Origin of the sequence: Sphingomonas parapaucimobilis NBRC 15100, from assembly GCF_000787715.1 — a bacterium.
In the GTDB taxonomy this organism is placed as follows: Bacteria; Pseudomonadota; Alphaproteobacteria; order Sphingomonadales; family Sphingomonadaceae; genus Sphingomonas; species Sphingomonas parapaucimobilis.
The window spans coordinates 56,650-114,320 of sequence record NZ_BBPI01000076.1; the positions used below are offsets into that span (position 1 = coordinate 56,650).

The window sequence follows — 57,671 nt, forward strand, 5'->3', positions numbered from 1 at the left end:
GGGTCGAGGTGCTGCTCCGGCGGCGCGAACAGGCCGAGGCGGTGGTGCTGCGCGGAGGGGGGATCGAATGCGACCTGGTCCGCCGCACGGTCAAGGTCGACGGCGAGCCGGTCCGGCTGCTCCACATGGAGTTCCGCCTGCTCGAATTCCTGATGCGCAACCAGGGCGAGGTCATGACCCGACGGATCATCTTCGAGCGGGTCTGGGGCTATTATTTCGATCCGGGTGCCAATCTCATCAGCGTCCATATCGCCCGGCTGCGCAAGAAGATCGACCGGCCGGGCCGACCGTCCCCGATCCTGACGGTGAAGGGAGAGGGATATCTCTTCGAGGGCTGACTCGCCGCTGCGCTGGCGCGATATCATCCGGATCAGCACGTTCCGGCTTTCGGCCATGCTGGGGGCGGTGTTCGTCGTCGGGCTGATCGCGATGCTGGGCGTCGTCTATGTCGCCACCGCCCGCGACCTGACCGCACGCAGCGATCGGATCCTTCATGCCGCCGCGCAGCGCCTGTTGCAGGTCCCCGCCGACCAGTTGCCCGATCGTATCCGGTACGAGCTGCGGCGCGACCGTGCCGGTTTCAACTATCTGTCGCTGATCGCGGCCGACGGCACCCCGGTCGTCGGCAATATCCGCCTGTCGCGCCCCCTGCCGCCCGGCCTGCCCGTCGATGTCGACGGCGGATCTCGCGGCCCGTTGCGGCTGGTCGCGCTGCGCACCCGCGAGGGGGAGACGCTGCTGGTCGGGCGCGACATCAGCCTGCTGCGTGACCTGCGCCGCACGATCCTGGAAACATTGATCGTCAGCGGCCTGCTGACCCTGTTATGCGTCACGACCGCCGCGATCTGGTTCAGCCGGGCACCGCTCCGCCGGGTCCGGGCGCTGCAACGCGCCAGCCGGGAGATCGCGGCGGGCGACTTCTCTGTCAGGATGCCGATCGCGGGACGGCATGACGAGCTGGACCAGTTCGCGACGACGGTGAATGCGACGGTCGAAGAGGTCGGTCGTGTCGTCGCCCAGGTCAAGGGCGCGACCGATGCCATCGCGCACGACCTGCGCACCCCCCTCACCCGCGTCCGCGCCACGCTGAACGCCTTGCAGCATCGGCCGCAGGACACGGTCGAGGTGACGACGGGCATCCGACAGGCGACTGCCGACCTCGATCTGGTGCTGGAGCGGTTCGCCGCCTTGCTGCGTATTTCCGAGCTGGAGGCGGGGCGGCGCCGTGCCGGGTTCCGCACCGTCGATCTGGGCACCCTCGTCACACAGGTGGCCGATCTCTACGAACCGCTGGCCGAGGATGGCGGCATCACCCTGTCGGTCGCGACGCGATCATGGTCGGTGAATGGCGACGACAAGCTGTTGTTCGAGGCGCTGAGCAACCTGCTCGACAATGCCATCAAGTTCGGCCGCCCCGGCGGTCGCGTCGCGATCGCCCTGGTCGAGGACGCGCAAGGACGCGCGATCGAGGTTCGTGACGACGGCCCCGGCATCGCGGCCGACGAACGTGATGCGGTGCTGCGCCGGTTCCATCGGGGACAGGGCATGCAGGACATTCCGGGCAGCGGCCTGGGCCTCAGCCTGGTCGTGGCGATCCTGCACCTGCATGGCTTCCGCCTCAGCCTGTCGGATGCCGCGCCGGGCCTGTGCGTGCGCATCGCGCTGCCCCGACCGGCGTGAAATTCATTTAAGTCGTCTGCGCCCGCATATGGCGCGATGGAGCCCCCCGTCGACGACGGACTGCGGGTTCCCCAACCCCTCGATCCCCGCGCCGTCGCCGACACCGCCCATCCCTGACGGTCACCGGGACGCCCATGCTTCAGCTCGTCAAGCTCGCCCTCAGCAAACCCTATACCTTCGTCGTCCTCGCGATCCTGATCGTGCTGGGGGGCGGGATCGCGGCGGTCGAGACACCGACCGACATCTTCCCCGACATCCGCATTCCCGTGATCGCGGCGGTATGGACCTATCGCGGCCTGCCGCCGCGCGACATGTCGGGGCGGGTGATCTATTATTACGAGCGGTCGCTGTCCGCGACCGTCGGCGACATCGACCATATCGAAAGCCAGTCGCTGTCGGGCGTGGGCATCGTGAAGATCTTCTTCCGCCCGGGCGTCGATATCCGCACCGCCACCGCGCAGGTGACGTCGGCCTCGCAGACCGTGCTGAAGCAGATGCCGCCGGGCATCACCCCGCCGCTGATCCTGAACTACAACGCCTCGACCGTGCCGATCCTGCAACTTGCGCTTTCGGGCAAGGGCCTGTCCGAACAGAAGATTTACGACCTCGGCCAGAACATGATCCGCCCCGCGCTGGCCTCGGTGCAGGGGGCGGCGATCCCCTCGCCTTATGGCGGCAAGGAGCGCCAGATCCAGATCGACCTCGATCCCGCCGCGCTTCAGGCGCACCGGCTGTCGGCGACCGACGTCGCCAACGCGCTGGCGCAGCAGAACCAGATCGTGCCTGCGGGCACCGCCAAGATCGGCCAGTATGAATATAATCTCCGCCTGAACAACAGTCCCGACGCGATCGACGATCTCAACGACCTGCCGATCAGGACGATCGACGGGACGACCGTGCTGATGCGCGACGTGGCGCATGTCCGCGACGGCTCGCCGCCGCAGCGCAACGAGGTGCGCGTCGATGGCGCACGCTCGGTCCTGATGACGGTACTGAAGAGCGGGTCGGCCTCGACCATCGCGATCGTCGATCAGGTCAAGGCGCTGATGCCCAGGCTGGAGGCGACGCTGCCGCCGGGCCTGAGCGTCAAGCCGCTGTCCGACCAGTCGGTGTTCGTGAAGGCGGCCGTGTCGGGCGTGATGCGCGAAGGCGTGATCGCCGCCGCGCTGACCAGCCTGATGATCCTGCTGTTCCTGGGATCGTGGCGATCGACGGTCATCATCGCCGCCTCGATCCCGCTCGCCATCCTGGCCGCCATCGCCGGGCTGGCGCTCGCCGGGCAGACGCTCAACATCATGACGCTGGGCGGCCTGGCGCTGGCGGTCGGTATCCTGGTCGACGACGCGACCGTCACGATCGAGAATATCAACTGGCACCTGGAGCAGGGCAAGTCGGTGCGCGACGCGATCCTGGACGGCGCGAAGCAGATCGTCGGCCCGGCCTTCGTCTCGCTGCTGTGCATCTGCATCGCCTTCGTACCGATGTTCTTCCTGCCGGGCGTCGCGGGCTTCCTGTTCGCGCCGATGGCGATGGCGGTGGTGTTCGCGATGATCGCCTCGTTCGTCCTGTCGCGCACCTTGGTGCCGACCATGGGCAATTACCTGCTGCGCGATCATGCCAGTTCCCACACCGCCGAGGTGATGGTCAGCCACGACGCGCAGGCCGGACGCCCGGAGAGCCGCAACCCGCTGCGCCGATTCCAGCATGGCTTCGAGCGTCGGTTCGAGGCGGTGCGCCGCTATTACACCGGCCTGCTCGCCTTCGCGCTCGCCCGGCGGCGGCCCTTCGTCATCGGCTTCATGATCGTGGTGCTGATGTCGTTCGCGCTGGTGCCGATGCTCGGCCGCAACTTCTTTCCCGCGGTCGATGCGGGCCAGATCAGCCTGCACGTCCGCGCGCCCGTCGGCACCCGGATCGAGGAGACGGCGGCGCTGTTCGACCATATCGAAAACCGCATCCGCCAGGTCATTCCCGCCGACCAGCTCGACACCATCGTCGACAATATCGGCCTGCCGGTCAGCGGCATCAACCGCGCCTATTCCAACACCGGCGGCGTCGGCCCGCAGGACGGCGACATCCTGGTCACGCTGAAGGAAGACCACCGCCCGACGCCCGATTTCGTCAAGGCGCTGCGCGAACAGCTGCCCCGCGACTTCCCCGGCTCGTCCTTCGCCTTCCTGCCCGCCGATATCGTCAGCCAGATCCTGAACTTCGGTTCGCCCGCCCCCATCGACGTGCAGGTCGCCGGGCCTGACACGAAGGGGAACGAAGCCTATGCCCGGATGCTGGTCGCCCGGCTGTCGAAGGTGCCGGGGCTGGCCGATGTCCGCCTGCAACAGGCGTCCAACTATCCCGAATATGCGGTCGACGTGGACCGCGCCCAGGCGAGCCGCCTGGGGATCACCGAGAATGACGTGACCCGCAGCCTGTCGGTCAATCTCGCGGGCAGCTCTCAGGTCGCGCCGACCTTCTGGCTCAACCCCAAGAACGGCGTGTCCTATCCGATCGTGGTGCAGTCGCCGCAATATCGCGCCAGCACCATCGAGCAGCTCGACAACCTGCCGATCACCGGCAGCGCGCCCGGCAGCTTCCAGACGCTGCAGGCGCTGGGCACGCTGCACCGCGAACCCAGCCCCGCGCTGGTGTCGCATTATGCGGTGCAGCCGGTGTTCGACGTCTATGCGACGCCGCAGGGCCGCGATCTGGGCGCGGTCGCCGCCGACATCAACCGGGTGCTGGCCCAGACCAAGAGCCAGTTGCCCAAGGGCGCGACGGTCGCGATGCGCGGACAGGTGGAGACGATGAACACCGCCTTCACCGGCCTGATCCTCGGCCTCGCGGGTGCGGTCATCCTGATCTACCTGCTGATCGTCGTGAACTTCCAGAGCTGGATCGATCCGCTGGTGATCGTCTCCGCCCTGCCCGCCGCGCTCGCCGGGATCGTGTGGATGCTGTTCGCGACGCATACGCCGCTCAGCGTGCCCGCCCTGACCGGCGCGATCATGTGCATGGGCGTGGCGACCGCGAACAGCGTGCTGGTTGTAAGCTTCGCCCGCGAACGGCTGGCCGCCTGCGGCGATGCGATCCAGGCCGCGATGGAAGCCGGGGCCACCCGCTTCCGCCCGGTCCTGATGACCGCATTGTCGATGATGATCGGCATGGCCCCCATGGCGCTGGGCCTGGGCGAAGGCGGCGAGCAGAATGCGCCGCTCGGCCGTGCCGTGATCGGCGGGCTGCTCTGCGCCACGCTCGCCACGCTCGTCTTCGTTCCCGTCGTCTTCGCCATCGCGCATCGCCGCCAGAAGGCGACCGCGCCCACCCCCCTTATGCCCAACGGAGAAGCCATCCATGCATGACGCCGCCCCGGCCCCCGCTGTGTCGGCCGACACGCCCAGCCCCAAGGGCCTGAAGATCGCAGGTCTTGCCGCCGCCGTGCTGGCGATCGGGACCGTGGGCGTGGGAACCCTGACCCGAGGCCATGACGTCGCGGCGGCGGCCAGCTGGTCCGCCACCAACGCCATCCCGACCGTCCACCTGATCCCCGTCCAGCGTGGCGCGGCGAGCGAAGCGCTGGACCTGCCCGCCACGCTGGAGGCCTGGGAAGCCGCGCGGCTTTTCCCCCGTGTCGGCGGCTATGTGCGCAGCTGGTCGCAGGACATCGGCGCGCATGTCGCGGCCGGACAGGCGCTGGGGGTCATCGACACGCCCGAACTCGACCAGCAGATCGGCCAGGCGCGCGCTGCGCTCGCCAGTGCCGTTGCGCATGAAAAGCTGGCGCGCAGTACGGCGGCGCGCTGGAGCGACCTGCTGACCACCTCCTCGGTGTCCAAGCAGGAGGTCGACGAGAAGAACGGCGATCTCGCGGTCAAGACGGCGGGCGTCGCCGAAGCGCGCGCCGCCCTGTCGCGGCTGGAGGCGATGAAGCGCTATGCCGTGGTCCGGGCACCCTTTGCCGGTGTCGTCACGGCGCGCAATGCCGAGGTCGGCGATCTCGTCGGTCCCGGTGCCGCCGCCCAGGCACCGATGTTCGGCGTCGCCGACACGCATCGGATCAGGGTCTATGTCAACGTCCCGCAGTCGCTGTCGGCCACGATCAAGCCGGGCATGACCGCGACGCTGACCGTCCCCGCCTTTCCGGGCCGCCGCTTCACCGCGACGGTCGCGGGCCTGTCGAGCGCGGTCGATCCCCAGTCCGGCGCGTTCCGGGTCCAGTTGCTCGCCGACAATCCCGACGGCCTGCTGAAACCCGGCGGCTATGCCCAGGCGCGGTTCGATCTGCCCGGACAGCCGGGCGCGGCACAGGTGCCGTCCAGCGCCATCCTGTTCGGCGCGGGCGGGGCTCAGGTCGCCACCGTCGATCCGCGCGGCCATGTCGTGATGCATCAGGTCCATATCGGGCAGGACAATGGCCCGACCGTACAAGTCCTGTCCGGCATCACGCCCGGCGAACAGATCGTCGACAACCCGCCGGACTCGCTGGCGCAGGGCGAACTGGTCCGCGTCGGGCAGAACCATCATGGCTAAGCCCCTGACCCGCTGGCTCGCCGGTGCCGCGCTGGCGCTGCTGGGCGGATGCTCGATGGCCCCCGCCTATCGCCCGCCAGCCCTGCCCGCCCCGGCCGCGTTCAAGGAGATGCCGACCGCCGGGGACGCGGTGTGGAAGCCCGTCGATGCGACCGCCGCCACCGCGCTGCCCGCCGCCTGGTGGACCGGCTTCGGCGATCCGCTGCTCGACCGGCTGGAGGCGCGAATCGACAGCGACAATCCGACGCTGGCGGGGGCGCTGGCCCGCTATGACATGGCCCGCGCCACCCTGGCGGGCGCGCGTTCCGGGCTGTTTCCCCGTGTCGAACTGACACCGGGCGTCCTCCGCAACCGACAGTCGGACGAGCGCCCCTTGCGCGGCGGTTCGCAGCCGGATTTTTACACCGCCGCGACGCTGGGCGGCGACATATCCTATGAGGCCGACCTGTGGGGGCGCGTGCGCAACTCGGTCGCCTCCGGCCGCGCGCTCGCCGAGGCCAGCCGCGACGATATGGCGGCGGTCAAGCTGGCGCTTCAGGGGCAATTGGCGGCCGACTTCGTGCGCCTGCGGGGGCAGGACCAGCAACTGGCGCTGCTCACCCAGACGATCGATGCCCTCGCCAAGGCCGACGCCCTGACCCGCAACCGCTTCCGCGGCGGCATCGCGACGGGCATGGATGTCGGCCGGGCGGGCGCGCTGCTCGGCGAAGCCCGGGCGCAATATGCCGCATTGCAGGCCGATCGCGCCCTGACCGAACATGCGATCGCCAGCCTGGTCGGCCAGCCCGCCTCGGTGTTTTCCATCCCGGAACGCGATACCCCGCTCCACCTGCCGAGCATTCCGGTCGGCGTCCCCTCGACCCTGCTCGCCAAGCGCCCCGATATCGCGGCGGCCGAGCGGCGCATGGCGGCGGCCAATGCGCGGATCGGCGTCGCCAAGGCGGCGTTCTTTCCCCAGATCACGCTGGGCGGCACAGGCGGATTCCAGGGCACGGCGCTGGCCGGGCTGGTCGCGGCCCCGAACATATTCTGGGCGATCGGACCGGGCGCGATCCTCAACCTTTTCGACGGCGGCAAGCGGCGCGCCGATGTCGCCGCCGCGCGGGCGGACTGGGATGCCGCCGCCGCCGACTATCGAGTCCGTGCCCTGGGAGCATTCCAGGACATCGAGGATGCCCTGGCCACGTTGCGTCATCTCGACGAGGCGCAGGCCGCACAGGATCAGGCGGTCCGATCCGCCGCCAGCACCAGTGCCATCGCGCTGGATCGCTATATCAAGGGCGCGGCCACCTATCTGGATGTCGCCACCGCCCAGGAAAGCCTGCTCCGCGACCAGCAAAGCGCCCTGTCGCTGCAGACCCGACGCCTGACCGCCACCGTCGCACTGGCCCGCGCGCTAGGGGGAGGATCATGGTCTGCGCGACCGGCATAGCCTGATCCTCGCCTGCGTCCCGCATCAGAGGGCGGCGTCCGCCAGGCGCCCCCTCAGCTTCAGCATCAGTCCCTCGGGACGGTAATCGGTCGCGGACAATTCCTTGAAATAGGACCGCAGCGACCGTTCGATCAGAACGGAACCGAAGCCTTTGCATCGCGGCGGGGTGACGGGCGGGCCGCCACGCTCCGACCATTGCACGGACAGCCGCGCGTCGTCGTCCACCCCGTCCACCGACCAATGCAGCGTCGCGATACCCGTATCGTTGGAGAGGGCGCCATATTTGGCTGCGTTCGTCGCCAGCTCGTGCAGCGCCAGGGCAAAGGCCATGCTGGCTTCGGGTTGCAGGACGATCGGCGGACCGTCGATGATGATCCGCTCGCCGATGCCGCCATGCGGGGCGAGCGTGCGCTCCGCCAATTCGCGCAGGTCGGCGGATCGCCACGACTTGCCGGTCAGGATGTCCGTCGCGCCGCCCAGCGCGACGAGGCGCGCCGACAGGGCGTTTGCGGCGGTTTGGGTGTCGGGCGAATTGCGCAGCGTCTGCTGCGCGACCGACTGGATGACGGACAGGACGTTCTTCAGGCGATGGGCCAGTTCGCCGTTGAGGTATCGCATATCCTCCTCGGCCTGCTTGCGCTCGCGAATGTCACGGGTGACCGTCCCGTATCCGACCATTTCGCCGCTCGCATCGGTAATGGGGAAAACCGAATAGAGCATCGGGATCAGTTCGCCGGTCCCGAAATGCCGGAAGAGCACGTCACCCGACCAGCTTCCCCGCTCCGCAACGGCCGGAAGAGCGTCCTGCATCACGATTTCCAGGGCGTCGGGCAGGAAGAAATCGGCGATCGAAAGCGATGTATAGTCCACATCCTCCAGTCCGACGATGCTGCGGGCAGCGTCGTTCATGAAGAATATGCGCCCGTCGAGATGGGCCATCGCCACGAAGTCGGTGCTGTTCTCCACCAGCCGGACGAAGCGGTCGCGCTCTTCCTCGCTCTCACGCAGATCGGTGATGTCGCGCGAGACCGACAGGATACGGTCCCAACGCCCATCGGCGTCGAATATGGGGCTGACCGCCACGTGCCACCATTTCCAGTTGCCCTTCATGGTGCTGGCGCGCCCGATGAAGCTGGAGGACTGGCCCGCCCGCGCGGCCTCAAGGGCAGCCCTGGCCTCCCGATGGCCGTCGCCCGTCCAGAAATCCGGCCACGGACAGCCAAGGATGGCGTTGAAGTCGCTGACCTCCATCACCCGCTGTCCGCCATCGCTCATGAAGGCCAGCTTGCCATCGAGATCGAGGACCTTGATGCAATCGGTCGAACTGGCGAGGACGCTGCCGGTGAAGGATTCGCGTTCCCGCAGATTCTCGAACGCCCTGTCCCGATCGCGAAGGGCGCGAACCCGCTCGGTACTGTCCGAACAGATGTTCAACAGTCCCGCGATTCGCCCGCTTTCATCATGAACCGGCGAATAGGCGAAATTCCACCAGCTTTGCTCGTCGATGCCGTGCCGGGTCATGGTGATCGGCTGGTCACGAATGGCGACACGCTCGCCGGCAAAGGCGCGGTCGATCAACGGGTGGAGCACGTCCCATCGCTCGCGCCATGTCCCGGCCGCCGACAGCCCCAGGGCCTCGGGGTGACGGCCGCCCAAAATCCGAGCATATTCATCATTGTAGATCTGGATCCGATCAGCCCCCCAGATCAGGCACATCGCCTGACCGGCGTGGAGCATGATGTCGACAGCGGTGCAAAGACTTTGCGGCCAGTCCGCCAAGGCGCCGACCGATGTCGCGGCCCAGTCATGGGCACGCACCCGCTCCATCATCATGGGGCCATGCCCGGGCGGTCCGCCGTCGTCCTTGCCAAAGTCCATTTGTCTTCCGCCCCCGGCTGTTGATCAGAAAGCCGTCATGCGCTTGCTGCCACCCTGTCGGGCAATGGCCTAACCCAAGCCAGGCCAGAGATAAAGCAACCCGTCTGACCGGATGGACATGCCAATGCCTTCGCGGGATTCGGCGGTGACGTGCCGATCGGTCAACACCGTCGAAGGTGGAGGGCGGGGACAGCGTGATCAGGGCGCCCTGCTGCTGCCAGAAAAATATCAGCTATGCCGGTGTTAGCCAGCCGCCCTTGAACCCGGCGCGTTCCAGCCCGGCGCGGATATAGGGGTTCTTCTGCATCGTCTTCCAGATCAGGCCGCTGCGCCAGTTTTCGATCATGCACGCGATCGGCCCCTGGTCGATGCCGAGGAAGTCGTCCGCGACCCAGCCGATATAGGGCACCACCTTGCCATGCTGCAGCTTGACGTCGGTCAGGGTCAGCGTCGGATTGAAGCTGTCGCGAAAGCCGTAGCGGTCGTAGATCGCGGTGCCATAGGTGGAATACATCGCACGCGCGGCGGGCAGCACGATCTCGGGCGCGAAGGCCACCGAGCCCAGCGCGGCGGTGGCTGCGATCGTGCCGTCGTCGCGGTCGCCGGGGCCGCGCGCCGAATAGGAGAAGAATTCGCGCTTGCGCCCGTTGATCTCGCGCACGAAATCCCCCGGCCCGTCGCACGCGGTCAGCCCCCAGACATTCTCGCCATAGCCGCGCCAGCCCGCCGGATTGTTGATTGCATAGCGGCGCTGCGCATAGGTCGCGCGGCGGCTATTCTCGAAATAATCGAAACCGCGCCGTTTGGAATAGGTGTCCATCAGCCCGCGAAAGTCGATCCACACCTGACTGTACTGATGCCCGAACAACGGCGGGAAGGCGGTGAAGGGATTGTCGTATTTCTCGTCCCAGGACGGGTCGAACTTGGCGGTCCATGCGTCCCATGTCGTCGGCGGCAGCGCATGGGTCGGCGAGCCCAGCGCCAGGACGTAGAGGATCAGGCTTTCGTTATAGATGTTCCAGTCGGAGCCGATGAAGCCGCTTTCGGGATGCCAGCCCATCGAGACGAAAGGCTTGCGCGGCGAGATCCAGTCCCATTCGACCGCGCGGTAGAGCTGGTCGGCGAGCGCACGGATTTCCCGCTCGGCCGGGTCCGCCTCGTCGTCGAACCAGCTCTGCGCGAACAGGACGCCGCCCAGCAGCAGCGCGGTGTCGATCGTCGACAGCTCGGTCCTGGCGAAGCGATGTCCCTTGGTGACGCCGAGGAAGTGGTAGAAAAAGCCCTTATAGCCGGTCATCCCCTCCTTGTCCGGCCCCTGCGGTGCGTTCGCGAAGAAGCGCAGCGTGGCCAGCGTGCGCTGCGCGGCGGCGGCCCGCGTGATCCAGCCGCGCGTCGCCGCGATCGGATAGGTGGTCAGCGCAAAGCCGACCGCCGCGATCGAGGCGAAGCTGGGGGTCGGCCAGCGATCGGGGGCCAGCCCGGTCACCTGATCGGTGGTGTTCCAGAAATAGCTGACGGTCCGACGCTGGATATCGTCCATCAGCGGGTCGCTGGCGCTCGCCGGGGTGCTGCCGAGCCTTGGCAACTCTCCGGGGAAGGCCAGCAGCGGCGCCCGCTTCGGCGCGAGCGGCCCGGCGGTGCAACCGGCCAGCCACCCCGTCCCGCCCAGCGCCGTGGCGCGCAGGATATCGCGTCGATCGAACGTCATGCGGTTATTCTCGATTCTGTACCGTCACCCCGACATCGGCCGGGGTGACGGTGGAGGACGCATCAGAAGTTGAAGCCTGCCGACAGCTTCACCGTGCGCGGCGGATTGCCGCCGATGCTGTAGGTCGACCTTTCCCGGTAGATGCTTGGCGAGCCCAGGGTCCGCGTCGTGTCGCTCGGGTCGTTGTTGTAATCAACATAGTTGCGGTCGTTCATCGCGTTGATGATGTCGACGCGGAAGCGGATGCGCGTCGCGTCGCTGATGAACTTCAGCGGCACATATTTGGTGAACGCCAGGTCGAGCTGGCGACGGCCCCAGCGATCGCCCAGCCCGAACACTTCCGAACCCACCAACGTCCGCTGATACGGCGTCGCCGTGTCGAGCAGCGCACGCTGGAAGGTCGGGCTCTCGATCTGGAACTTCGCCGACATCGTCACACCCAGCGGCGTGTCGACGCTGCCCGCCACCACGAAGCGGTGCCGCGGAACCACGCCCGAGCGCAGCATCGGGTAATCCGAGGCCTTGGGGAAATCGAGCAGGAAGTAGGAGGACTGGTCGTTGTTCGGCCGGTTATCGACGGCCGCGGTGAAGGTATAGGTGGCGTCGATGCTCCAGGGCGAGGCGGCCGAATAGGCCTTGGTCAGCTTGGCATAGGCCGAGTCCGCCCGCGTCTCCAGCCCGTTGTCGCCCAGGATGATCGCGCCGTACCCGCTGGGCGCGAAGCTGGTGTTCGGCGCCTGCGGCGCGCCCGTGGTCGGCGACGGCGCGAAGAACGACCCGTCGGGGCGGCGCGTGCCGAGCAGATAGACGAACCCGTCCTTGCTGACGATCCGCGTATAGCCGACCTCCAGCTCGACCGGGTTGAACCGCCCGCGAACGCCCAGGCTGAACTGGTCCGAATACGGAACCTTCAGGTCGTTGTTGATGAAGCGGAACTCGCGCCCGCCCGGACCGCCATTGCCGATCAGCTGCTGGCGACCCGCATCGGTCAGGTAGATCGGGTTCCAGGGAATGCAGTTGGGTCCCGGCGTACACGGATTGATCGTGTCGGCGCCCTGGAACAGGAACTCGCGACGCTGGAAGCGGCCGTTCGACAGTTCCTGCTGCAGGAAGTCGAACTGGTTGCGGTCGTACGACCGGCCATAGCCGCCGAACACCGCGAACCGGCCCTGTTCGTCCAGGCGATAGGTGAAGCCGACGCGCGGCTGCCATGCGCCCTTGAACGCCTTCCGGTTGCTGCCGGTCGAGATATAGTCGCTGATCCTGTAATCGGCGTTGACCAGGTTCGGATAGTTGGCAGGCGACACCGCGTTGACGTTCTCGGCGGAGGTCACGTAGTTCAGGAACGCCGGGGTCCGCTCATAATCCCAGCGCAGGCCGATATTCAGCGTCAGCCGGTCGGTCACGTCCCAATCGTCCTGTGCATAGAGGCCGAGCTGGAAGTTCTTCGAGCGGATACGCGGATCGCCGAGACTCCCGTTCGCACCGAATTGCAGGCTGTAGGGAATCTGGTCGTTGAACCCGCTCGCCGACGGCAGGGTGGTGTCATAGAGATAGAGCGGGTTGATGAGGTTCTGCTCCAGCGAGTTGAGCGTCACCCATTTCGCCTTCGCGCCAACCTTGAACGTGTGGTTCTCGACGCCGGTCCAGGTGAAATCGTCCTGCACGGTCCAGCCCTTCTGCCCCTTGTCCTGGAAGCCCAGCCCGGCGCCGGTGCGGAACAGGTCGAAGGTCGACACGCTGCTGCCGTTGCGCGTCGTGGTGCGGAACTGCTGCCCGATGCCGTTCTCGGCGGGCTGGGGCGACCATGCGACATCCTCATAGGAGACGCGGACGTCGTTGATCCACGAGTCCTCGCTATGCTGCCAGCGCAGCATCCCGCGCTTCTCGTTCACCTTGCTCAGGGTGCGTGTGGAGAAGGCGGCATTGCCGTTGCCGATCTGCACGCCGGTCTCGTTGCGATACTTGCCGGTCAGCTCGACCAGGTCCTTGTCGGTCGGCTCGAGATCGATCTTGCCGAAATACAGGTCCTGGCGGAAGCTCGAATTGAACGAGCCGAAGATGTCGCGATACTGGGCGGGCAGGCTGGACACCGCCACGCCGTTGGTCGGCAGGATGTCGATCGGCACCTGCCGCCGCTTGCCCTCATAGCTGACGAAGAAATGCGCGACGTCCTTGACGATCGGACCACCCAGCGCGACGCCGAACTGCTTGTCCTCCGACGGGATCTTGGCGATCTTGTTCGGATAGATTTCGGTCGGGCGACGGTCGCGCAGCTTCTGGTTGGTGAAGTCGAAAAAGCCCTCGCCGTGGAATTCGTTGGTGCCCGACTTGGTGCCCGCGATGATCGCGACCGAGCTGACCTGATCCAGCTCCGCCTTGTAGTTGGACGACAGCACCTGATACTCGCCGATCGCGAGCTGCGGGAACGGGTTGCCGGGCGAGCTGTCCTGGCCGGTCAGGCCACCGCGCAGGACGTAATCCTTCTGGCTGACGCCGTCGATGAACACGTTGACCGAGTTCGACCCTTGCGCGCCGCCCTGGATGCGCGAGCTGCCGTCCGAGCTTTCGATGAAGCGCACGCCGGGAGCCAGATCGGCGAAGGCCAGGAAGTTGCGGCTGTTCTGCGGCAACTGCTCGATCAGTCGCGGCGTGATGTTGATGCCCACCTGTCCGCCGGACAGCGAGCGGATGCGGCTGCCGGTGACGATGATGTCGCCCTGCTGCGCCTCGGCGGGGGGCGGTGCGGTCTCACCGGCGGTGTTGTCGCCCGGTGCAGGCTGGGCCGGTGCCGGGGCGGTGGTCAGGTCGAGGTCGAGCCCGGCATTCTGCCCGACACGCAGGGTGAACTGATCGGAATTGCGCGTGCCCTTCTGAAGGCGGATTTCCAGCCGATAGGCACCGGCCCGCAGTGACGGGAAATTATAGCTGCCGTCCGCGCCGGGCACGACCGTGCGGCGGAAGCCGGTATCGACCTCGACCAGCGTCACGCCCTGCAACGGATTGTCGGGCGCGGTGCGGATCACGCCGCGCAGCGCCGCCTGCCCGGCCTGCGCCATAGCGGGCGCGCTCCACATCGTCGCGGTGCCCAGCCCCGCCAGCATCGTCGCCCCGGCGAGCGCCAGCCTGAAAGCGTTCCGTGTCATAACCTATCCCCTGTCCGTTTCTCTTGTTGTCTCACGCACCATCAGATGCGGGACGATGACCTCGTCCGCCCCGGTGGATGCCTCTCCCGAAGATGCTTCGCGCGCGCCCGCGATCTGCGCGGCCAGCTGCGCCACGGCACGCGCACCCATCGCCGCGATGTCGATCGCGACGCTGGTCAACGCCGGGCTTACCAGCCGTGCCAAGGGAATGTCGTCGAACCCGGCGACCGCCACCTGTTCCGGCACGGCGACACCGTGGCGCTTCAGCGCCACCAGCGCGCCGATCGCCATCATGTCGTTGGCCGCGAAGATCGCGTCCGCCGCCAGCGTTCCCGCCGCGACGCGCTCGCCGACCATGGTGCCGCTGGCCTCCAGAAAGTCGCCCTCGATCACGCTCAGGGTCGCACCTGCCTCGGCGGCGGCGGCCTCAGCGCCTGCGCGTCGCTCCTGCGCGTCGAGATTGCCTGCCGGGCCGGAGATATGGACGATCCGCTTCGCCCCGCCCGCCGCCAGATGCGCGACGGCGGCGGCGGCGCCGGCGCGATTGTCGATCCGCATGTTCAGACTGCCGACCTGCGGCGCGCAGGCCAGGAATACGGCCGCCAGCCCGCGCGGCATATACCGGGCAAGGACATCGGGGTCGAGTTCCGGGGCCATCACCACCAGGCCGTCGACCTGCCCGCGCAACGCCGCCAGCGTGTCGAGCCCGCGCCCGTCATGGAGCACGGTCAGCAACAGTCCCAGTCGGCGCGCGCTCGCCTCGCGGTCCATGCCGCGCAGCAATTCGGAGAAGAATTCGCCGTGCAGGTCGGGCAGCACCACGCCGATCGCGCCGGTCCGCGCCATACTCAGGCTGCGTGCTCCGGCATGGGGGACATAACCCAGTTGCGCCGCCGCTTCCTCGACACGGCGACGCATCTCGGCGCGGACATGGTCACGCCCGTTGAACACCCGCGACACCGACGCGACCGAAACGCCCGCCACCCGCGCGACGTCATGGATCGTCGCATGGGCACCGCGCATCGCCGGAGTGGCGGCCGGGGCAGAATCGGGTCGGGCAGGCGGCATGGCCAGCGAAAGCATCCTCTCTGTGTCGCGGGCTTGTAACCGCTTACAGAAACCGCTTACATGAAGCGGACATGACAATCAATCGGTCGATTGGCCGGCGTAACGAAATCCGGACGGCGGCCTGGAATAGGATCCGGGCGACGGCGTAGACGGCACGAAAATGAAATGGAAAGGGAGCAGGATGGACGGGCAGGATCGGGGGATTTCACGACGCGCATGGCTGGCCGGGGCGGGCGCGGCGCTGGCATGGTCGGCCAGCCCGGCACGGGCGCTTCTCTCCCTGGTCGGCGAACGACCGCTTCCCGCGACGGTCGAGGCGCTGATCCCGCGCATGACGCTGGCCGAAAAGGCCGGGCAGCTCAATCTGCTCGCCGCCGCCTGGGCGGGGGGCGCGGCAACCTCGCTCAACCCGGCGGGCGCGGCATCGAGCTTCGACACGCAATTGCACATGGTGCGCCGGGGTGAACTGACCGGCGTGTTCAACGGCAATGGCGCGGAGATGGCGCGCCGGATGCAGACCGAGGCGGTGCGCCGATCGCGGCTGAAGATTCCGCTGCTATTCGCCGCCGACGTCATTCACGGCCTGCGCACCGTCTTTCCGGTGCCGCTGGCCGAGGCGGCCAGCTTCGACCCCGACCTCGCGCGCCGTACCGCCCGCGCGGCGGCGGTAGAGGCAGCGGCGTCGGGGATCGACTGGACCTTCGCGCCGATGGTCGACATCGCCCGAGACGCGCGCTGGGGGCGCGGCGTCGAGGGATCGGGCGAGGACGTGTTGCTCGGCCGGTTGATGGCGGCGGCGCGCGTCGAGGGCTTTCAGGGCAGCGGCCTCGCCGCGCCGGATGCCGTCGCGGCCTGCGCCAAGCATTTCGTGGCTTATGGCGCAGGCGAGGCCGGGCTCGACTATAACAGCGTCGACGTGTCGGAACGGACGCTGCGCGACATCTATTTCCCGCCCTTCCAGGCGGCGTTCGCGGCCGGAGCGCCGACCGTGATGGCCTCGTTCAACGATCTGTCGGGGATACCCGCCACCGGCAATCCATGGCTGCTGGATACCGTCCTGCGCCAGGAATGGGGGTTCGGCGGACTGGTCGTTTCCGACTATACCGGCGACGAGGAACTGATCGCGCACGGTTTCGCCAAGGACGGACGCGATGCGGCGCGACTGGCCTTTCTGGCCGGGGTCGACATGTCGATGCAGAGCGGTCTGTATCTTAAATATCTACCCGATCTGGTCGAGAAGGGCGAGGTTCCGCTGGCCCGACTGGACGAGGCGGTGCGCCGTGTGCTCGCGCTCAAGGTTGCGCTCGGCCTGTTCGACGACCCGTTCCGCCGCATCGACCCGGCACGCGAGAAGACGCGGATCCGCACACCCCAGACACTGGCGCTGGCGCGCGAGGCGGGGGCGCGGAGCATCGTCATGCTCCGCAACGAAGGCGACCTGCTCCCCCTGCCCCGCTCCGGCAAGACCATCGCGCTGATCGGGCCGTTTGCAGGCGGCGGGCATGACCTGATCGGGCCATGGAACGTCTATGGCACCGACCGCGAGGCCGTCGATCTGGTGACGGCGGTGCGCGAGACGCTTCCCGGCGCGACCCTGGACGATGGCAGCGATGTGGCGCGTGCCGTCGCCACGGCGCGCGCGGCCGATATCGTCGTTCTCGCGATCGGCGAGACGCAGACCATGTCCGGCGAGGCGCAGTCCCGCACCGAGATCACCGTGCCCGCCGAGCAACAGGCGCTGGTCGAGGCGATCGCCGCGACCGGCAAGCCCTATGTCGTGCTGCTGCGCACCGGGCGCGCGCTGGCGCTGACCGGCGCGGTGGCGAAGGCGCCCGCCCTGCTGGTGACGTGGTTCCTGGGTTCGCAGGACGGCCCCGCCATCGCCGATATCCTGTTCGGCGCGGTGTCGCCCTCGGCACGGCTGCCCGTGTCCTTCCCGCGCGCCAGCGGACAGGTGCCCTATTATTATGCGCACCGCAGCACGGGCCGCCCCAACCCGCCGGGGGCGCTGCAACCCTATAAGGCGCACTTCCGTGGCCATCCGAACAGCGCCCTGTTCCCGTTCGGCCATGGCCTGACCTATGGCAAGATGGTCTATTCGGACCTGCGCCTGAGCAGCCCGACAATGGGCGACACCCCGCTGACGATCCGCGCGACCGTCACCAACAACGGCCGCATGACCGCGACCGAAGTGGTCCAGCTCTATATCCATGACGTCGTGGCCAGCGTGACGCAGCCGGTACGCGTGATGAAGGCCTTCACCCGCGTCACCTTGGCGCCGGGCGCGCGACAGGAGGTGACCTTCACCCTCACCCGCGCCGACCTGTCCTTCACCGGCCGCGACTTGAAACCGACCACCGAACCCGGCGCCTTCCGCCTCTGGATCGCACCGTCGGCGGAGGCCGAGGGGCTTGCGGGCATGTTCACGCTGGCGTGATCGCGCGCCCCTCCCCGCCCTCACCCCGTGCTTGATCCGAAGCCCGCCTTTCCCGAGCAATGAAAGGCGGGCCGGTGCTGGACGACACTGCCGGGAATCCACGCGAAGCCCGTCCCCTTCGCGGGAGGGGTTGGGAGGGGTGGATCAAACCCATGTCATAACGCCTCTACGCGCACGCCAATTCCAGGCTCCGTGCCGCACCGCTATGCGCGCCCAGAACGTAGCGATGTGATGCGGAGCCCCGCCCCGCTCCGCCTTGTGCCGGAATACCCCTGACATCCTCTATCCACAAAGAATAATGATACTCATTCGCATTTTAGCGTTGCGCAAAAATCCCGCCATCGCTTAATGCGAATGATTGTTAATATCTAAAGGGGTGATTCATGTTTTTGACGCTGGCCGCCATGGCAGCGCTCGGACAGCCTGTGCGCGAGGAAGACGCGACCGAGCAGCGCGATGTCGTCGTCACCGCAACCCGCGCCCCCATTCAGGCCCAGGATGCGCCGGTGACCGTCTCGGTTAAGAAGGCGGAGGAAATTGCGGACGAACTGGCGACCGACATCAAGGACCTTGTCCGTTTCGAGCCGGGGATCAGCGTCCGGCGGGCGCCGACTCGCTTCGGTGCGGCGATGGGCACGACGGGCCGCGCAGGGAACGAGGGCTTCGTCGTTCGCGGCATCGGCGGCAACCGCGTCCTGATCCAGGTCGATGGCGTCCGTGTCCCCTATGGCTTCAGCTTCGGCGCGCAGGATGTCGGGCGCGGCGACTATGTCGATCTGGGCCTGATCAAGTCGGTCGAGTTTCTGCGGGGACCTGCCTCCGCCCTGTACGGCAGCGACGGTCTGGCGGGAGCGGTCAGTTTCACCACCAGCGATCCCGCCGACATCCTGGGCGACAAGGCGTTCGGCGGCTCGCTGCGGACACAATATGGTTCGGCGGACGAGGAATTCACCCAGTCGGGGGTCGTCGCGGGCCGCTCGGGCGCGGTATCGGCGATGCTGGCCTATACGCGGCGCGACTTTTCCGAACTGAAGAACAAGGGCGATGTCGAGGGCACCGGCGTCACCCGGACCGCACCCAACCCGCAGGACGGCCGGGCCAATGCGCTGCTCGGCAAGCTGGTCTGGAACGTCGCGCCCGGGCATCGACTGCGCGCCACCGGCGAGTATCTCGACAACCGCATCGAAACCGACGTGCTGACCGGGATCAACCGCAATGTGGCGGGGTTGCAGGCGCGCGATACGGGCAAGCGCTGGCGCGCCGGGCTGGACTGGACCTATGACGGGGCCGGGCTTGTCCAGTTCGCGCGCGCGGCGGCCTATGTCCAGGACGCGGACAATCGCCAGTTCAGCGCCGAGGACCGGGTGACGCTGGCCGACCGCACCCGGCTCAACACGCTGGAGAACCGGGTCTATGGCGGATCGGGCGAGATACGGCTGGGCTTTTCGACCGGCCCGATCACCCACCGGCTGGTGACGGGTGCGGATATCAGCGTGCTGCGCCAGCGCGGTGTTCGCGACGGCACGGTTCCCCCTGCGGGCGAGACCTTTCCGACGCGCGCCTTTCCGACGACCGACTTCACCCTGGCCGGGGCCTTTGTCGGGGATGAGATCGGCATCGGTCCGCTGACACTGCATCCTGCCCTGCGCTATGACTGGTATCGCCTGTCGCCCGATCGCGATCCGCTGCTACCCCGATTTGTCGGCGCTGCTCAGTCGGCGGACCGGCTGAGCCCGCGTATCGGCGCGGTCCTGACCCTCGCCCCCGCCCTGCGCCTGTTCGCCAGCTATGCACGCGGCTTCCGTGCGCCCGAGCCGGGACAGGTCAACCAGTTCTTCTCGAACCTGGCCTTCGGCTATACCTCGATCCCCAACCCGAAGCTGCGCCCGGAAACCAGCGAGGCGGTCGAGGCGGGGCTGCGCCTGAACAGCGAGGCCATCGACCTGTCGGCCAGCGTCTTCCGCTCCGATTATCGCGACTTCATCAGCCAGGAGGTCATGGGCGGCAATTTCACGCCCGCCAATCCCGCCTTGTACCAGTTCGTCAATCTCGACCGCGCCAAGGTGAAGGGGGCGGAGGCGCGTTTCGAGGGGCGTGCGCGCAACGGCCTGACCGGGCAACTCGCGCTGTCCTATGCGGAGGGCGAACAGATCGCCGCCAACGACACCCGCAGGCCGCTCGCCACCGTCGATCCGCTCAAGCTGGTGATGGGCATCGGCTGGCGCGAGCCGGACCAAGGGCGCTTCGGCGGTCAGGTCATCATGACGCACAGCGCACGCAAGGCGGCGCGGGACACGACCGGCCTGTGCGGTTCGGAATGCTTCCGGCCCGCCGCCTTCACGATCCTGGACGCGACGCTGTTCGCCCGGGTGACGGACGCGCTGACGCTGCGCGCGGGTATCTTCAACCTGACCAATGCCACCTATGCCTGGTGGTCCGACGTTCGCGGCCTCGGCATGCCGCGCCCCCTGCCCGCGGGCGCCGCCGATGCGCCGCCCATCGCCTTCACCCAGCCGGGCCGCAACGCCAGCGCCTCCCTTACCCTCCGTTTCTGAAAAGGGGCTATCCGATGAAGAACCGTTCGATGCTGATCGTCGCGGCGCTCGCGCTGCTGCCCGTCCCCGCCCTGGCCGATGGTCCGCTCCGACAGACCGCCGCCGAGGCACAGGCCGCCAAGGCCGCCGATCGCGCCGACATCCTGGCGATGGCCGGACACTATAAGGTGCGTTTCGACATGCAGGAAACGACGCCCTGGGCGGTGGGCTACACGCCCCTCGACCGCAAGATCTCGGGCGGGAACGAGGTGGTCCGCGTGATCGAGGACACGCCCGACCATATCGCGCTCCAGCATCTGCTGGTCGTCGAGCATGACGGCGAGACCCATGTCATCAAGCATTGGCGACAGGACTGGGATTACCAGCCCTCGCGCGTGCTGGTCTATGCGGGCCAGGGCCAATGGGTGTGGGAGGCCGTACCCGAACGGATGCGCGCCGGGCGCTGGTCGCAGACCGTCTATCAGGTCGATGACAGCCCGCGTTATGCTGGATGGGGCCGGTTCGAGACGCAAGGCGGTGTCCGCCGCTGGCGATCCAACTGGACCTGGCGCCCATTGGCCCGCCGCGATGCCGTTCGGCACCCGGTCTATGACCGCTATTACGCGATCAACCGGCACCAGCCGACGCCGACCGGCTGGGTGCATTGGCAGGACAATATGAAGATGGGCCTGAAGGACGGCAGGCTCGTCCCCATCGTCCAGGAATCGGTGCTCAATACCTATGAACGCTTCGACGGCTTCGATGGGAAGGCGGCCGACGATTATTGGGTAAAGACGAAGGATTACTGGGCCGCCGTGCGGGCGGCCTGGAGCCGGGTGGCCGATACGAAGGGCGGCATCGCGGTTCAGGAGCAGGCGGAGACCGGGACGGTCATCAGCGGTCACCTGCTGACCATCGCCGACGACATCCGGTCGGGCAAGATCACCAGCGAAGCCGGAACGGCAGAGGCGACCGCGCTGATCGATCGGAACACCAGAAAGATCGATTGACCAGCAGGGGCGCGACGGTGATCGGGTCCCCGATCAGGACGGATCGCCGCCCTCCGCCGCCGGTGCGGCCCTGGGCAGGTCCACCTTGATCTCGACCCGGCGGTTCTTGTCGCGCCCCTCGGGGTCGTCCGATCCGTCGAGCTTGCGGTTGGGGGCGATCGGCCGTGCCTCGCCCAGCGCGATGACGGTGATCCGCTCCGCCGCGACGCCCTTCTTGACCAGATAGTCCCGCGCCGCCTCGGCCCGCTTGCGCGAGGCGATCAGGTTGGACGCGTCCGAGCCGGAGGAGTCGCTATGCCCCCAGATGGTGATCGGCCCGCCCAGCGCGAACACGGGATCGGCGACCAGCCTGTCGAGCAAGGCCATCCCCGCCGGATCGGGCTGGGCACCCTTGGCCGGGAAGGGAACGGTCAGTTCGACCGGCTCGGCGGGCGGTGTCGGGGTGGGCGACGGTTCGACATCCGGACGGATGATCGACTTCTTGCTCTCTTCCGGTTCCGCCGCCGCCGCAGCGTTGCCCGTCATGGCCATGTTGCTCTCGGCCTCGACATTGGCCGGGGCTTCGGCGGCTTCGTTCGCGGCCGGTTCGTGGCTCGGCTGACAGGCGGTGATGCCCAGCCCGATCAGGACCGTCGCGAAGGCGCGCGCGGCCTTGATGTTCCCTGTCGGTATCGTCATGCGATGACCTCTCCCGTTTCAAAGACCTGATTAGCGTCCGGATCGCCATGGCGCGAGGGGCCATAGGACACGACGATGTCGCCATTTTGCGGCATCGGCCGGGCAGCATGGGTGAAGAAGCGGATGAGGCCGTCCTTGCGCAGCACGAGCAGCATGTCGGCCTCGTCCGGCAGGATCGACCGGGCATGGTCGAACTTGAACTGCTCGCTGATCCGCGTCTTGCGGAAGGTCCAGCCCGCCGCCTCGCGCCGCAGAATGTCCTCGACACCGTGCCCGGCGGTGAACATCGCGCGGCCGCGAAGGGCTTCGGGCAGGCGGCGATGATCCTCATGGTCGCCGCTGCCCCCCAGCTGATAGACCGAGTCCCGGCCGATATCATGCGCAAATTCGCTACAGACCAGCGCATTATACGCCTCGTTTTCGGTCGTCGCGACCAGCACCTGGAACTGGGTGAGGTCGAGCCGCTCCTCGGTCGTCTCGGCCAGGATCTCGCCATGATAGGTGTCGATCCCCGCCTGGCGCGCAGCCGACAGACGCTGCCAGCTGGTGTCGACGATCATCACGGGCAGGCCCAGCGACTGGATCTGGCGGGCAAGCGAGATGCTCCACGACGTGCTGCCGACGATCAGCAGCCCCTTCTGCGTCGCCCCCGTCACCTTCAGCCAGCGCGCGACATGGCGGATGCTGAAGCCATGCGCGACGATCGTCGCGACCACCACCGCAAAGGACAGGGTGACGAGGATATTGCCGTTGCCATAGCCCAACTGGTCGAGGCGCAGCGCGAACAGACCGGATACCGCCACCGCGACGACACCGCGCGGCGCGATCCAGGCGATCAGCAGCCGCTCGTTCCAGGGCAGCTTGCTGAAGGCCAGCGCGATCAGCACCGTCGCCGGGCGCACCAGGAACAGCAGCGCGAGAAGGAAGGCGGCGAAGCGCCACTCGAACAGGCGCAGCACCTCGAAATCCAGTGACGCGGAGAGCAGGACGAACACGCCGGAGATCAGCAGGACCGTCACATTCTCCTTGAACGGATGAATGTCGCGCAGCGAGTCCAGGCGCATATTGGCGATCGCGATGCCCATGACCGTCACCGCCAGCAGCCCGGTTTCCTGCTGGATCAGGTTGGACAGGACGAAGGTGCCGATCACCGCCACCAGCAGCACCGGGGCTTTGAGATATTCGGGCACATGGCCGCGCGGAAAGGCCCAGGCGATGGCGCGCGCCATGCCATAGCCGATCAGCCCCGATACCACCGCGGCACCCAGCAGCGCGATGACGACCGAGGCCAACGTACCGCCCTCGTCGACGCGGCGCAGATATTCATAGGTGATGACGGCGCACAGCGCACCGAACGGATCGTTGACGATCGCTTCCCATTTCAGGATCGCACGCGGGCGGGCCGCGATATTGCTCTGGCGCAGCAGCGGGATGACGACGGTCGGCCCCGTCACGACGAGGATACCGGCGAACAGGATCGCCACCGGCCATACCAGCCCCGCGACATAATAACAGGCCAGCGACCCCAGCACCCAGCCCAGCGGGATGCCGATCGCCATCAACCGCGTGACGGCCCCTTCCGTCTTGCGCAACTCGCGGAAATTGAGGCTTAGCCCTCCCTCGAACAGGATCAGCGCGACCGCCACCGAGATCATCGGCTCCAGCAGATCGCCAAAGGTATGTTCGGGAATGATGAGGCCGGTGATCGGCCCGGCGATGACGCCGGCGGCCAGCATCAGCGCGATGGCGGGCCATCCCGTACGCCACGCAATCCACTGCGCGCCGATCCCCAGAACACCGATCAGCGCGAAAACAAGTGCTTGTTGTTCCATGGTGCCGTGTAACTCATGGGCTGCCCAAAGGTAACCGCGTCCCCACTATATCCACCCGTCCTCAAGCCCGCGAGCTAGAGTCCGACCCGCTCGATCATCGTCGCGATCTCGACCGGCAGGGTGGTCTCGCCTTTGGGGAGCAGCCGGTTGAGCGCCGTCTGTACCCGCTTGCGCGCGACCTGATAGGCCTTGTGCCGGATCGAGCGGGTCGCATTGGTTCGCCACGACGGGCTTTCGCCGAGCAGCGCCTCCCACTTGGCCTCCTCCGCCTCCAGGATCGACAGCGCCAGCCGCAGGCCGTCGCGTCGCCCGCGCGCATAATCGTCGGATGTCTCTGCTTTCTCCATCGCCCCGCAAACTGGCCCCGATCCCGGTTCGAGGCAAGTCGGCGGTCAGGCCCGGCGCGAACGCGGACGCGGCGCCAGCCGGTCCAGCGCATCGGCATTGTCGCGCCCCCAGCCGTACAACAGCTCGACCGGCTCGACGAAGCGTTGGCCCAGATCGCTCAGCCGGTATTCGACCATCGGCGGCATGGTGCTTTGGACATGGCGGGTCAGCAGCCCGCTGCCCTCCATGTCGCGCAGCGTCTGGGTCAGCATCTTTTTCGAGATGCCCGGCAGGCTGCGCTGGAGGACGCCCGTCCGCGCGACGCCGCCGTGACGGGCGTGCAGCGTGTGCAGCACCATGCTGGTCCACTTGGTCGCGAACAGTTCCAGCACGCGGCGCGGGGCACAATCCTCCCGCCATTCTTCATCCGGCGTTCCCGGCTGCATCATCATCTCCAGGCCTGGGCACCAGATGGTGCCGTCTGGAACCGCTGTCCACCCGCCCCCAGCTAAAGTCCCTGACAAAGGAGGCTTTCATGGCGAAGACGGCATTGGTGGTGGGCGCGAGCGGGATCGTCGGCAGCGCGACGGCGGCGCTGCTGGTGGAACAGGGCTGGACGGTTCACGGCCTGGCCCGCCGACCCACCGGACAGGCGGGTGTGCAGCCGGTCGCGGCCGATCTTCAGGACCGCGATGCGACCGCAGCGGCGCTGCGCGACGTGAAGCCCGATGCGGTCTTCATCACGACCTGGCTGCGGCAGGAAAGCGAGGCGGAGAATATCCGGGTCAACGCCGCCATGGTCCGCAACCTGCTCGACGGACCGCCCAAACCCACCGGCCCGCGCCATGTCGCGCTGGTCACCGGCCTCAAACATTATCTCGGGCCGTTCGAGGCTTATGGCAAAGGCACGCTGCCGCAGACGCCGTTCCGCGAGGAACAGGGGCGGCTGGACGTCGAGAATTTCTATTATGCGCAGGAGGACGAGGTGTTCGCCGCAGCGAAGCGCGACGGCTTCACCTGGAGCGTTCACCGCCCGCATACCGTGATCGGGCTGGCGGTCGGCAACGCGATGAACATGGGCACGACGCTGGCGGTCTATGCGACGCTGTGCCGAGAGACGGGGCGGCCCTTCACCTTTCCCGGCTCGGCCGCGCAATGGTCGGGGCTGACCGACATGACCGATGCCGGGCAGCTCGCGCGGCATCTGCTCTGGGCGGCGGAGACCGAGGCGGCGCATGACGAGGCGTTCAACGTCGTCAATGGCGACGTCTTCCGATGGCAGTGGATGTGGGGCCGCATCGCCGACTGGTTCGGCGTCGAGGCCGCACCGTTCGACGGCATCGTGCGGCCGCTGGAGCAGCAGATGGCGAACGACGCCGCATTGTGGCGCGAGATCGCCGCGCGTGAAGGGCTGGCCGAACCCGATCTGAACCGCCTCGCCTCGCCCTGGCATACCGATGCCGATCTGGGCCGTCCGATCGAGGTGGTGACCGACATGTCCAAGAGCCGTCGCCTGGGCTTCACCGGCTATCAGCCGACCGACGATGCCTTCTTCGCCCTGTTCACGCGGCTCCGTGCCGACCGCCTCATTCCATAAGGCAGTGCGCGATCCGAGGCCCTGGGCGCGGCCGCGAAAGGCTGCCCGGCGGCGGGGGCTGTGCGATGTGAGTCGCCGCCCCCGCCCTTTCCGGCGGGCACCACTCGTCCGTTTCGGCCGGACGACAGACGGTAGGCAAAAAAATTCCGGATGACGCTGTCAGACGATAAATGGGTCATATCGCCAGAAAAACCGCTCCCCATTCATGATAACGTTATCATACGATGATGCCGGGTCGTGGCGATTTTATCGATCGCTTGCCGCCACTTATACCAAAAGAAAGCCAATCTAAGTCCACTTTTGCCTATCCGAAATGGGACCGGCAAGCCGCCGCGATTGCCGCCTTGCGTGGGCAAAATGTGACGGATCACGGTCACGCCGCTTTATAAAGTCTTAGAAATTCCCGTGTGATTCGCGGCGATCTTGATCCGGATCAATGTCAAAAACGCGGGAAACATCATGCGGGCCACAATCAAACTGAAGCTGGGCGCGACATTCGCCATCGTGCTTGCCTTGTTGCTGGGCATGGCGGCCCTTGCCGCCTCGAAACTGAACGAAATGAACAGCGTCACCACCGCGATCATCACTGGTCCGGCGGCTCGGCTTGACCGGGCGGAAACGCTAAACGAGCGCATCAGCTACGCGGTCCGCATGGAAAAGAATCTCGCGCTTTCCTCCGAGGATCAACAGATGCGGATGTTCGACAGCGACCTGATGCGGGCTCGCTCGGACATAAAGTCGCTGATCGAAGCGGGCCTGGCGACCGCCACGCCGGCGGGCCGACCGATCTGGGCCAAAATCAGTAATGACTATGCCGCCTGGTCGCCCGTCAATGACACGGTCCGCCGCCTCGGCCTTGCCAATCACAATGAGGAAGCCGGTGCGCTGTCGATGACGAAATCGCGCGAATTGGCGAGCAAGATCAGCGAAGGGACGCTGCAACTCGTCCAGAATGCCAAGGCAGACATGGATACCGCCCGGCAGAATGCCGACGCCATCTACAGCAGCGCGCGCAACACGCTGCTTGTCATCTCGGGCCTGGCCCTGCTGATCGCGCTGGTCGGTGCGGTCTGGATCGCACGGATCGTGTCGCAGGGCCTGAAGAAGATCTCGATCGCGATCCAGGCGGTGGCGATCGGCGATATCGAACAGGAGGTGACGGTCGCCACCAATGACGAGATCAAGGATCTGGTCGATACGGTGAATCACATGACCGCCAATCTGCGCCGGAGCGCGCGGCTGGCCGACACTATTGCCGAGGGCGACCTGAGCATCGATCACCAGGCGCTGTCGGACAAGGACCTTCTGGGCCACGCTCTGATCCGCATGACCACCAACTTGCGCAAGTCGGCGGAACTGGCGGAGACGATCGCGGGCGGCGACCTGACCGTCAGCCACCGGCTGTTGTCTGACCGGGACTCGCTGGGCCAGGCGCTGGTCATGATGATCGAGCGGCTGCGCGGTGTCGTCGGCGACGCCACGCTGGCCGCCAAGAATGTCGCCGCGGGTAGCCAGCAGCTGTCCTCGTCATCGGAGCAGATGTCGCAGGGCGCGACGGAACAGGCGGCCGCCGCCGAGGAAGCCTCCGCATCGATGGAGCAGATGGCGGCGAACATCAAACAGAATGCCGACAATGCCAGCCAGACCGAAAAAATCGCCCGCCAGTCCTCGCAGGATGCCGAGATCAGCGGCGCGGCGGTGCAGAAGGCCGTCGGCGCGATGCGCACCATCGCCGAGAAGATCACCATCGTGCAGGAAATCGCCCGCCAGACCGATCTGCTCGCGCTGAACGCCGCGGTCGAGGCGGCGCGGGCGGGCGAACATGGTCGCGGCTTTGCGGTCGTGGCCGCCGAGGTGCGCAAGCTGGCCGAACGGAGCCAGATTGCGGCGGGCGAGATCAGCGGCATGTCCTCCGACACGGTGGCGGCGGCGCAACAGGCCGGGGAGATGCTCGGTTCGCTCGTCCCCGACATCCGCCGCACCGCCGAGCTGGTCGCCGAGATCAGCGCCGCGTGCCGCGAACAGGATATCGGCGCCACCCAGATCAACGCCGCGATCCAGCAGCTCGATCAGGTCACGCAGCAGAACGCCGCCGCCTCCGAGCAGATTTCCGCGACCTCCGAGGAACTCGCCAGCCAGGCCGAGGAACTGGAGGAGAATATCGCCTTCTTCCGCATCGACAACGGCTCGCGCCGCGCAGGCCGGACGCCCGCCCCGGCGCGGAACCCCGCGCCCGCCAAGAAGGCCAAGCCCGCCGCACGCACCAACGCGGTCGCCGACCAGCAGGCGCGCATCCGCGGCTTCGCGCTGGACATGTCGACCGGCGGCCCGGACGGTGAAGACGCCGATTTCGGCCGCGCCGCCTAAGGGGCAAGCGCCTGTACCGCGCGTGCGCACCATCCCGGCGGAGGCCGGGATCCAGTTGGGTCAGCGCTCGCAGATGATGCAAGTCGTCCCGCGACTGGACCCCGGCCTCCGCCGGGGTGGCGTGCGGGAATGGGGAAGGCGAATGACTGCAATGCCTTCCTCAGAATTGTTCTCGGAAAGCCCCAGTCGCAGGGTAATACCGGGCCGATCGACACGCACATATGCCCTTCTCCGCCTCGCCCCTCGCGGAGGGGAGAGGGACCGTCGATGCGAATTCGCGATCGCCCCCCTCACCCCGCCAGCAACGTCCGCGCACATCCCTGCACATGATCGGCGATCAGCTTGAACGCCGCGCTCATCGGCGACTGGCGGCGCCAGGCGATGGCGATCGACCGATGGGTGCGCCAGCCCTGGACGGGCAGGATCTTCAATCCCGCCGCCCCGCCCACTTCCGATCGCAGATACAGGCTGGGCAAAAGCGTCAGGCCCAGCCCGCTGGCGACCATCTGGTGCAGGCTTTCCAGGCTGGTCCCGTAATAGTCCGGCGCGATGGTCATGCCATAATGGTCCGCGACCTCGGCCGCCTGGCGCGCCAGATGATGACGCGGGTCCAGCGTCAGCAGCGAACTGCCGGTGAGCATGTCGCGATCCGCTTCGATGGCGGCATCGATGGGGTGGTCGAGCGCCGCGACCAGATGCAGCGGCTCGCGGAACAGCGGCTCGACGGTCAGGTCGTCGCCCGTCATGGGCAGCGGGCCGAGCAGCACGTCGATATCGCCGCGCGACAGCTCGCGTATCTGTTCGTCGGGTATCCCCTCGCGCACATGCAGGCGCAGGCGCGGGGCCATACGGTGCAGTTCGGCGATGATCGGCGAAAGGAGATACGGCCCCAGCGTCGGCGTCGTCCCCAGCTTCAGCGTGCCGGTCAGGCTGTCGGACGAACCCGCCGCCAGCGCCACGATATCGCTGGCGTCGCTCAACATGCGCCGCGCCGTCGCCACGATACTGCGCCCTATCGGCGTCAGGATCGCGCCCGTCGCACTGCGCTCCAGCAGTCTGGCGCCCAGCCGCTCCTCCAGCGTGCGGACCTGCTGGCTGAGCGTCGGCTGCGAGACATTGGCGACCCGCGCCGCCAGCGCGAAGGACCCCGTGTCCGCGATCGTGACGAGATATTCGAGCTGACGCAGGGTAAGCATAGGATCCTATAGCGGCTTTCTATACCCTGGGCACGGCAATTCCGATTGGCCACCGCCATGATATGTCGTTACACCAATTTCACTAGGATCAAGCCGAAGCGTACCTTTCATGGAGGGGAACATGAGGGTGCTGCGGAGTGACGGTGGCCGTCGGCTGCCCGCTCCGGCTCGGCCAGGATACGGAAAAAGGGGCGCGTTTTGGCGGGACAGCGATTGGGTTTTCGGGATGCGGTGGGCTGGCTGTCGCAAATCATAGGGCCTGATTCGGCCTATGTCCGTCTTGGCATCGTCTACACCATCGCGATCAGCCTGCTGGCGCTGGCGACGCCCATCTCGGTCCAGTTACTGATCAACAGCGTCGCCAATACCGCCATGCCCGCCCCGCTCTGGGCGCTGTCGGGCGTGCTGCTGATGCTGTTGCTGATGGTCGCCGGGCTCAGCGCGCTCAGGGTGTGGATCATGGCGGCGTTCGAACGTCGCCTCTTCTCGCGCGTCGTCGCCGAAGTGACGGTCCGGGCGGTCCATGCGCAGGACCCGTTTTTCGCCGATGGCAATCGCGGCGACCTGTTCAACCGCTATTTCGACCTGGTGGTCGTCCAGAAATCGGTGCCCAGCCTGGTCATCGGCGCCTTCACCATCATGCTCCAGGCGGCGATCGGCCTGACCATCACCAGCTTCTACCACCCGGTCTTCCTGGCCTTCAACGTGGTGCTGGTCGCGGCCCTCCTGCTGGTGTGGATGCTGTGGCGGCGCGGCGCGATCAGCGGGGCGGTGGCGCTCAGCCATGCCAAGCACAATGCCGCCCGCTGGCTGGAGAGCGTCGGCGGGTCGAACGGCTTCTACAAGTCGCTGCGCCATCTCGACTTCGCGATGAACCGGTCGGAGGCGATGACCGCCAATTATGTCGACACGCATCGCCGCTATTTCCGCTATCAGTTCGCGCAGACCATCGCCTTCCTGCTGATCTACGCCTTTGCCAGCGCCGGATTGCTGCTGCTGGGCGGCATGTTGATCCTGCGCGGGCAACTGTCGCTGGGCCAGCTGGTCGCGGCCGAGCTGATCCTGTCGGGCGTCTTCTACGGCATCTCGCAATTCGGCTGGTATCTCGACACCTTCTACGACCTGGTCGCCAGTTCCGAGGAGCTGTCGCTGCTGTTCGCCATCCCGCAGGAGCCGACCGTGCGCGGCGATAACGGCCCGCGCGACGGATCGGTCAAGCTGACCGACGTCGCGTTCAACGACGCTCGCTACAACCTTACGCTGGCGGCCGGGGAGCAGCTCGTCACCGTGACCGAGCCGGGGGCCGAGCGTCTGCTGGCGATGCTGCTGAAGCGCCACGCGCTGCCCGATCGCGGCCTGGTGCGGATCGGCAACGCCGATCTGGGCTCGTTCGACATGTACCGCCTGCGCTCCGACGTGACGGTGCTCGACCGCTCGACCATCGTCGAGGTCACGATCCGCGAATATCTGCGCCTTGCCTCGGGCGAGCTGGCCGAAAAGGCGATGGAGGCGCTGGCGCTGGTCGGGCTGGAACGTCGTCTGGCCAGCCTGCCACAGGGGCTGGACACGCCGCTGGGTTCGACCGGCTATCCGCTGAGCGTCGGCGAGACGATGGCGCTCAAGCTCGCCAATGCGCTGCTGGTCGGCCCCAAGCTGCTGCTGCTCGGCCAGCTCTACGACCTGTTGCCGCCCGAACGGCTTCGCGCCGCGCTGCGCCTGTTGCGGGAGCATGGCACGACCGTGCTGCTGTGCACCGGCCGCCCCGAGGACATGGAACTGGACGGCTATCTCTATCTCGGTCTGACCGAACAGCGCCGCTTCGACCAGCTCGTCGACCTTCAGAACGCCTATCGCCGGGAGGACGCCGATGTCGCCTGATCAGCTCGCGCATTTCCGTACCCTCTCGTCGCTGCGTCCGCCACGGGTCACGGTCGCCATCGCCTGGATCCTGACGGTCGGGATCGCGGCGGTCATCTTCATCCTGTTCTTCGTGCCGTGGCTGCAGACCGCGCAGGGGCGCGGCCAGGTCGTCTCGCTCGACCCCACCGACCGGGCGCAGGACGTGACCGCTCTGGTGCCGGGCAGGGTCGAGCGCTGGTATGTCCATGACGGCCAGCATGTGAAGCAGGGCGACCCGATCGCGCGGATCATCGACCTCGATCCCAATCTGCTCTCCCGCCTTGCCGCCGAACGCGCGCAGGTGGAGGCCGAGATCGCCTCGGTCCGCCAGTCTCAGGCGGTCGCCCAGATCGACGTCAACCGCACCCGCCAGCTCTATTCGGAGGGGCTGGCCTCGCGCCGCGATTACGAACAGGCGCAGATCAAGGTCGCCGACTCCGGCGCCAAGCTGGCGGAGTCGCGGGCCAAGCTGAACCGGATCGACGTGCAGCTGAACCGCCAGTCGGCGCAGCTGGTCCGCGCCCCGCGCGCCGGTCGTATCCAGAATCTGAACGCGGCGGCGGGCGGTGCCTATGTCTCGGCGGGCACGGCGCTGGCGGTGGTCGCGCCGGAAGAGGTGCAGCGCGCGGTCGAATTGCTGATCGACGGCCGCGACGTGCCGCTGCTGCGCCCCGGTCGCCCGGTGCGTCTGGAATTCGAGGGCTGGCCCGCGATACAGTTCAGCGGCTGGCCCTCGATCGCCTATGGCTTTTTCGACGGTCGCGTCCGCACGATCGATCCCAATGCCAATGCGCAGGGGCTGTTCCGCATCCTGGTCGAGCCTGCGCCGGGCAAGCCCGCCTGGCCCGAGCGCCGCTTCGTCCGGCTGGGCGGCAAGGTGCAGGGCTGGGTCCAGGGCGAGACGGTGACGGTCGGCTATGAGCTGTGGCGTCAGCTCAACGACTTCCCGCTGGAATTCGGCCAGACGGTGAATGACAAGCAGGACGACAAGGGCGCGAAGGACGATGACAAGAAGATCGCGGCCAAGGCGGGCAAGCCGAAATGATGCGCTCGCTGCTGCTGATCTCCGCGCTCGCCGTCCCGGCCCTGTCCGCCCCCGTCACAGCGCAGCGGATCGAGGCCAACCCGCGTCCCGCGCCCATGCCCAAGTCCGGGCCGCTGACCCTGGACGAGGTGCTGCGCTCCTCCGCTCGCGCCGCACCCCAGATCGTCGAGGCGCTGGCCAGGATCCGCTCCGCCGAGGGCAAGGCGATCACCGCCGATGGTGCCTTCGACACGGTGTTCGAGGCCGAGGGCCGCTCGCGCACGCTCGGCTATTATGACGGCACCGTCGCCGCCGCGAGCGCCAACCGCCCGCTGAGCAACAATGGCGGCTATGTCTATGGCGGCTACCGGGTCAGCCGGGGCAGTTTCCCGGTCTATGAGGACCAGAATTACACCAACCGCCTGGGCGAGGTGAAGGTCGGCGCGCTCTATTCGCTGTTGCGCGACCGGCTGGTCGACGAGCGCCGCACGAAGCGCACGCTGGCCTCGGGCGATATCGACATCGCCAGGTTCGAGCGTGAAGCCGTAGCGATCGGCGTGCAGCGACGCGCGGTCGACGCCTATCAGAACTGGGTCGCGGCGGGCCTGCGCCTGCGGGCGTATCGCGACCTGCTCGACCTGTCGCTCAACCGGCGCGGCGGACTGGCGCGGCAGGTGGAGCTGGGCGCGCGGCCCGATATCCTGCTGGCCGAGAATGACCAGAATGTCGTCCGCCGCCGGGCGCTGGTGGTGCGGGCCGAGGGAGATTTCCTGGCGGCGGCCAATGCCCTGTCGCTCTATTACCGCGATGCCGAGGGCGATCCGGTACAGGTCGGGCCGGAACGCCTGCCGGGTGGGGCCGAGGCGCTGTCCGGCGTCGCGGTGGCGGCGCGCCGGAATTTCGAACAGCGCCGCCCCGACCTGCAGGTTCTGCTGGCAAGGATCGACCAGGGATCGGCGCGTCTGGCGCTGGCGCAGAACGACCTGCGTCCCCGGTTCGACCTGCGCGGCGAGATGGGCAAGGATGTCGGCCCGGTCGGCCTCGGCGGCCCCAGTCGCACGCCGCTGGAGGCGGCGGTCGGCTTTCGCTTCTCGATGCCGCTCCAGAACCGCGCGGCGAAGGGCCGCATGGTCGAGGCGCAGGCCGAGATGGATGCGCTGTCGGCGCGCAGCCGCTTCCTGCGCGACCAGATCGCGGTGGAGGTCGAAGGGATCACCATCGGCGTCGATGCCGCCGAAAAGCTGGCCACCATCGCCGAGCAGGAGCGTCAGCTGGCCGAACGGCTCGCCGCGGCCGAGCGGCGGCGGTTCGAGCTGGGGTCGAGCGACTTCTTCCTGGTCAACCAGCGCGAGGAAACCGCGAACGACGCCCGTGTCCGCCTGATCGACGCCCAGGCCCGGATCGCGGCCGCCCGCGCCGAACTGGCCGCCGCCACCGCCGACCGCACGGCGCTGGGGCTGGAGCCGTAGGACATTCATTCCTCCCCCTGCGGGGGCGCAACAGGGGCATGTCGGTCAGCAGCAGCGGCGAATAACCGACTCTGGAAACAACCAGAGCATGATGACATGGGATCGAACCGAGCCTGAGCCCTCCTGTTCAGGGGAGGGGTGGATCAAGCTGATGGCATCATGCCCTAACGCCAGCAGCCGGAACGGCCCGCTCCCCATCGGTGATCGGCGCGAGCGCGACGGGGTGGCCGTAGAGATAGCCCTGCCCCAGCCGACAACCGAGCTGGCGCAGACGCTCGGCCTGCCATTCGGTTTCGATCCCTTCGGCGATCACGACCTTGCCCAGGCCGATCCCCAGGCCGACGATCGCACTGACGATCGGGAAGGTGCCGCCATCGGTTTCGTCGAGCCCGGCGACGAAGGACTGGTCGATCTTGATCCGGTCCACCGGCAGGTCGCGCAGATGGACGAGCGAGGCATAGCCGGTGCCGAAATCGTCCAGGGCGATGCACACCCCCGCATCGTGCAATAGGCGCAGGCTGGACAGGATGCTGTCGGCACCGCGGTCGAGCATCACGCCCTCCGTCACCTCGACACACAGCCGCGACGGATCGACACCGTGATGCGCCAGCCGTTCGAGCACGGTGCGCGCCGAACGCGGCCCGGCCAGCTGCGCCGCGGTGAAGTTGACGCACACCACGCCCAGCGCCTCGCCGCGATCACGCAGTGCGGTCAATGCCAGTTCGAGGACATGGTCCTGGATGCGCAGGCCGATCCGCTCGGCGACCAGCACATCGGCGAAACGGTCCGGGGTCATCAGCCCATGGACCGGATGGTCCCAGCGAAGCAGCGCTTCGTGCCCGCACACGGTTTCGGTCTCCAGCGAGACGATGGGTTGCAGGTAGAGGATGAACTCGCCCTGATCCAGCGCCTGCTCGGCCTCCCCGGCAAAGGCGACCTGCAACTCGCGCAGGCTGCTGTGCAGCGGATCGTAGCGGACATAGCGCGCGCGTCCCAGCCGCTTGGCGGTGTAGAGTGCCAGATCGGCATTGTGATACAGCAGGTCGAGCGCCTGGGCATCGTCCGGATAGCGGGCCGACCCGATGCTGAGCGACATGGTCCGGCTGCGATCGCGGCCATGCCATGGCTCCCCCTGGATGCCGGCGATGCGTTCGGCCAGGGCGGCCTCGTCCTGCAACGAGCCGGGGCACAGGATCGCGAACTCGTCGCCGCCGATCCGCGACACCTGCACATCGACCATTGAGCGGACGACCCCGCCCAGCGCGGTGCCGACATGGCAGAGCAGCATGTCGCCGCTGGCATGGCCCTCCCGGTCGTTGACGTCCTTCAGATAATCGACGTCGATCAGGAACAGGCTGAACGGAATGGACGCCTTTATCAGGGTATTGGCCTGCTGTTGAAAGGCGGCCCGGTTGCCCAGGCCGGTCAGGAAGTCGGTGTGCGCGGCCAGCCGCAGCGTCTTGGTCTCGGCCATGTCGATCTCGCGACGTTGCCGCGCCTCGTCGAGTTCGAGGCGGATGCGGCGGAAACGGTCGGCGATCGCGAGCGAGAGGACCAGCGCCTCGAACGCCAGCGCCAGGAAGGTCGCCATGTCCACCGCGTCATTCTGCCGCATCAGGCCCAGGTTGCGCGCCAGTCGCAGGGTGAACAGGATGATCACCGGGCTCCACCCGATCATGTAGAACCAGATGACGCGGCTGCCCCGCCGCGCGGCCACCGCGCAGGACGTCGCGATCAGCACCGAGGTCGCGGCAATGGTATAATTGAGCAGTCGGTCGGTCAGGACCGGCGGAAGCCATGTATCGGCAGCCGCCAGCACGCCCAGCGATGCTCCCCCGATCGCCACCCAGCGTCCTGCCCGGATCAGGCCGCGCGGCATCACCCCCTCTTCGATGACCGAGAAGAAGAACATGTTGCCCGCCGCCACCATCAGGCCGACCAGCACGAACGAGATGCGCACTGCGATCGGCCCGACCAGCCATGGCACGACCAGCGCCGCCGTGTTGGTCCAGATCACGCCATAGACCAGCGCGACCGCCACCCAGAGCAGATACCAGCGCTGAAAGGCCGGACGCCGCCCGGCATGGATCACCAGATTATAGAGAAAGGCCGACAGCAGCGTGCCCGCAAAAAGGCCGCTCAACACCAGCCAGCCGACATCCGCGCCGTTCATGACACTGCCCGGTCGGGCCACGACCTTGCGCATCAGCGACAGGTCGTCGATCCGCCGGAAACCGATATACAGCCCCCGAACGTCGCGGCCCGGCGTCGGAACCACGAATTTCAGCAGCCCGCCGGGTGTCCAATGGTCCCGCAAATCGGCATAGGACCGCGAACGCCGAACGATATCGTCGCGCGCGACGACCATCAGGGCGATCCGGTCGAACCGCGTCTGGTCGATCAACAGATCCCAGCCGGGGGGCAAGCTGCCCAATCGGGACGTATCCAGCCGCAACCACAGCCAGTCCGCGCCCCGCGTCGGTGCCTGTGCGCCGCAACGATAGGATGCCTCGACGATCCCGGCATCGGTGGCGCTATCCGGCAGCGCGGCGCTGCACACGGTCGGATACAGATCGACCGCCCTGGCGGAGACCGTACCCGGCGTCATCGCGGCCAGGAGCAGCAGCCAAAAAAGGCCCCACGCCCTGACGTCCCAAACCCGCTTCGCGGCCTTCATGCCGACCCGTCCCCAACCGCAATAATGTGACGGAAACAAGACGGCCAATCCCACAGAGCGCCCCCGCTCCCGCCGCTTTCCCCGCCTGCGCCCTGACCGCCTTTTTACGCTTTCGTCAATCTCCGTATTTCAGCCCCTTGAAGTGACATGACTTTTTTCCGGATAGTCGCAGGACCGGCCGGATCGCCGGACCGGGGCATCGCTTTTGTCATATCGGACCGTGCGCGCTCTGGTGGCGGGCACAGGCTTTGGGCATGGAAGGGGCATGACGTTGTTCCACCGGATCGCCCGTATGCTCCCCGCCTCGCTGTCGCTGCTCATCACGGCCTGTTCGCCGCTGGCGACCTTCGACACCCTGGTGCCCAAGGATGGCGGCGGCAGGCGCGTGGCCGAGGCGCTGTCCTATGGTTCCGATCCTCGTCAGCGGCTCGACATCTATGCCCCGCGCACCGCCGGAGCGGGCGAACGGCCGGTGGTCGTCTTTTTCTATGGCGGCAGCTGGAACAGCGGGACACGGAGCGGCTATGCCTTTGTCGGGCGGGCGCTGGCGGCGCAGGGCTTTGTCGTGGTGATCCCGGATTACCGGCTGGTCCCCGCCATCCGTTATCCGGCCTTTGTCGAGGACGGTGCCGCGGCGGTGCGCTGGACGAAGGGGCATATCGCCGAATTCGGTGGCGATCCCGCCAGGCTGGTGCTGATGGGGCATTCGGCGGGGGCCTATATCGCCGCGATGCTGGCGGTCGACGATCGTTGGCTGGGCCGTGACCGACAGGCGGTGCGCGGGCTGGTCGGGCTGGCCGGTCCCTATGATTTCGCGCCCTTCGACATGGATGTCAGCCGGGCGGCCTTCGGCGGCTGGCCGCACCCCGAGGAGACCCAGCCGGTTCGCTGGGCCGGGGCGGGTGATCCCCCCGCGCTGCTGCTGGTCGGCGGCGAGGACACGACGGTCCAGCCGCGCAACAGCGAGGCGCTGGCCGCCGGGCTGCGGGCAGGTGGCGTGCCGGTGACGCTGCGCGCCTATCCCAAACTCGGCCATATCGGCATGATCCTGTCGGTCGCCCGCCCCTTTCGCGGCCGCGCGCCGGTGGTGGCCGATGTCGCCGCCTTCGTCCGGCAGGTGACGCGCTAACGTCCGTCGGGGATCAGCCAGGTCTCCGCCACCTGCTTGCCGCGCCCGCTGCCGCCCATGCCCGGCGGCCGGGTCCAGGCCAGGTCCAGCGTGCCGCCGGCCGTCGCCTCGCGCGGGATGGCGACCGTGACCTGGCTGGGGTTGGCGGTGCGGATGAAATGCTCCTGCAATAGGATGCTGCCGTTCGCGACCAGCCGCATCGGCAAGGTATAGTCCTCGCCCGCATAGGTGATCGTCAGGCTGTAGCCCCGACGCGGGTCGAGCCCTTGATAATGCAGCCGCAGCGGGCTGTCATAGAGCGTCTCGGCATAGTCTAGCTCGCCCGGCCACCAGCCGTCCGCCGGGGTCCGGTCGGCGATGCCGTCGATGGCGGTGGTGAAGAATTGCGGATCGGCTTCGAAACCGGCCCCGCGCACCAGATGCGGCTCGGCATCCGGGCGGCCCAGATCGTCATACAGCGCGCCCTCCGCCCGGCGGCTGCGGTCGGGGATCGGCCAGCCTCTGCCCATCCGCGCCTCGATCCAGGCGCGGCCGGTCAGGTCGACATCGGCGCGGTCGAGATTGGCGCCCCGCTCGATATTCGACGCGCCGTAGCGCTTGACGCTGAGTTGCAGCCGCACCGCCTGCCACAGCCGTTCGGCCAGCGCGTCCAGCCGATCGCGCAACGCGGCGACCTCCGGCCCGTCATCGGTCGCCAGGACGGCGCGCGCGCGTTCGGGATCGGGCGCGGCCAGGGCCGCCGCTCGTCGCGCACGGGCCGCGATGGTGCGACGGCGGACCAGCGCGTCATACACCGCACGATAGCGCAGCGCGTCGATACGCCAGTCGGCGAACGCGGCGGGCCGGACCTGATCGGCGAGGCGCAGCGTGGCGTCGATCGCGGGGTTGGTGGCAGGGTCGCCGACCCAATTCGCCTCCAGCGCCGCCGGAAGCGCCGCCGCCCGGTCATCGCCGATGAAGACCCGCGCATAGTCTTTGGCAAAGGCGCGGGTGTCGGTCTTCGGATCCCAACCCAGACGGAACCAGAGGAACTGGTTGAAGTCGTCGTTCACCCCCTCGGAATAGGTAATGAAACCGGCGGTCAGGGGTGCGAAGCGGGCAAAGATATGGGCATAGGCGTCGGGACGCGGATTGATCGGCTCTCGCCCCTCGGTCAGCGCGAATTCGGGCCACCAGCGCGGCACCGGAAACTGCGCATGCATGGTGTGCGCGATGTCGGGATAGAGGATCAGCGGATAGCGTGCCGGTATCCGTGCCCGCTCGACCGACAGCGGATCGCGGGTCTGCGGACCGACGAAGACGCCGGTCAGCCAGTCGGGTTGTTTGTCCAGTTCATGGTAGAATGCCGTGAATCCCGCCGCGTCGAACCCTTGCGACGAGATATAGACGGGCGCCCTGGGATGGCGAGCCCGCAGCAATGCCGCCTGTTGCGCCACAAGCGGAAACAGCCGCGCGGGCGGCGTATGCCCCGGATCGCCGCCGGGCACATAGAGTGCGTCGACATAAGGCAGATCGGCCAATGTCCGCCGGAATGCCGCGACCTCCGCGGCCACTGCGCCGGGCTTTTCGTAATCGCCCAGCTCAGGATAATAGAGCGCGACGTCCAGTCCCAGCCGGTGGGTGATCGCGGAAATTCCCGCCAGCGTCTCGCGCGGCGGGGCGGGGAAGAGCGGCCCGGTCGCATCATCGTCGGACACCGGCGCGATGATCTGCACACCGCTGGCCCCCCAGAGCGCAAAATCCTCGATCCGCCGCTGAAACATCGGCAGTGTCCAGGCATCATAGCTGTTGTTCTTGGGGCGATAGCCGATCTGGGTCAGCCGCGTGGCATGAGCAGGCCGCTCGTCAATCGGCCCCCTCACCGTCAGCCGCGCGGTCCCACCCGCAATGTCGAGATGGCGCAGCACCCAGCCGGCGCCATAGACCAGCCCCCTCGTGTCTTCGGCGGTCACGACCGTCACCGGCCCTGTCCGCCGGATCGCAAAGGCCTCGCGGCCGAGCTTCGCGGGCGCCCGCCACCGGCTCCGCAGCGCAATGGGAAGCGCGGCCGCCACCGCCCCTCGCGGCGCGATCAGCACCCGGACGTCGCCGCACCATGCGACCCGCTCGGAAATCCGGCGGTTCAACAGGTCCGCCGCGACCTCCCCCCCTGCCCCGGCCGTCGCACAGGATGCCGCCAGTGCGGCCATGACGGCGATCATGCCGCGATCCGGGGCATGGGGATCGGAAAGGACGGTTTGCGGGTCACGCTCGGCTCCGTGGTTTCACTTTGGTCTTATGGCGCGACGGACCGGGACCGCAAAGACAAAAGGCCCCGGCATCGCTGCCCGGGCCGATGGCATGCTGCCATACTGGTCATAGGTCTCGTCCGGCAGGTTCGATGCATGGGCCGTCACGCGGAAATGGTCGTTGCTGTTGTACGAGGCCGAGAAGTCGAGCTGCCGATGGGAATCGGTGAAGTTCGACGACTGGAGACGCCCGAAGTCATCGAAATATTCCGAGTGGTAATGGTGGCTCAGCCGCGCCTGGGACGGACCGGACTCGAATAGGGCACGATATTGCAGGCGTTGCACGACAGATAGCTGGCGTCGGCGAAATACCATTCCGCCGACGGGCCGAAATTGGTCGCGGCAAAGGTCGCCCAGGCGATCAGGCCGTTGCCGATCGTCGCGGCGGTCCGCTGCGATCCACGCACGTCATAGCTATGTTCGGAATCGCTGAAATTCTCGTAATTGCCGCGGATCACTATGGCGTTGGCGGTCAGCGTGAAATTGTCGCTCGGCCTGGACTGCATCGTGCCGGTGAAGCCCAGCCGCTGGCGCGTCTGCTGGAAATATCCATGCGCCAAGAACGTGAGCGGGCGGGCGGTCTTCAGATCGTTGATCGTCGCATTGCGGTTCTGCGGCACGGCCTGCCCGGCGCCATCGGTCGTGGTGAACCGGCTGCCGGTCAGGTAACCGTACACGGCGACACCGGCGCGAGCGAGATTCTCCTTGGTCGCAATTGACCGAGCCTGGCACCGCGAAGGTGTCGCCGTCATTATGTCAGCTATACCGCGCCGAGCCGCCGAAATTGCACCGGTTCGAGCGGTCATTCTAGTCGTAACCAGCGGTCGCGGTCAGCGTGCCGGGCTTCCGGTCCGGCGGCTTGCGCATGACGACATCGACGGTGCCGCCGATTGGCGCGACGATCTTTCGAATGCGCCTGCCGTCTAGGCTTCCGGGCGCAGGCCCCATTGGTCGTAGAGATAGTCCCGCCCGGCAAAGCGGAAGCGGTGGTCGTCCAGCCGCTCGACCGGCGCGCCGGGGGATGCCTTCCCGACCATCCAGCCGGGCAGGGCGATCCGCGTAATCTCGGTTCCGAACGGCCCGGACAAGGGCGCGTCCAGATCGAGCAGCAGGTCACGCGCGCCCAGCCGGGTGGTGACGTCCGTCATGTCATCGGGAAAGACCAACTCGTCAAAACGCCGCGACAGGTCCAGCGCCACGGCGCTGGCACGACTGCCGTCCGCGACGACACCGCCCGCCAGCGTGTTGCCGTGGTTGATCCACGCCGCCCCGCCCTCTTGCTGGATCACCGCCAGCGCGTGCGGGTGCAGCGCGCGTTCGACCAGCAGGCGGTTGTCGCGAGGAATGGCGATATCGGGACGTTCTTCCAGCAGACGCAGCGTCGCCTCCAGATGCAGCAGGTTCGGATAGACATTGCCCAACCCGTGCCGCTCGCGCCGCCTCGCATCCAGCCACGGGGTCAGGTCGCGCTCCTCGGGTCGCAGGACCAGCACGCGCGCCTGCCCGAACGCCCCCCGGTCGTCACGGGCATGGCGATGCAGCCGCCCGATCCGCTGGAGCAGCACGTCCATCGGCGCCAGATCGGTGATGAGGAAATCCGCATCGATATCCAGCGACTGTTCCAGCGTCTGGGTGCCGACCAATATCCGGCCACCGGCGCTGCGCCGCTTGCCGAACGCATCCTCGACCGCCCTGTCGAGCAATCGCCGGTCGGTCGCGGCGAAGCGGCCATGATGCAGCGTCGCCACGCCCTCCACCCGAAAGGCGAGATCGGGGGCGAGCGCGGCCACCGCCTGCGCCACGGCCACCGCCCCGGCCACGCTGTTGCGCACCACCAGCACCGCCGCCCCGCCCTGCGCCGCCGCCACCGCGCACCGGGCGATCGCATCGGGATCGGCGATCAGCCCCGCCGTCTCGATACGGACATGCTTCTGCACCGCGCCCGACGCCATCGCCGGGCGTGGCGATGATCCAATGCCCGACAGCGCGGGATAGGGCAGAGCCTCCGCCTCGGCGAGCGAGGCGACCGGCGTCTTCAGCAATCGCGCCCGCGCCGCCGCGCCCAGCGTCGCCGACAGCAGCAGCGCCCGCCCCCCGACCGCGACATGCTGGTCCAGCAACCGTTCGAGCAGACCGGTCATATAGGCGTCCGAGGCATGAACCTCGTCCACGACCAGCAGGCTGCGCGCCAGGGCCGATGCGCGGAACAGCGCGTGCTTGACCGGCAGCGCGGCGAGCAGTGCCTGATCGATCGTTCCGACCGCCACCCGCGCCGCGAGGAAGCGATTGGCCCGCTCCGCCGCCCAGCGTGCGTCCTCCGCGCCGCCCGGCTCACCGCCGTCCCAGCGGACCTCATAGCCGGGCAGCGCCTGTCCCTGCGCATCGCCTGCCTGCAGATAACCGGGCACCGCCAGCACGGCGGGCGGTGCCCCCTCGCCCCAGAGGGTCTTGATCGCCATGTTGACCCGCGCATGAAGCTGCACCGCCGCCGAGCGGGTCGGCAACGCGAAGAACAGGCCATCGACCTCGCCGCGCCGCCGCATCTCGACCCAGCGCCATAGCGCCGCCTCGGTCTTGCCCGATCCGGTCTCCGCCTCGATCAGCGCGACCGGCCCCAGATCGGCGGCGGCCGCCTCCGTCTGGAAAACATAGGGCGTGTTGCCGAACAGCGCCTCGAACCCGGCGGACGGCGTGTCGAGCGGCGTAAAGCCGCGTGCCGCCGCCGCCTCTGGCGCCTGTACGTCGCGCCATGCATCGCGGTCTGCACCATGCGGCTCCGCGACGGGGAAGCGCTTCGTATCCGAACCCAACCAGTCGGCCAGCGTCACCAGCCCGGCGAACAACGCCACGAAGCACGGAGCATCGGGCAGTTTCGGACCCGCTTCCCAGGCGAGCGGCCACCGGGCGCGCAGGGCGTCGATCAGGCGGACGACCGCGATGGCGGGGTCATCATTCCCCTGCGGTTGCCAGTGGCCGACATGCCGGGTCCAGCAATCGGTATTCTTGCCCGCATCCCGGTGGAATTCGGCGAGCGGCCTGCCGTGATGCGCCATGACGGCGGCGAGATGCTGCTCCGCGCCCCAGCCCTGAATGATCTCCATCAGCGCCCTGGCGGCCGGACCCTGCCGCAATGTCGAATGGCGCAACACGGCGGCGACCGGGCCGGTATGACCGACCACCTGCCTGACCGCGGGATCGATCCGCGCCTGAAAACCGCGATTGGCCTTGCCCATATCGTGCAGCGCCGCCAGCACGATCAGCCGGGCGACGTCCTGCGCCGTCAACGGTCGCCCCGCCGCTTCTTCCAGACTTGGCCGCCAGACGGGCAGAATTGCATCCAAAGCTGCGCCAACGTCGAGGCAGTGATCGAGCAGCGGCAATATGGCGGCCAGCGTGCCGTCGTCATGACGGGCCAGTTTCGCCCAAGTCTCCGCACCGTTCATCGCCTTCTCCCCGACGCGCCGCACGCCCGCGCGGAAGACTAGCGACCGCAAGATCCGACGCAATCCTTGCCCCCGTGAATAGTGCATCCGTTTCGGGGCCTGCTGTCATTGGCGATGTGTGCCCCGCCCCGCATCCTGACGAGCGGGAGGATTTCACAAAGCCTATGTCCGACACGGCCGGTTTTACCACGTCATTGCCCCGCGCAACCGGGCCGGGGGTCGGCCAGTTCGTGTCGCTGCGCGGACGGCTGTGGATGGTCGAGGCGCAGCCGGACGGGCCGCTGTCTGGCCATCGGCTCGCCTGTATCGACGACGATGCCAGCGGCGAGGATGCACAGGTGCTGTGGAGCGCAGAGGTCGATGCGCGGCTGCATGACGAGGAAGCATGGGCCTCGCTGGGCACGCAAGGCGGCGATGCCGCGACCTTCTCGGCCTATCTGCGCACGGTTCGCTGGCGCACCGCGACCGCGGCCGAGCGCGACCTGTTCCAGGCCCCGTTCCGTGCAGGGATACGGCTCGATCCCTATCAGCTCCTGCCGCTGCGCAAGGCCCTGCGCCTGCCGCGCGTCAACCTGCTGATCGCCGACGATGTCGGGCTGGGCAAGACGGTCGAGGCGGGGCTGGTCCTGCGCGAGCTGCTGCTGCGCCGCCGGGTCGACTACACCGTCGTCATCGCGCCGCCTGCGATGACCGGCCAGTGGCGCGACGAGTTGCAGGGCAAGTTCGGCCTGGGCTTCGAGATCGTCGATGCTCGCCATCTGGAGGAACTGCGGCGGCGGCGCGGATACGGTGCGAACCCCTGGGCGGCGGGATCGCGCTTCATCCTGTCGCACCGGCTGCTGGGCGAGGAAGCCTATGTCGCGGGGCTTCGCGACGTGCTGGAGGATTTTCGCGCCCGGTCGCTGCTGATTCTGGACGAGGCGCATCACGCCGCCCCGGCAGGCGGTGGCCGCTATGCGATCGAGAGCCAGTTCACCCGGTCCCTGCGCGACCTGTCGGACCGGTTCGAGCACCGCCTGTTCCTGTCGGCGACGCCGCATAACGGCCACCCGAACAGCTTTGCGACCTTGCTCGAACTGCTCGACCCGCAACGTTTCACGCGGGGTGTCACCGTCCGTCCCGCCGATCTGGAGCCGGTCATGGTGCGCCGCCTGAAAAGCGACCTGCGCGCGCTGGGCGAGGCCTTTCCCGAACGGGTCGTCGAGCCGATCACGCTGGATGGCCTGCCGGATGATGCCCCCGAACTGACACTGGCGGCGATGCTGGCGGACTATCGCCGGTTGCGCGAGCGGCGGATCGGCGGGCTGGCGGGCACGCAGGCGGCACGGGCGCGGCTGGCGATGGTCGGGCTGCAACAGCGGCTGCTGTCCTCCATCCCCGCCTTTGCCCGCACCCTGCGCGTCCATATCGCCGGGTTGGACCGCGCCATCGCCGGGACCGTGCGCGAGGTGGCTCCTGTCGAAGTCGAAGCGCCTGATCGGGCGGAGGATGAAGAGGCCGCGCTGGCCCTGCTCGACCGCGCGGTCGAGGCGGAGGCCGAACGACAGGCCGCGACCGGCGCGGCGGGGGCTTCGCGCGATCAGCTGGCGGAGGAACGCCGCGTCGCCACCGCGATGCTGGCCGTAGCGGACGCCGCCCGCACCCGGCCCGATGCGCGGGTCGAGTGGATTCTCGACTGGGCGCGCACGAACCTGCTCGACGCAGGAGGCAATTGGCGTGAACGGTGGCTGATCCTGTTCACCGAATATGAGGACACGCGCCGCTGGCTCCAGCGCCAGCTCGCGGTGCTGCTCGACCCCGAGGATGCATACGAGGCGCGGCGGATCGACAGCTTCACCGGCATCACCTCGACCGAACGGCGCGAGGCGATCAAGCGCGCGTTCAACGATCCCGCCGATCCCTTGCGCATCCTGATCTGCACCGATGCCGCGCGCGAGGGGATCAATCTTCAAACGCAATGCCATGATCTGATCCATGTCGACCTGCCCTGGAACCCGTCGCGGCTGGAGCAGCGCAACGGGCGGATCGACCGCAAGCTGCAACCCAGCCCGACCGTCACCTGCCGCTATTTCGTCTATGCCCAGCGGCCCGAGGACGTGGTCCTCGACGCGCTGGTCCGCAAGACCGAGCTGATCCGCCGCCAGCTCGGCTCGGCGGGGCAAGTGCTGGGCGCGCGGATCGCCGACCGGCTGGGCGGCGGCATCGACCGCGCCGCCGCGCGCGATCTCGCCGCGCGGATCGACGACGAGGAAGCCGATGAACGCGTCCGCGCGGCGGTGCGCGATCTGGACGACGGGGCCGAGGCACGGCTGGCCCGCCTGAAGCGAGAACAGGCCGACCTGAGCAAGGCGCTGGAGACGGCGCGCGCCCGTGTCGGCGTCGATCCGGGCGAATTGCAGTCGGTGGTCGGCCTCGCGCTCACCCGCGCGGGCGGGGCCTGGGATCACCCGACGGTGGTCGGCGCGACGTCGGTCTTCGCACTCGACCAGGCGACGCTGGCGGGTGATCCCAGCTGGCAGCCTTTGCTCGACGAATTGCGCGCGCGTCCCATTCGTCCCGGCGAGCGCCCCGGCGAATGGCGGGCCAGCCCCGATGCCGATGTCCGCCGGATCAGCTTCGCCCCCGCCATCTTGCCCGACGGGCGCGATGCGGGCGATGTGGTGCAGCTGCATCTGGAGCACCGTCTGGTCCGCCGCCTGCTCGGGCGCTTCCTGTCGGCGGGCTTCCGACAGGGGCTGGAGCGCGCCTGCGTCATCCGCACCGCCGCGACGCCCTCCCCGCGCGTCGTCCTGCTCGGGCGACTGGCACTCTATGGCGAGCAGGCCGCGCGGCTGCATGAGGAGGTGCTGAGCGTCGCCGCCGACTGGCGCGACACCGGCGAGCTTCGTGCGCTGGCCGAGGGGCGCGAGGCCGAAGCGCGGGTGCTGGAGGAACTGATCGAGGCGCTGCGCCATGCGAGCGACGCCGAACCCGCCATCGCCGCCCACGCGACCGCCCATGCGATGCGTGACGTGACCGAGCTGCGCCCCGTACTGGAGGCACGCGCGGCGGCACGGGCCGAGAAAGTCGCGGGCGAACTGACCCGTCGTGCCGAATCCGAGGCACGGGGGCTGGAGACGCTGCTGCGCCAGCGTATCGCACGCATCCTGCGCGAACGCGGCCAGGATGACGGCCAGCTCTCCCTCCTGCTCGACCCCATGGAGGCGCGGCAGCGCGCCGCCGACCGCCGATCCTGGGACCGCGCCGCCACCCGGCTGGACGACGAACTGGTGCGCGAACCCGAACGGCTGCGCGCCGGAGCGCGCATCCATGCCACGCGGCTGGAGCCGATCGGCCTCGTCTATCTCTGGCCCGTGGCATGAGCGGCCCCATTCCCGGCGGTCGGCATGACTGGATCGGCTATCTCCAGCCGGTCGGTCTGGTCGTCGCGCCCGCCGCCCTCGCCCGGATCGGGCTGTGGCCCAGCCCGCAGGGGCCGGCGGACGGCGAAGCCGTCACCCGCGCGGTGGCGGGGTTCGCCGACGATCCCTGGTCCTTCTTCCACACCATCCTGGGCTGGCCCGCCAATCGGGTGCTGCGGGGCGAAACCCTTCCCGATGCCTTGCGCATCTCCTTTCCCGAGCAGGACACGCTGCTGGAACCGCATGGCGCGATCCCCGCGCCCGACGGTACGATCCAGCTGCTTGTGCGGTTCGAGACGCCCGAGCTGATCCTCGACAAACGCGGCACCCTGCCCGGTTGGGAAGCGACCGCGCAGCAGCGGTTCGAGCGGCTGCTCCGCGAAACCGGCGTCGGGGCCGGGGTGATCGTCGGGGCATGCGAGACGGGTCGCAAGGACGGCCCCGCCACCGAACCCGTGCTGCGGCTGGTCGTCGTACCGCGCGGCGAGGCGTCGGGCCATATCAGCTGGCCGCTCGCGCGCCTGGGCGACGTGTCCGGCCGCCCGATGCTGGCCGGATTGAAGCTGCTGCTCGACGCCCATGCCCTGTTCAGCGGACCACCCTCGCACCGGCTCCCTGCGATCCTCGCCGAAAGCCGCGCGGCGCAGGCGGAGGTGTCCAGCCGGTTGGCCGGGCAGGTGCTGGCGGGCCTGCACGAAATGCTGCGCGGACTGGACGCCGCCGATGGTCCGCGCATCCGGGCGCTGGCGAACAGTGACCCGGACCAGCTCTACAAGGGGCTGCTGACCGTGCTACTGCGGCTGGTCTTCATCCTCTATGCCGAGGATCGCGGGCTGATGCCGTCCGCGCCCGGCGGCATGGCGGCGGCCTTGTACGAACAGGGCTATGCGCTGGGCGGGCTTCACCTGCGGCTGCGCGACGATGCTGCGCTCTACCCCGACACGATGGACGAGCGGCGCGGCGCCTGGGGCCGGTTGCTCGCGCTGTTCCGGCTGGTCGATCGCGGTCACCCGTCCGGCTTCATGCAGGCGCGCGGCGGGCAGTTGTTCCGCGAGGCGGCCTTTCCCTTCCTGCTGGGTCGCGACACACCCGATGCGCCCGAACAGGTGCTGCCGGTCGGCGACGGCTATATCCTGCGCGTGCTCGACAGCCTGTTGATGCTGAAGGGCGAGCGGGTTGCATATCGCGCGCTCAGCGTCGAGCAGATCGGATCGGTCTATGAGGCGGTGATGGGCTTCACCGTCCAATGTGCGCCCAGCCTGATGCTGGCGGTGCGCGCGGGCAAGGGCAACAGGGTGCCGGTCTGGGTCGATCTGGAGGCGCTGGCCGCGGCCAGGCCATCGGAGCGCGAACGCACCCTGAAGCTCTGGACCGGCCGTGCCGCCTGGCCCGCCGCCGTGTCGCGGAGCCTGCGGGAGGCGGGCGACGCCACTGCGCTGGCCGCCGCGCTCGCGCCCGTGGCGGACGCCCGCGCCGCCCCGCGTGGACCGGTGGCGGCGGGCACCCCGATCCTGCAACCGACCGACGAGCGGCGGCGTACCGGCAGCCATTATACTCCGGCCAGCCTGACACGCCCGATCGTGGCCCATGCGCTCGCCCCCGCCTTCGCGCGGATCGGCCCGGATGCGGGGCCGGGCCAGGTGCTCGACCTGAAGGTCTGCGACCCCGCCGCCGGATCGGGCGCGTTCCTGGTCGAGGCGTGCCGCCAGCTTGGCGAGCGGCTGGTCACCGCCTGGGCGCGCTGGCCCGACCGACGCCCGACAATCCCCGCCGACGAGGACGACCTGCTCCACGCCAAAAGGCTGGTGGCGCAGCACTGCCTGCGCGGCGTCGACCGCAATCCGCTGGCCATCGACCTTGCCAAGCTGTCGCTCTGGCTGGAGACGCTGGCGAGCGCGCATGAGTTCACCTTTCTCGACGCGGTGCTTCGCTGCGGCGACAGCCTGGTCGGGCTGCCCAATCCCAACATCATCGCCGTCACCTGGGACAAGGTGTCGGGGCAGCAGGGCTTTGTCGAGGCGATCGTGCGCGAAGGCATCGACGCCGCCGCCCAGCTGCGCCGCCTGATGCGCGTCGAGGCGGAGATCGCGCCCTATGCCGTGCAGGAGCAACGCCACCGCGCCGCGACGCTGGCGCTGGAGCGCGCACAGCTGGTCGCGGACGGCATCCTCTGGTCCTATTTCACCGGCGCCAAGGCACGCGAACGCACCGTGCGACTGGCCGAGGTACAGCAATGCGTGCTGTCCCCCAGCCCGGCGAACTGGGCACGGCTGCAAGCCTGTCGCGACGAATTGCGCCGCCCGCCGATCGACGTCACGCCATTTCACTGGGAACTGGAGTTCGAGGATGTCTTCAACCGTCCCGATCCCGGTTTCGACGCCATCGTCGGCAACCCGCCCTTTGCGGGCAAGAACACCATCGCGGCGGGTCATGCGGCGGCCTATCCCGACTGGCTGAAGACGCTCCACCCCGGCGCGCACGGCAATGCCGACCTGGCCGCGCACTTCTTTCGCCGCGCTTACGGGTTGCTGCGGCGGGGCGGCGCGTTCGGGCTGATCGCGACGAACACGATCCGACAGGGCGACACGCGCGAGACCGGGCTGGCGCGGATACTGGCCGAGGGCGGCACCATCTTCCGCGCGGTCAGCCGTTATCGCTGGGAAGGCGAAGCGGCGGTCGTCGTCGCGCAGGTTTTCGTGGCGAAGGGTGTGTCGGTCGAAACGCCGGTGCTGGATGACCGGCCGGTGCGGCGCATCTCGGCCTATCTGATGGAGGGAGACCTCGACGGCTCGCCAGCGGCCTTGCGGGAAAATGCGGGGAAGGCGTTTATTGGATCGTTCCTCCTGGGCATGGGGTTCACATTCGACGACGCCAACCACCGCAAGGGGAAAGCCAGTTCGATCGACGATATGAAAGAACTTATTTCGGCGAATCCCGACAATGCCGATCGCATCAGACCTTATCTGGGTGGCGAAGAGGTCAACAACTCACCCGTCATATCTCACAATAGGTACACGATCGATTTCGGCGACATGCCACTTAGACGGATCGACAACACGAAGAGCTGGACCTCCCTTTCGGATCGAGAGCGGGTCGAGCAACTGCGTTCGGGCTTGGTGGCGTACGACTATCCTCACCGGGTGGCCGCGGATTGGCCACACCTGCTGACAATTGTCGAACGACTGGTCAAACCTGAACGTGACCGCGACAATCGTGAGCTACGCAGACGCAAATGGTGGCAGTTCGCCGAAAAAGCACCCCAGCTCTATCAATCGATTTCATCCCTGCAGAACGTGATCGTTCGCCCTCAGGTTTCGCCACATCACGCTTTCGCCTTTGTGCCCAGCAATCAGGTTTTGGCCCTGACGCTGGTCAATTTTGCAATGGACTCCCATTCTGCCTTCGCGACGCTGCAATCGCGCGTCCACGAGGTCTGGACGCGCTTCTTCGCCTCCACCCTGGAAGACCGTCTCCGCTACACCCCCTCGGACTGTTTCGAGACCTTCCCCCTGCCCCCCGGTTACGCCGAATCCCCCGCCCTCGAAGCGGCGGGGCAGGCCTATCATGACCACCGTGCCGCGCTGATGATCGCGCGCGATCAGGGGATGACGCCGACCTATAACCGCTTCCACCGCGCGACCGACACGCAGGCCGATATCGCGACGCTACGCGACCTGCACCACGCCATGGATCGGGCGGTTCTCGCCGCTTACGGCTGGGACGATCTCGCCGCCGAGGCCGCGCCGGTCTTCCTCGATGCCGAGAGCGAGGACGATCACCGTTATCAGGGCCGCCTCTTCTGGCCCGCGCCGTTCCGCGACGCGGTGCTGGCGCGCCTGCTCAAGCTCAACGAGGAACGGGTCAGGATGGAGCGGATGCTGTGAACGCGGACGGAGTACGCGCGGAGATGGTGCGGCGGCTGCGCCGCAACCTGATCGGTCCCAGTGAAGCGGACGATCATGACCTGCTCGCCGAGCGGCTTCCGGCGGGGGAGAACCCCTCGCGCTGGTATCTGGCAGGCTTCATCGCGCCATCGGGCGAGCTAACCCAGGAACCTGCCGCCGACGCCGAATGGGACGAGGTCGACGGCCTGCTATCAGATGTCGAGGCGTTCGGCGCAGGCGGCGCCGCCGGGGATCATGACGAACCCGAGGCCCCGGCCGCGCGGCGACGCTTCCTGCCCAGTTCAATCGGGCTGTCGACCATGGTCGATCCCCGGGTCCGGGCACTGGAGGTCGCGCTCGACTGGGGCGATTATGTGCCCGAGCCGCCGCTGCCGCCCGACATGCTGGAGAGCGGCGGCGAGCCCGGCCATACGCCCATCGGCTGGCGGCGGGTGGCGCGCGAGCATCGCGTCATCCTGACCACACCGCGCGAGGATGAAGGGGTGGCGCATCACCCCCTGCCCGGCACCGCCGCCACCGCACGGCCGGGCGGCGCGCTGGAACTGGCGATCCGCGCGCGGCCCTTTGCGCTGCATCTGGCCGATGGGTCGCAGCGCATGGTGCAGGTCGTCACCGTCTTCCTGGTCAACAAGCGGCTCGAACCGGCCTCGCGTTACCGCGATCTCGCCTATGCCTTTCAGGTCCGGCTGTCGCTGCGTTGCGAAGCCGGATTCGTCGCGCAACACGATTTGTCGCGCATCGCGCGCGAGGACTGGGACGACCAGCTGGCCGATCTGCATTACCGCGACAGCGCGGCCTATGCCGCCGGTCTGGGATGCGCGGCGGCGCATGTCGCGGACGAGGACGGCTGCGTCCGCTGCGTCCACACCACGCACCTGCCCCGCGCCGCCGTCGAGCGGACCGTGGCGGCGGCGGTGCCGAACGTCGTCTTCGGCATGGACGCGCTGGCGGCATTGGCGCGCGAGGACGGACCGGCGTTGCAGGCCGCGCTCACCCCGCTGGTTACGGGCTATCAGCAATGGGCGGACGGCCAGCGAGCGGCCGCCACCGCGCCCGATCTGGCCAGCGCCAGCCAGCGCGCCCGCACCGCCGCCACGTTGATCGCCGCACAGGACGAAGCGCGCGAGCGCATCGCCGCCGGGATCGCGCTGCTGGCCGAGGATGCGCAGGTCCGCCTCGCCTTCGAGATCGCCAACCGTGCGGTCGCCGACGCCACCCGCGCGCGCCGCCCGACTGACACGACACCGGCGTGGCGACCGTTCCAGCTCGCCTTCATCCTGCTCAACCTGTCGGGCATGGCCGACAAGTGCCACCCCGACCGCGACATGGCCGACCTGCTGTTCTTCCCGACCGGCGGCGGCAAGACCGAGGCCTATCTGGGCCTTGCCGCCTTCACCATCGCGCTGCGGCGGCTGGGGGCGAGCGGGCTGCTGGGCGCGGGTGTGTCGGTCATCATGCGCTATACTTTGCGGCTGCTGACGCTGGACCAGCTGGGCCGCGCCGCCGGGCTGGTCTGTGCGCTGGAGCTGCTGCGCGACGGCCCCGACTATCGCGACGCGGCAGGCCGTCCGCGCCTGGGCGACTGGCCGATCGAGATCGGGCTGTGGGTCGGCTCCGACGCCAGCCCCAACAAGCTGGGCGGCAAGGGCGACCGGACCGAGGGAACCGCCGTCAAGCGGGTGCGTGCCTATACCAGTGGCCGCGATAGCCGCGCGCCCGCCCCCATCAAGGCCTGTCCGTGGTGCGGCACCGCCTTCACACCGAAAAGTTTCGGCTGCGTCCCCAATGCCGATGCGCCGACCAACCTCGAACTGCGCTGCGTCGGCGACACCTGCCCCTTCACCGGCGACCGTGCGCTGCCGGTGGTGACGGTGGACGAGGCCATTTACCGCCGCCTGCCCGCTTTCCTGATCGCGACGATCGACAAGTTCGCCGCTTTGCCCTGGAACGGGCAAGCAGGCGCGTTCTTCGGTCATGTCGACCGCGCCGACGAAACCGGCTTTTACGGCGCGGCCGAGCCGGGTGAGGGCCGTGCGCTGGATGGCGGCCACCGGCTCGATCCGCCCGATCTGGTGGTGCAGGACGAGTTGCACCTGATCTCCGGCCCGCTCGGCACCGTCGCCGGGCTGTACGAGGCTGCGATCGACCGGCTCGCCACGCGCGAGATCGCCGGACAGCGGGTGCGGCCCAAGATCGTCGCCTCCACCGCCACCGTCCGCCGGGCGAGCGACCAGATCCGCGCGCTGTTCGACCGCGAGCGGACATGTATCTTCCCACCACCGGGCCTCGACCGGCGCGACAGCTTCTTCGCGCTGACCAGGCCCGAGAGCGAGGCCGATCCGGCGCGCTGGTATGTCGGGTTGGCGGCGGCCGGGCGCGGGCCGAAGCTGGTCTTCCTCCAGGCGCTGGTGACGCTGCTGGGTGCGGCGCAGGCCATGGCCGAGGATGGCGACGAAGCCGACGCCTATCGCACCGCGCTCTGCTATTTCAACGCGCTGCGCGAACTGGGCGGCGCGCGGCGGATCGTCGAGGACGAGGTGGCCGCACGGCTCGCCAGTTACGGCGCACAGCGGCGACGGCTGGAGCCCCCCGACCGCCCCTTTGCCGACCGCATGCTGGGCGAGCCGGTCGAGCTGACCTCGCGCGTGTCGACCGATCAGGTCGCAGCGGCCAAGCGACGGCTGGAGGCCAGTTTCGACAGCGCGGAAGACCAGCCCGTGGACGTGGCGCTGGCCACCAACATGATCTCGGTCGGGCTGGACATCGACCGGCTGGGCCTGATGCTGGTGCAGGGACAGCCCAAGACGGCCGCCGAATATATCCAGGCGACCAGCCGCGTCGGCCGCAATCCGGCGCGCCCCGGCCTGGTCGTCGTGGTGCTCAACGTCCACCGCCCGCGCGATCGGATGCATTTCGAGCAGTTCGGCCATTTCCACGACACCTTCTACCGCGCGGTCGAGGCGACCAGCGTCACCCCCTGGTCGCCGCGTGCGCTGGACCGCACGCTGGCCGCGATCGTGGTCGCGATCGCCCGGCATCTCGACCCCGCGCTCACCCCCGCCAGCGCGGTCGATGCGCTGGCCACCCTGCCCGGAACCCGCGCGGCGGTGGTCCGGCATCTGGTCGAGCGGGCACCATCGGAGGTGCGCGCGACGCTGGCCGCGCAGATCGAAGCGTTGCTCGACGACTGGACCGATATCGCCGCCGAACAGACCGCCGCCGGGGGCCGCTTCACCTATGGCGACCGGCCGCACCGGCTGCTGCATCCGCCGCTCGACCCGGCGCTGGAGCAGCTGTCCGCCGAGCATCGCCGCTTCCAGGCCGGATGGAGCATGCGCGACGTCGAACCGGGCGTCAGGATCAAGCCGCGCGGCCCCGATGGCGAACGGGTCGGCGGCGCGGGAGACATGGCATGACGACCAAGCCGATCACGCTGCGCCAGTCGCAGCTCATCACCGCCTTCGGCCCCGGCGCGATGGTCGAACTGCCCACCCGCTCGGTCGTCATCGGCGGGCTCGACCTGTGGCACATGCGCGAGCGCGGCAGCTGGCAACCGATCCACGAACCGCGCGCGACGGCGGTGCTGGAGACATTGATGCGCGCGAGCGGGCGGCTGGCCGACGATGCACGGCTGACCCTGCGCACGCCGCCCGCCGATGCCGACGGCGCGAGTACGGCGAACGAGCCGCCCGGTGTCGAGGCACGCATCTTCCCCGCCTGGTTCGTTTCGAGCGAAGCCGAGGAGGTCGGCGAAGTCCGCCGCCGTCGCCTGGTCCGTTGGCGCGACCTGGACCCGCGCGGACGCAATATGCTGGTCAATGAGGACGGCCGCCGCGTGACCGTGACGCCGATCCGCTTCGTCGCGGGGTGTCGCAAGGGGCATTTGCAGGACATCAACTGGGCACAGGTGGTCCATATCGGCATGGAGGGGCGTTGCGTCCAGCCACTCTGGCTGGAGGAGCGCGGCACCTCGGGCGATCCCGCCTCGACCCGCGTGGTCTGCGGCTGCGGCGCGGCGCTGTCGCTGCGCGATGCGCAGGCGAACGGGCAGCTCGGCGGATGCCGGGGACAGCGCCCCTGGCTGCGCACGCCCGAACCCGGCGCATGCAGCGAGAAGCTGCGCTTCCTCACCCGCACCGCGACCAACGCCTATTTCCCGCAGGTGCTGACCGTCATCTCGCTGCCCGCCGCGGAGGACGAGCTGTCGCGGCTGGTCGAGGACCATATGGACGCGATCGACTGGGTGACATGCGAGACGGAGATGGCGAACGCGCGCCGCTCCAACCCCGCGCTTCGCGCCGCGCTGGCCGGGTGGAGCGACGCCGATATCGTCACCCGCATCGGCCAGTTGCGCCTGTCGGGCAACCAGTCGCTCGCCAAGGCCCCCAAGGTCGCCGAGTTCGATCTGCTCGCCTCCGGCCAGCCGCAGATCGGCATCGACGCGCCCGATGCCCGGCTCCACGCCCGTACCCTGACCCGCGCCGAATGGGACGGCGAACGCCCCCGGCTCGCCCCCATCGACTCCGTCGTGGCGGTACACCGGCTGCGCGAGGTCGCCTGCCTCTATGGCTTCACCCGGTTCGAGGCGGCCCCGACCGCGACCGATGGCGATCTGGAGGAGCTGTATCTGGCGGTCGAGGGCGCCGCGCTCGCCACCGAGCTGGAATGGCTGCCCGCGGTCGAGCATCGCGGCGAAGGCATCTTCCTGCGCTTCGACCCGCAGGTCATTCGCGACTGGCTGTCCCGCCCGGCGGTGCAGCGGCGCGGCGAGATCCTTTATCGCGGATGGGATAGGTGGCGCGCCGGGCAATTCTATGGCGCGCGGCTGCAATGGCCGCGTGTGACCTATTATGCCATTCACGGTTTTTCCCACGCCCTGATGAACGAGATCGCGCTCGACTGCGGCTATCCGGCGACCGCGCTCAAGGAGCGGCTCTATGCCGTCGTCGATGATGAGGGCGAGCGGTTCGGCCTGCTGATCTACACCGCCTCGACCGGCACGCAGGGGACGCTGGGCGGGTTGGTCGCCGTCCTGCCCCGGCTGGGCGCGATCGCCGAGCGGGCACTGGACCGGCTGGCCTTATGCTCCGGCGACCCCATCTGCGCCGAGCATGACCCCGACGCCCATACCGACGAGCGCGCGCTGAGCGGCGCGGCCTGCCACAGCTGCCTGCTAGTCGCCGAGACGAGTTGCGAGGCGCGCAATCTCTATCTAGACCGGGCGCTGACTGCGCAGACGCTGTCGGCGGGTGGGACGGGGTTGTTCGAGGCGTAGCGGACCCGCAATATCCAGATCGGATATGATCTTCGGAAACGGTGCGAAAATATTCGGACCCATTTGCCCATCCCGGATTGACGATGGCGAAGAAACCAAGTCTATTTGCCAAACAGGGGGTGGACGCATGATCGAATGGCGCGACGACGAGAACCGCGATCATCGTGGCAGCCTGTTCGCGGCATTTGCAGCATTGGCGCGTGGGAAAGCATGGAGTTTTCCGGCACTACGCCCGCATCAGCGCGAACCCTGGCACAGCTTTACCGTACAGGTCGCCGCGCTGGCGCTGATCCGCGCCGGGCTGGACACGCTGCCCGATGGCGAAGCGGCATGGCGCGACCTGCTGATCGGCCTGACGCCGGAATGGCCGAATGGCGAGGCGTGGGAGTTGGTCGTCGACGACTGGTCTAAGCCAGCGCTGTTGCAACCGCCCACCGTCGCGGCAACCGACCGGGCGGCCTATAAGAACCGGCTGGCGACGCCAGATGCGCTCGACATGCTCGTCACCGCGAAGAATCACGATGTGAAGCAGGAGCGCATGGTCGGCGCGAGCGAGCAGGACTGGCTGTTCGCGCTGGTGACGCTGCAGACGACCGAGGGGTTTCTGGGCGCGGGGAATTATGGCGTGTCGCGGATGAATGGGGGATTCGCCAGCCGCATGAGCCTGGGCGTGCGGCCCGGCGGCGGCGCGGCGGCGGGGTTCCGGCGCGATGTGCTGCGGCTGGTCGAACATGCCCGCACCCGCCCCGAACGGCGTGGCGGCATTCCGCTGCTCTGGACCGTGCCGTGGGACGGCACCGTGTCGCTCAATTATGGCGACCTCGACGAACTCTATGTCGAGATTTGCCGCCGGGTGCGGCTGGAGCGAGCGGGTGACGGCGCCATCACGGCGCGGGCGGCAGGATCGAAATGCGCGCGGGTCGCCGCAGCCGAACTGAAGGGGATGACCGGCGATCCCTGGGCGCCGATCAAGGCCGACGGTTCGTCCAGCCATACGCCGACGGGCGCGGGGTTCGGCTATCGCCAGATGGCCAACCTGCTCGACCCGAAGAAGATCGTCCGCCCGCTGCTGTCGGAACCGCATGACGCCGACGACCGCACAGGCCTGTCGATCGTCGCGGCGGCGCTGGTGCGCGGACAGGGCAAGACCGAGGGGCTGCACCGCCGCAGCGTTCCGGTCAGCCGCTGGGACAAGATCAGCGCCTATGACGAAGAACCGCTCGACCGGGTCGGGGCGGTGGCCGAAAAACGTGCCGAGGACGCATATGAAGCCAGCAGGCGGCTCGGCCGTGCGCTGATCTCGCTGGTGCAGGGCGGCCCCGAAAAGGCGCGGCTCGACGATGACGCCGCCAAGAAGAAGACCGAGCGCTGGCTCGAACAGTTCAACAGAACAGTGGATGCCGAGTTCTTCGACCCGCCCTTCTGGGCGGAAGCGGCGGGGGATGAGAACAATCACCGGCTGCTCTGGCGGACCCGACTTCGCGGCATCGCCAGCGAGGTGTTTGACACCGCCGCCCAAGCCGCCCCGCGCACCGAGGTCCGACGCATCCGCGCCATCGCCCGCGCGCGCTCTTTTCTCGATGGTCAGATGGGGAAATGGATGAAGGATGTGCAGCATGGCGAGTGAAGATAATGAAGCCGATGGCCCGCCGATCGACACTTCCGAAAATACCAAGGACTGGATGACTGCAATTGGTAAGCAATTCGGTTCGCTGGATCGCGATCGAAGAGGCCTACCTCCGTCCAT

General features: G+C 68.1%; 34 protein-coding genes (2 of these 34 only partly in view). 20 read left to right on the forward strand and 14 right to left on the reverse strand.

Features of this window, described 5'->3' with window-relative positions:
- The 5 genes from SP5_RS14665 to SP5_RS14685 form a co-directional block, all read left to right on the forward strand.
- Positions 1-338, forward strand: the 3' portion of a protein-coding gene (locus tag SP5_RS14665; protein WP_042490123.1) for a response regulator transcription factor. Its footprint begins 334 nt before the window's first position; only the last 338 of its 672 coding nucleotides appear in the window; the start codon falls outside the window, past its left edge; it ends in the stop codon at positions 336-338.
- A gap of 55 nt (positions 339-393) precedes the next feature.
- The gene (locus SP5_RS14670) at positions 394-1,680 is read left to right on the forward strand and encodes a sensor histidine kinase (RefSeq protein ID WP_083748098.1); all 1,287 of its coding nucleotides are present in this window, start codon (positions 394-396) and stop codon (positions 1,678-1,680) included.
- A gap of 134 nt (positions 1,681-1,814) precedes the next feature.
- The gene (locus SP5_RS14675) at positions 1,815-5,036 is read left to right on the forward strand and encodes an efflux RND transporter permease subunit (RefSeq protein WP_042490129.1); all 3,222 of its coding nucleotides are present in this window, start codon (positions 1,815-1,817) and stop codon (positions 5,034-5,036) included.
- On the forward strand, positions 5,029-6,204 hold the full coding sequence (locus SP5_RS14680) for an efflux RND transporter periplasmic adaptor subunit (protein ID WP_042490131.1): 1,176 nt from the start codon (positions 5,029-5,031) through the stop codon (positions 6,202-6,204). The genes SP5_RS14675 and SP5_RS14680 overlap by 8 nt, the downstream gene beginning before the upstream one ends.
- Complete coding sequence (locus SP5_RS14685; protein WP_042490133.1) at positions 6,197-7,636, forward strand: efflux transporter outer membrane subunit; 1,440 nt, start codon at positions 6,197-6,199, stop codon at positions 7,634-7,636. Before SP5_RS14680 ends, SP5_RS14685 begins: the two co-directional genes overlap by 8 nt.
- 24 nt (positions 7,637-7,660) lie before the next feature.
- On the opposite strand, the gene SP5_RS14690 is transcribed toward SP5_RS14685, so the two are convergent.
- The 4 genes from SP5_RS14690 to SP5_RS14705 form a co-directional block, all read right to left on the reverse strand.
- Entirely contained in the window at positions 7,661-9,514 is a 1,854-nt protein-coding gene (locus SP5_RS14690; protein WP_042490135.1) for a PAS domain-containing sensor histidine kinase, read from the reverse strand.
- Between the two features lie 232 nt (positions 9,515-9,746).
- Positions 9,747-11,222, reverse strand: coding sequence for a glucoamylase family protein (locus SP5_RS14695; RefSeq protein ID WP_042490137.1), 1,476 nt, complete (start codon positions 11,220-11,222; stop codon positions 9,747-9,749).
- Positions 11,223-11,284: 62 nt separating this feature from the next.
- Positions 11,285-14,368, reverse strand: a complete 3,084-nt coding sequence (locus SP5_RS14700) for a TonB-dependent receptor (protein WP_245613507.1) — start codon at positions 14,366-14,368, stop codon at positions 11,285-11,287.
- Between the two features lie 3 nt (positions 14,369-14,371).
- Positions 14,372-15,451, reverse strand: a complete 1,080-nt coding sequence (locus tag SP5_RS14705; protein WP_245613508.1) for a LacI family DNA-binding transcriptional regulator — start codon at positions 15,449-15,451, stop codon at positions 14,372-14,374.
- Between the two features lie 166 nt (positions 15,452-15,617).
- On the opposite strand from SP5_RS14705, the gene SP5_RS14710 reads away from it, so the two are divergent.
- The 3 genes from SP5_RS14710 to SP5_RS14720 all read left to right on the forward strand — a co-directional run bounded on the left by SP5_RS14710 (position 15,618) and on the right by SP5_RS14720 (position 21,417).
- Positions 15,618-17,873: a glycoside hydrolase family 3 N-terminal domain-containing protein gene (locus tag SP5_RS14710; protein WP_042490144.1), complete on the forward strand. Its 2,256-nt coding sequence runs from the start codon at positions 15,618-15,620 to the stop codon at positions 17,871-17,873.
- 383 nt (positions 17,874-18,256) lie between these two features.
- Positions 18,257-20,428, forward strand: a complete 2,172-nt coding sequence (locus SP5_RS14715) for a TonB-dependent hemoglobin/transferrin/lactoferrin family receptor (protein WP_052811571.1) — start codon at positions 18,257-18,259, stop codon at positions 20,426-20,428.
- Between the two features lie 14 nt (positions 20,429-20,442).
- On the forward strand, positions 20,443-21,417 hold the full coding sequence (locus tag SP5_RS14720) for a DUF6607 family protein (protein WP_042490147.1): 975 nt from the start codon (positions 20,443-20,445) through the stop codon (positions 21,415-21,417).
- A gap of 33 nt (positions 21,418-21,450) precedes the next feature.
- On the opposite strand, the gene SP5_RS14725 is transcribed toward SP5_RS14720, so the two are convergent.
- The 4 genes from SP5_RS14725 to SP5_RS14740 all read right to left on the reverse strand — a co-directional run bounded on the left by SP5_RS14725 (position 21,451) and on the right by SP5_RS14740 (position 24,700).
- On the reverse strand, positions 21,451-22,095 hold the full coding sequence (locus SP5_RS14725) for an OmpA family protein (RefSeq protein WP_052811572.1): 645 nt from the start codon (positions 22,093-22,095) through the stop codon (positions 21,451-21,453).
- Positions 22,092-23,927, reverse strand: coding sequence for a cation:proton antiporter (locus tag SP5_RS14730; protein WP_042490149.1), 1,836 nt, complete (start codon positions 23,925-23,927; stop codon positions 22,092-22,094). The genes SP5_RS14725 and SP5_RS14730 overlap by 4 nt, the downstream gene beginning before the upstream one ends.
- A 74-nt stretch (positions 23,928-24,001) precedes the next feature.
- A complete protein-coding gene (locus SP5_RS14735) occupies positions 24,002-24,274 on the reverse strand; it encodes a hypothetical protein (protein ID WP_042490151.1) in 273 nt (90 codons plus the stop codon).
- Between the two features lie 45 nt (positions 24,275-24,319).
- The gene (locus SP5_RS14740) at positions 24,320-24,700 is read right to left on the reverse strand and encodes a winged helix-turn-helix transcriptional regulator (protein WP_042490216.1); all 381 of its coding nucleotides are present in this window, start codon (positions 24,698-24,700) and stop codon (positions 24,320-24,322) included.
- 89 nt (positions 24,701-24,789) lie between these two features.
- Between SP5_RS14740 and SP5_RS14745 the strand changes: the two genes are divergently transcribed.
- Together SP5_RS14745 and SP5_RS14750 are read left to right on the forward strand one after the other, a co-directional pair.
- The gene (locus SP5_RS14745) at positions 24,790-25,851 is read left to right on the forward strand and encodes an SDR family oxidoreductase (RefSeq protein WP_042490153.1); all 1,062 of its coding nucleotides are present in this window, start codon (positions 24,790-24,792) and stop codon (positions 25,849-25,851) included.
- A 459-nt stretch (positions 25,852-26,310) separates the two neighbouring features.
- Entirely contained in the window at positions 26,311-28,218 is a 1,908-nt protein-coding gene (locus SP5_RS14750; protein WP_042490218.1) for a methyl-accepting chemotaxis protein, read from the forward strand.
- 290 nt (positions 28,219-28,508) lie between these two features.
- Here the strand turns inward: SP5_RS14750 and SP5_RS14755 are convergent, their stop codons facing one another.
- Positions 28,509-29,414: a hydrogen peroxide-inducible genes activator gene (locus SP5_RS14755; RefSeq protein ID WP_042490155.1), complete on the reverse strand. Its 906-nt coding sequence runs from the start codon at positions 29,412-29,414 to the stop codon at positions 28,509-28,511.
- Positions 29,415-29,612: 198 nt separating this feature from the next.
- Here SP5_RS14755 and SP5_RS14760 point away from each other — a divergent pair, with 198 nt between their 5' ends.
- Genes SP5_RS14760 through SP5_RS14770 form a run of 3 tightly spaced genes read left to right on the forward strand, consistent with a single transcriptional unit; the run spans position 29,613 to position 33,806 of the window.
- Entirely contained in the window at positions 29,613-31,292 is a 1,680-nt protein-coding gene (locus SP5_RS14760) for an ABC transporter transmembrane domain-containing protein (protein ID WP_042490157.1), read from the forward strand.
- Positions 31,282-32,358 carry an efflux RND transporter periplasmic adaptor subunit gene (locus SP5_RS14765; RefSeq protein ID WP_042490160.1) on the forward strand — a complete coding sequence of 359 codons (1,077 nt, stop codon included), beginning with the start codon at positions 31,282-31,284 and terminating at the stop codon, positions 32,356-32,358. Before SP5_RS14760 ends, SP5_RS14765 begins: the two co-directional genes overlap by 11 nt.
- Positions 32,355-33,806: a TolC family protein gene (locus tag SP5_RS14770; protein WP_084220708.1), complete on the forward strand. Its 1,452-nt coding sequence runs from the start codon at positions 32,355-32,357 to the stop codon at positions 33,804-33,806. The genes SP5_RS14765 and SP5_RS14770 overlap by 4 nt, the downstream gene beginning before the upstream one ends.
- Before the next feature lie 157 nt (positions 33,807-33,963).
- Here SP5_RS14770 and SP5_RS14775 read toward each other — a convergent pair whose 3' ends face one another.
- Complete coding sequence (locus tag SP5_RS14775) at positions 33,964-36,483, reverse strand: putative bifunctional diguanylate cyclase/phosphodiesterase (RefSeq protein ID WP_084220709.1); 2,520 nt, start codon at positions 36,481-36,483, stop codon at positions 33,964-33,966.
- A gap of 265 nt (positions 36,484-36,748) precedes the next feature.
- Here SP5_RS14775 and SP5_RS14780 point away from each other — a divergent pair, with 265 nt between their 5' ends.
- Complete coding sequence (locus tag SP5_RS14780; protein WP_157013750.1) at positions 36,749-37,612, forward strand: alpha/beta hydrolase; 864 nt, start codon at positions 36,749-36,751, stop codon at positions 37,610-37,612.
- On the opposite strand, the gene SP5_RS14785 is transcribed toward SP5_RS14780, so the two are convergent.
- From SP5_RS14785 to cas3, 4 genes are all read right to left on the reverse strand, one after another.
- Positions 37,609-39,813 (reverse strand): beta-N-acetylhexosaminidase family protein, encoded by a 2,205-nt coding sequence (locus SP5_RS14785; protein WP_042490162.1) that lies wholly within the window; start codon positions 39,811-39,813, stop codon positions 37,609-37,611. The two genes, SP5_RS14780 and SP5_RS14785, sit on opposite strands and share 4 nt — an antisense overlap.
- A gap of 63 nt (positions 39,814-39,876) precedes the next feature.
- The gene (locus tag SP5_RS19310) at positions 39,877-40,185 is read right to left on the reverse strand and encodes a hypothetical protein (RefSeq protein ID WP_157013751.1); all 309 of its coding nucleotides are present in this window, start codon (positions 40,183-40,185) and stop codon (positions 39,877-39,879) included.
- Entirely contained in the window at positions 40,128-40,652 is a 525-nt protein-coding gene (locus tag SP5_RS14790) for a hypothetical protein (protein WP_157013752.1), read from the reverse strand. The genes SP5_RS19310 and SP5_RS14790 overlap by 58 nt, the downstream gene beginning before the upstream one ends.
- Before the next feature lie 171 nt (positions 40,653-40,823).
- Entirely contained in the window at positions 40,824-43,394 is a 2,571-nt protein-coding gene (gene cas3 / locus SP5_RS14795) for a CRISPR-associated helicase Cas3' (RefSeq protein WP_167334723.1), read from the reverse strand.
- Between the two features lie 113 nt (positions 43,395-43,507).
- Here cas3 and drmD point away from each other — a divergent pair, with 113 nt between their 5' ends.
- From drmD to casB, 6 genes are all read left to right on the forward strand, one after another.
- Positions 43,508-46,705, forward strand: a complete 3,198-nt coding sequence (gene drmD, locus SP5_RS14800) for a DISARM system SNF2-like helicase DrmD (protein ID WP_042490166.1) — start codon at positions 43,508-43,510, stop codon at positions 46,703-46,705.
- Positions 46,702-50,628 carry an Eco57I restriction-modification methylase domain-containing protein gene (locus SP5_RS14805; RefSeq protein ID WP_245613509.1) on the forward strand — a complete coding sequence of 1,309 codons (3,927 nt, stop codon included), beginning with the start codon at positions 46,702-46,704 and terminating at the stop codon, positions 50,626-50,628. The genes drmD and SP5_RS14805 overlap by 4 nt, the downstream gene beginning before the upstream one ends.
- Positions 50,625-54,065, forward strand: coding sequence for a DISARM system helicase DrmA (drmA, locus tag SP5_RS14810; RefSeq protein ID WP_084220711.1), 3,441 nt, complete (start codon positions 50,625-50,627; stop codon positions 54,063-54,065). The genes SP5_RS14805 and drmA overlap by 4 nt, the downstream gene beginning before the upstream one ends.
- The gene (gene drmB / locus SP5_RS14815) at positions 54,062-55,924 is read left to right on the forward strand and encodes a DUF1998 domain-containing protein (RefSeq protein WP_042490170.1); all 1,863 of its coding nucleotides are present in this window, start codon (positions 54,062-54,064) and stop codon (positions 55,922-55,924) included. Before drmA ends, drmB begins: the two co-directional genes overlap by 4 nt.
- Positions 55,925-56,051: 127 nt before the next feature.
- Positions 56,052-57,551, forward strand: a complete 1,500-nt coding sequence (casA, locus tag SP5_RS14820; RefSeq protein ID WP_042490173.1) for a type I-E CRISPR-associated protein Cse1/CasA — start codon at positions 56,052-56,054, stop codon at positions 57,549-57,551.
- Positions 57,541-57,671, forward strand: the 5' end (the start) of a protein-coding gene (gene casB, locus SP5_RS18855; protein WP_217995704.1) for a type I-E CRISPR-associated protein Cse2/CasB. It continues 460 nt past the right edge of the window; the window shows 131 of its 591 coding nt (coding positions 1-131); its start codon is at positions 57,541-57,543; its stop codon lies off the right edge, out of view. The genes casA and casB overlap by 11 nt, the downstream gene beginning before the upstream one ends.

Bases quoted from the DNA above. Each gene is read 5' to 3' on its own strand.
- SP5_RS14715 (WP_052811571.1), top strand. From the start codon at position 18,257: ATGTTTTTGACGCTGGCCGCCATGGCAGCGCTCGGACAGCCTGTGCGC.
- SP5_RS14755 (WP_042490155.1), bottom strand. From the start codon at position 29,414: ATGCTTACCCTGCGTCAGCTCGAATATCTCGTCACGATCGCGGACACG.
- SP5_RS14725 (WP_052811572.1), bottom strand. From the start codon at position 22,095: ATGACGATACCGACAGGGAACATCAAGGCCGCGCGCGCCTTCGCGACG.
- SP5_RS14745 (WP_042490153.1), top strand. From the start codon at position 24,790: ATGGCGAAGACGGCATTGGTGGTGGGCGCGAGCGGGATCGTCGGCAGC.
- drmB (WP_042490170.1), top strand. From the start codon at position 54,062: ATGACGACCAAGCCGATCACGCTGCGCCAGTCGCAGCTCATCACCGCC.
- drmD (WP_042490166.1), top strand. From the start codon at position 43,508: ATGTCCGACACGGCCGGTTTTACCACGTCATTGCCCCGCGCAACCGGG.
- SP5_RS14780 (WP_157013750.1), top strand. From the start codon at position 36,749: ATGACGTTGTTCCACCGGATCGCCCGTATGCTCCCCGCCTCGCTGTCG.
- SP5_RS14730 (WP_042490149.1), bottom strand. From the start codon at position 23,927: ATGGAACAACAAGCACTTGTTTTCGCGCTGATCGGTGTTCTGGGGATC.
- SP5_RS14675 (WP_042490129.1), top strand. From the start codon at position 1,815: ATGCTTCAGCTCGTCAAGCTCGCCCTCAGCAAACCCTATACCTTCGTC.
- SP5_RS14785 (WP_042490162.1), bottom strand. From the start codon at position 39,813: ATGATCGCCGTCATGGCCGCACTGGCGGCATCCTGTGCGACGGCCGGG.
- SP5_RS14775 (WP_084220709.1), bottom strand. From the start codon at position 36,483: ATGAAGGCCGCGAAGCGGGTTTGGGACGTCAGGGCGTGGGGCCTTTTT.
- SP5_RS14735 (WP_042490151.1), bottom strand. From the start codon at position 24,274: ATGGAGAAAGCAGAGACATCCGACGATTATGCGCGCGGGCGACGCGAC.
- SP5_RS14720 (WP_042490147.1), top strand. From the start codon at position 20,443: ATGAAGAACCGTTCGATGCTGATCGTCGCGGCGCTCGCGCTGCTGCCC.
- SP5_RS14700 (WP_245613507.1), bottom strand. From the start codon at position 14,368: ATGACACGGAACGCTTTCAGGCTGGCGCTCGCCGGGGCGACGATGCTG.
- SP5_RS14670 (WP_083748098.1), top strand. From the start codon at position 394: ATGCTGGGGGCGGTGTTCGTCGTCGGGCTGATCGCGATGCTGGGCGTC.
- casA (WP_042490173.1), top strand. From the start codon at position 56,052: ATGATCGAATGGCGCGACGACGAGAACCGCGATCATCGTGGCAGCCTG.
- SP5_RS14685 (WP_042490133.1), top strand. From the start codon at position 6,197: ATGGCTAAGCCCCTGACCCGCTGGCTCGCCGGTGCCGCGCTGGCGCTG.
- SP5_RS14680 (WP_042490131.1), top strand. From the start codon at position 5,029: ATGCATGACGCCGCCCCGGCCCCCGCTGTGTCGGCCGACACGCCCAGC.
- SP5_RS14770 (WP_084220708.1), top strand. From the start codon at position 32,355: ATGATGCGCTCGCTGCTGCTGATCTCCGCGCTCGCCGTCCCGGCCCTG.
- SP5_RS14765 (WP_042490160.1), top strand. From the start codon at position 31,282: ATGTCGCCTGATCAGCTCGCGCATTTCCGTACCCTCTCGTCGCTGCGT.
- SP5_RS14710 (WP_042490144.1), top strand. From the start codon at position 15,618: ATGGACGGGCAGGATCGGGGGATTTCACGACGCGCATGGCTGGCCGGG.
- SP5_RS14705 (WP_245613508.1), bottom strand. From the start codon at position 15,451: ATGCTTTCGCTGGCCATGCCGCCTGCCCGACCCGATTCTGCCCCGGCC.
- SP5_RS14805 (WP_245613509.1), top strand. From the start codon at position 46,702: ATGAGCGGCCCCATTCCCGGCGGTCGGCATGACTGGATCGGCTATCTC.
- SP5_RS14790 (WP_157013752.1), bottom strand. From the start codon at position 40,652: ATGACGGCGACACCTTCGCGGTGCCAGGCTCGGTCAATTGCGACCAAG.
- SP5_RS14690 (WP_042490135.1), bottom strand. From the start codon at position 9,514: ATGGACTTTGGCAAGGACGACGGCGGACCGCCCGGGCATGGCCCCATG.
- SP5_RS14750 (WP_042490218.1), top strand. From the start codon at position 26,311: ATGCGGGCCACAATCAAACTGAAGCTGGGCGCGACATTCGCCATCGTG.
- SP5_RS14740 (WP_042490216.1), bottom strand. From the start codon at position 24,700: ATGCAGCCGGGAACGCCGGATGAAGAATGGCGGGAGGATTGTGCCCCG.
- SP5_RS14695 (WP_042490137.1), bottom strand. From the start codon at position 11,222: ATGACGTTCGATCGACGCGATATCCTGCGCGCCACGGCGCTGGGCGGG.